Source organism: Sphingobacterium humi, from assembly GCF_009768885.1.
Classification (GTDB): Bacteria; Bacteroidota; Bacteroidia; order Sphingobacteriales; family Sphingobacteriaceae; genus Sphingobacterium; species Sphingobacterium humi.
On sequence record NZ_WSQA01000017.1, the window covers coordinates 1 to 57,671 of the forward strand.

The following is a 57,671-nucleotide window of genomic DNA, read 5'->3' on the forward strand; positions in this document are numbered from 1 at the left end:
AAACAATAGATGTCTAGATCTTGCTAATAACTGCTTCACAGTATCTCCGTTGGATAACACCTCAGGTTCATAGTGTTCACCTTGTTCTCTAGCATCCTTTATGTTTTGACTTTCATTATCAAGCACTTCCCAACGATATTGGATTCGAAGTTCCTGGACAGCATCGAATGCTAACTTTTGAACATGAAACCGAGCAATTACTCTCCTGGCGTTTCTAAAACATCTTGTGATGGCTTTAGCCATATTGGGGGCCATATCCATTGTCACCTCCTTTACTTTGTTTCTAGCTCGGATTGGAATTCGTTCTAGAACACGAATGATGTCTTCGTATTTTGTTCCTTTGATAACGGCTAGAATGGTTCCTTTTCTACCTTTGCCTTATTTACTACTGACAATGGTATAAAGCTCGCCATTGCTAAAGCTTGTTTCATCAATACTTAAGTGCTCAGTTATATTATCTGGATATAATATCCAATTTTCGGCATGGGGTTTTTAATCCCAATCATGAAAATCACTTAGGTGATTCTTGTATTGATCCTGCAGTTGTTTGCCATCCATCTGAAAGAATAAACCCTCCAGATGAGCACTTACAGGATGATTATCCAAATATCTTCTTTAAAAAAAGCCCGAATTCTGTAGTCAGTCGAGCACCCTCACGTACTAGGTTCCAATCTTTTGTAACAATCTGTCCGGTATCTAAAACCGTCCAACGACGACGCCTTATGTGAAGCGTAACTTTCTGTCCTCGAATCGGAAAGTCTGAAATTTCGGTGGAAGGCATAAACCCAATGAATTCAACCTTTCTATTTTCATAACCAGATGGAGAGATATTGAGTTCATCTAAATAAATATGCAGTTGATTGTCAACCTGATTTACTACTAAAATCTCAAAGTATTCTAAAAGCCCTTCGGGCATCAATAAGGATAGTAATTTACGTTCGGCGTCTTGCACGGGATTTTGGCTTTAAAGATGCTAAACCAGGAAATTTTTACTATTTCACCCCCTCAAGAATTCTGCTTGATTCAAAATAACATTCTAATTTTTAATTCATCCTAACGGTCTAAAGGTCCTGATTAAGTTAACAATCAAAAGGCTATAGAGGGTCATTTTATAAAAATGTTTTGAAACATATACCCAATTGTCCTTCCGCAAAGTCTCTTCAAAATAAAATCGCTATTAAAATTGGAAAAAATACGACAACGCTCTCGCTAATTTAAAAGGTGAGTTTCTTGCATATCAAAGGAGATTAATGCTTCTTTGGGACATCATACTTATGATATCTACCCAAAAATCTAATTTTATGAAAATCAAAGAAGCATATCAAAATTGCAGGATTGTCTGTATTTCCTTTTGTTTCATTTTCTTTGTTCAGTTGGCGGCTGTGGCCCAAGACTTTACAGGGAAAGTTGTTGATAAAACGGATGGAACGCCACTTGCGGACGTAACGATTCGCGATAATCAAAACGTTACTAAATCGCAAACAGATGGAACTTTCCGAATCAATGCCAAGCTAGGGGCGAAGCTTGAATTTTCCTTGTTAGGCTATCAAAAGCTCGTTTTTCAGCTCAATAATCGCAATAACCTAACCATTGAGCTGGAGCGTTCGGAAGATGTGCTGGAAGAAGTGGTGGTGACGGCCTTAGGGATTAAGCGGGAAACCAAAGGCTTAAGCTACGCGACCCAGCAAGTATCTGCCGAGGCTGTTAGTGGCATTAAAGATAATAGCGGAAACTTCGTGAGCGCCTTAACAGGTAAAGTGGCCGGTGCTGTCGTTTCTACCACCTCTGGCGGGCCGGGTTCCTCGGCGCGTATCGTGCTACGGGGTAATAAATCGATTACTGGAAATAATAATGCCTTGATGGTAATTGACGGGATTGTGTTTGATAATACCTCGGTTACTCAATCGGCCGGACCGTATTCCAACGTATACTCGAGTAGTGATGGTGGCGCGAACATCAATCCGGAGGATATCGAGAGCATCAACGTCTTAAAGGGGCCATCAGCTGCCGCTTTATATGGTAGCCGTGCTGTAAACGGTGCGATTATTATTACCACCAAGCAAGGTGCTGCCGGACGTTGGAAGCTGGATGTAAACAGTACGCATAGCTTTGAAAATGTATCCTATATTCCAGGCTTACAAAATACCTATGGCCGTGGCAATGGCGGCGCTTTAGGCGCTAATGCCACAGATAGCTGGGGGGCACCTTCTACCACCTATGCCGATAATGTGAAAAACTTCTTTAACACCGGCTACAGCAATAGCAATTCGATCAGTGCATCTGGTGGTAGCGAGAAGGTACAATCGTATTTTTCCGTGGCCAATGGCCGTATTGATGGCGTAATTCCGGAAAATTACCTGAATCGGAATAACGTAGACTTAAGAATAAATACGGAACTGGTAAAAGGGCTGAAAACAGATTTGAAATTAAGCTACATAAACCAGGATATTCATAATAAGCAACGCCTTTCTGCCAACGGAATCATGGCGCAGATTTTAACCATGCCGCGTGATATGGACGATGCGGAATTGAAAGATTATGAAACAATAAATCCGTCAACCGGTTTGCCGGAAAGTAAATTCTGGAGTACCAACGTGAATAATGATAACCCTTATTGGAGCATTTATAGAAACTCGGTTAACGAAAAAAGAGATCGGATCGTGGCGATGGGCTCTGTTTCCTATCAATTTACACCTTGGTTAAACTTTATGACGCGCATGAGCATGGATCGTTTCTATGAAAAAACAGACGGTTCCTTCTATAACAGCACCAAAGCAAATGGGAACGTGTTGCCCGGCGGACAGTACTATTTGACCAAATCGGAATACAGCAACCGTAATATTGACTTCTTATTTACTGGAGCAACCAAAGTGGTTGATGAGCAATTCCAACTTAACTACGTGTTGGGATCTAGCTTACTGACCAGACAGTACAATACCGGAACCAGTATGGCCAATGGTCTGACGGTGCCTAACAATTTCTCCTTGGCTTTTGCCAGCACTCCTACTTTTCAAGGGATTTCTGCTTATAAAAGACATTTAAACTCGGTGTATGGAAGCTTGAACTTGGCTATGTGGGAAAGCTTATACCTCGACTTTACAGCGCGTAACGACTGGTCGTCTACCCTTCCTGCGCCGCACAGTTATTTCTACCCATCGGTTGGTTTGTCTTTCGTGATGAATAAATGGTTAAGCCTGCCATCATGGATTGATTTAGCGAAAGTGCGCGGTTCCTATACCATGGTGGGTAATGATGCCGAACCAAACTTATTAAATCAAACTTATACCTATACGGCGGCTTCCGGGAAAGGATTTATTACCAGAAACCCAACGAAAAGCATTCAGGATTTAAAGCCTGAGAAAACAACGTCTTACGAAGGTGGGTTCGACTTTCAATTCTTCGGCAATCGTTTAGGGGTGAACGGAACCTTGTATAAGAGTAATTCCATTAACCAATTGATTTTCTTGGCCGCGACGACTTCAACGGGTTTCGACTCGCAATATATTAATGCAGGAGATGTGGAGAACAAGGGCTTTGAATTGCAATTAACGGGTAAGCCTATCCGCAATGAAAACTTTACCTGGGAATCGACCCTAAACTTCGCGAGAAATACGACGAAAATAAACGAGTTAACCAATCAAATTTCTTCAGTAAATGTAAGTGCAAGCATTGCCTATGCTACCGTGGTTATTTCTAAAGGTGGTGGTTATGGCGATTTATATGGTGCGAAATGGAAAGTGGACCCTAACTCGGGCAAGTATGTGGTTAATAACTTGGGGATGCCGGTGGTGGAAACCGGAAAGCCTGTAGGAAACTATAACCCTTCCGCAACGCTGGGCTGGAGTAATAATTTCAAATACAAAAACTGGGGATTCCATATCAATGTGGACGGTAGAATTGGTGGAGAAATGGTATCCGGAACTGCCGCATTAATGGCCGATTATGGGGTTGGTGAATTTACGACTGCACATCGAGATGGCAATTGGGTAATTGATGCGGTCGATCAAAATGGCGCCGCCAATACTAAAGCAATTAACGCAGAAGGATTCTGGACAACCGTAGGTGCCGGTGGTATTTACCCGTATACGGAGTTCTTTACGTTCGATATGACCAACTTCCGCATTCGTAATTTAGGTTTATCCTACAGCTTACCGAACAGCTTGTTGCCTTTTGTAAAATCAGCCCAACTATCGGCCTCCATGAATAACGTGTTATTCCTATACAAAGGCAAGTCGATTTTGGATATCCCAGGAATCGGGAAGTTAAAGAATCCGGTTGATCCTGAGGCGTCCATTGGTTCGGGGAACTTCCAAGGAGTGGAAGCCGCCGTATTGCCCCTGTCAAGAACCTTTACCATGGGTGTAAAATTATCTTTCTAATCCATTTCTCTAATTATTATTTCTATATGAAAAGGCTAATCAATACCACAAAATATATCGCTGTCTCGCTGGCATTACTGTCTGCAACCGGCTGTACCAAAGATTTTATTGCTGATAATAACGATGTGAATGCCATAACGAGTATCAGCAGTGCGGAATATCCCTATTTGTTCAATAAGGCATTATCATCCGCGTTCGTCAATGGTTCATACTATGAAACTACGCAGAATTATTTTGCAGATATCTATGCGCAATATTATGCTAAAAGTGTTTCTACGGAACGCTATACGCTAAATTCTGAATACGCCAGACGGATGTATCTGGTTGCCTATGTGCACGTGGGCGCTCAGTTGAAGACCATTCTCGACGGTGCCGATCCGGCATCGGGAGAGCATGCCCTAGCCAACATTATGTGGGTTTATTCTTTCGGTCGCTTAACTGATGTGATGGGTCCGATTCCGTATGCCGAGGCCTTGATGGTCGATGGCAGTCAAGGTGTTAAATACAGCGATATGCCGGAAATTTACGCCGACTTTTTTGCTCGCATAACGAAGTCGGTTGAAACCTTGAAAAAGTTAAATGCTTCCACAAGCTTATTTGCCGGGCAGGAAAACCTATACAGTGGCAATGTGGGGAAATGGATAAAATTTGCCAACACCCTGAAACTGCGCCTAGCCATGCGTATCTCTAAAAAGGATGCAACGACAGCGAAGAAAATGGCGGAAGAGGCTTATGCAGCGGGTCTATTGGAAGCCAATGCGGATAATGCTTCGGTGTTACGTTCCTTAGTAGGCAATGATTTTAATGGCTTGGCCAATATTGCGGGCTGGTATGCGGGTTCGATGAGTGCAACCATGAAGTCTTACCTTTCGGGGTACCAAGACCCTAGATTGGCGATCTTTTTTCAAAAAAATGTAACCACAAAAGAGTTTAGCTCCAGAAGAAACGGGATGCCGGCTACCGACATTAACGTGATGGTAAATAATGTGTCGGTCAATTCCAATGCATTGCAATCTAACGTAGGCCCTTATTGGATCAATTATAATGCAAATGGGACCTATACGCAAAACCTTACCAATAGACAGCATGTTCTCTGTGCTGCGGAAGCTTATTTCCTGCGCGCCGAAGCTGCCTTAAATGGTTGGAATGTGGGTGGAACAGCAAAAGCGCTGTATGAAGAAGGGATAAAACAAAGCCTTAGCCAATGGGGTGTAACCGATGCAGCAGCCATTCAGGCTTATGTAAATTCAGCAAACCTGCCTGCTGCTCCGGCCGACTATTATAAGTCGCCGGCGGTATCCAATACGCCAATTCAATGGGCTGGCGCGGAAGCCATGCAGCGTAAACAAATAGGTACGCAAAAATGGTTGGCTATTTTCCCGGATGGATGGGAAGCCTGGGCCGAGTTCCGAAGAACTGGATACCCAGATATGTATAACTTAATTACATCGGAAAATGCTGACCTGCCTGTAGGTACGTTCATCAAACGCCTGACCTATCCGGAAGCGGAATATAATAGCAATGCCGAAGGGGTGAAAACTGGGGTAGCCTTGTTAGGGGGCCAGGATAAAGCATCCGTACGCTTATGGTGGGATGTGGATTAGAGGAAAGATCTTTCGGTTAAAATAGATTTAAACGTCCTGGAAGGAACTGCAGTAGGGTTCCTTTCCAGGGTTTTTTGTTGAATGTTTTATATGATGGCCTGTTTGTATTTCAAATGATAGGCTTTCGCTGTGATGCCTGTTACTAATTTAAATTGGCGATTGAAATGTGAGATATTATTATAGCCTACCTGATAACATATTTCAGTAATCGTCAGATCATTTTTGACCAGTAATTTGCAGGCATTTAAAATTCGAACTTCATTTAAAAATTCTGTGAACGTTTTTTGAGTCTGCGATTTAAAATAGCGACAAAAAGAGGAAGTGGTCAGGCTACATAATTGCGCCACCTCATCTAAACTGATTTCACGAGCGTAATTCAGCATGATAAAATTCATCACACGATTCAGTCGCTCCGTGTCACTGGTGTTTACCTCGTTTAAATACCCTAAACCAGATAATAATTCATAGTCTGTAGCCTCTGCAATAGCCTGAAGGGTTTTTAAGAATAAAGTAATTCGGTCGATTCCTTTGTTATTCACTACATCCTTGATTAGACGAGCAATGTTTTTCTGATCTTCTCCTTTGATTAAGACTCCTTGCTGTCCTCGCTGAAACAAGCGCTTAATACTGACAAATTCAGGAAGGTTGAAAAAGTCCAAGCCAAAAACATCGTCCTTAAAGTGGATGACATAAACGTCTACAAATAGATCCTTATTTTCTTGGTAAAAATCATTGTCATTCTTCCAAACATGTGGGAGATTCGAGCTGATAAACATTAAATCGCCATCTTGAAAATTACCGATATGATTTCCCATAAATCGGATACCATAGCTTTTCTCTAAGAAAATAATCTCATGTTCTGGATGGTAATGCCAAGGGTAATCCATAAAAGGAGTTACTTCTCTTTTAACGGTAATTGAAGATTCTATTTGGATAGGAATCTTTTCCAGGTGGGGTTGAAGGCTGTTGATTTGCATAGGTTATAAACTATTCTTAATAGCCATATTAAGGTAGCATTTTTATCACAATTTTCCCAAAAATGGCAATTCGTATGATAAAATAGTGTCTTAAGTGGAAAATTTAGTCGTTTTTAATCCTTCCTATTCGGGATACTTTTGATTTAGTAAATGATTAGCAGCAGTTTTTAATGGACAAAAAAAGGCTGTATAACCCAAATTATGCTGTCCTAAATCAAACATTTATTAAATAACTAACCAATTAAGATAATGAGAAATTATGTTTTATTATCAAAGGGTATTCCCAGAAAAATTCATCGCAATTTAATCCTCCTGGGTTTTATTCCAACAGTAATGATGATGGGGATATTGCCCGAAAAAGTAGAGGCTCATCCCTTAGCAAAAATCGACTTTGCGATGCAAGCGGCGATTCGGGGACGAGTGACGGATGCGAATGGCTTGCCGCTGGATGGAGTTACCGTGGAGGTCAAAGGATCCCAAGTAAAAACAAGTACCAATAAACGGGGTGAATTTTCCATTCCCGCAAGAATTGGGCAGACCCTTCTTTTTCACCATGTGGGGCATATGACCCAGGAATTACTCATTTCCTCCGATCAAGATGTACAATTGAAACTTGATTTTCAAACAAATCCGCTGGAAGATGTGGTTGTTGTGGGCTATGGCACCAGCAAAAAAGTAAACTTAACCGGTGCTGTATCGACCATTTCTCAAGAGGCTTTTGAAAATAAATCGATGTCTACCCCATTGGCAGCTATGCAGGGGGCTATTCCAGGAGTTGGTATTACGCGTACCAATGGTAAACCCGGTGGAGAAAACTATGCTGTGCAGATTCGAGGGGCTTCTTCTATCAATAATGTGGGTGTATTGGTAATGATTGATGGTGTGCGCGGGTCATTTTCAGAGTTAAACCCCAATGATATTGAAAGTATTTCTGTCTTAAAAGACGCCGCGGCAGCGGCAATTTATGGATCCAATGCGGCAGGTGGGGTGATGTTAGTGACTACCAAAAAAGGGAAAAAAGATAAAGTAGAGGTTAGTTATTCCGGAAACTATGGGGTGACCCAGGCCTCCAGAATGCCTACGAGGATGAAGAGCTGGGACGAGGCGAAATACTATGATATGTCGGTATTCAATAGTACAGGGTCTATTTACTGGGGAGAAATAAAGTATGCCTGGATGCGTGGCGAAAAACTCGATGTCATAGATACTATTGGAATTAGAACCGGTGCACGCCCTTCTGATTTTTATCCTGGGGAGCACTTTATAATTGATCCAACACGCCCTAACGTATGGGTTTCCTATAGTGATGTAGATCAAATTGCTGTGGCATTGAAAAAAGTTAATCCAATACAAACGCATAATGTAGCGGTGCGTGGTGGAAATGATAAAACTTCTTACTACATGTCTGCAGGCTATTACAATAGAAAGGGGATTTTAAGGTATGGGCCGGACTCCGAAGAACGCTATAATTTAAGATTGAATTTATCCAATCAGTTGTCTAAGAAAGTTTCGTTAAACTCGACCTTGTCCTATACCGATGCCGATGTTTATCAACCCGTGCGAGGAGTAGATGAGGTTATTTTATTGGCCTATAAATTTTGGGGATGGGAAGAACCGTACCGGCCTGATGGTTCCTACCATGCTTCCAATGGAATTTGGCCAAGTATTATCGAGGTTGAAAAAGATGAAGGGAAAAGCACGCGTAGGCTATATACATTCGAAGGAAGTTCTAATCTAAAAATCAAAGATCTGCTTCCGGGCCTAAACGTTGATGTCATTGGCTCAAAACGCCTAGGTTTTAGTAAAGGGAATAGTTTTCAAAAAACACTGACGTATATAGGTGCTGAAGGTAAACCAATTATTTTCAACCCAACGAATAGTATGAATAAATATGTAAATGCGAATACATTTACTTCCTTACAAGCATTTGCAACCTATAATCTAAAGGTACAGCAAGATCATGAATTCGGCTTATTAGGGGGCTACTCTTTTGAAGACTTTCGCTATGATAATATTGCTGCAGGAATCAAAAGCTTAGTGACCAATGAAATGTTTAGTTTGAACTGGGGCGATCCACAATCTGCTACCGTATCCGATGGCATAACAACGGCTGCTGCCATGGGGTTTTTTGGTCGCTTTAATTACAACTATAAGGATAAATACCTGTTTGAATCAAACTTGCGCTACGATGGTAGCTCACGCTTGGCACCCGAAAATAGATGGCAGCTTTTCCCTTCCTTATCAGCGGGCTGGGTGATTAGTAATGAAGACTTTTTCCCCAAAAATAACCTCGTAAATAATGTAAAGGTTCGCGGATCTTGGGGCCAGTTGGGGAATTCAGATGCTTTGGGTTATTATGATTATATAGGCATGCTCTATGCCGCGAATAATATCCCGTTCAATAATGCACGTAATACGCGGATCTACCAATCGCAATTGGCTTCCCCAAATAAAACTTGGGAAACGATAGAAACGGCAAATATTGGTTTAGATACATGGATGTTTGATAATCGATTGAATTTATCCGCTGATTTTTATGTGAAGAAGAATAAGGATATGCTCGCCAATATGGAAGTGCAATCTATTATAGGTGTGGGCTTGCCAACCTTTAATATTGGTGAACTTAAGACAACTGGTTGGGAAATGAATATAGGTTGGAAAGACATGTCTAAGCCCTTTAAATACTGGGTTTCTGCCCTCATATCCGATAATACCAATAAGCTTACCAAATATAAAGGACGGAATATTGTAGGGTTAGGCCGGGTAGGATTGATTGAAGGATTACCGTTAAACACCATTTGGGGATACAAAACCGATGGGCTTTTCCAAAGCGATCAGGAATACAAAGATTATGGAGTTGTGATAAATCCAAAGACAGGTCAGGGTGATATGAAATATTTAGACCTGGATGGGGATAAGAAAATTAGCATGGGCGATGGAACACTCGCGAATCCTGGTGATTTAGTGCGCATGGGAGACACAAACCCTAGATATATGTTCGGTTTAAATTTAGGTTTTGAATATAAGGGTTTTAGTTTCTCCACTTTCCTACAAGGTGTGGCCCAACGTAAAATGTTGTTGAATACCGTTGATTTTCAACCTATGTTTTCTGAAGTACGGATGCCTTATAAAGAACAGTTAGATTATTGGACTCCGGAGAACCCCAATGCATTCTGGCCTAGACCTTATTTAAATAGTACGCATAGTTATTTGGCATCTGATTATTGGCTGCAGAACGCAGCATACCTGCGTGTGAAAAACGTAGAATTAGGTTATACGCTGCCAAGCTCATTGATGAAGAAAACAGCACTAAATAAAGTTCGGGTGTTTGTTTCGGGGCAGGATGTCTTTGAATTTACGAAAGTATTCTCGTTTATCGATCCTGAATTCCCAGACAATGCTGGCGTGACCTATCCTTTTTTCAGAACCTTTCAGGCAGGCTTAAACATCACCTTTTAATTATGAAAATTGTTATGAAAAGTATAAAACAAATAATCGCAATAAGTTTTGTTGGTCTTGTATTGAGTTCTTGTGATTTAAGCTTGGATCGGATACCAGAAACGAATCTGTCAGATGCCAATTTCTGGGCAACGGAAGATAATTTTAGAATGGCCTGTAACCAATTTCCATCCCTTATTACGGCGGAAAGTATCGTGTATGATGATTTGCGATCAGACTTTGCAACAGGGACAGGATTAAACAGCATAAGTGATGGAAGCCGGATGACTCCGGCGACTTCGGGAGATTGGAATGGTCCTTATCAGCTTATTTTTGGCACGAATAAAGTCATCGAGAAAGCTGAAGGAAAGCAAATTACGAATATCAATCGATGGGTCGGGGAAGCAAAGTTTTGGCGCGCTTTTGCCTATTTTCTATTGGTTAAGAAATTTGGTGATGTGCCTTTAGTGCTGCGCGTATTGAATGTTACTGATCCAGAGTTTACCGATGGGAGAAAAAGTCGCGATGTTGTATTACAACAAATCTATGATGATCTTGATTTTGCCATCAGCAATCTGCCAACACAACAAGTGTTGGGGCAGGCTGGATACGGACGTATTTCAAAAAGTGCTGCTTTAGCCTTCAAGTCGAGAGTAGCTCTATATTTTGGTACTCATATGAAATATCATAAATGGGGAGATGCTGCCAAGCATTTGCAATTGGCCATTACAACGTCAGAATTGACGATGAATGAAGGCCACTCGTTGTATACAGCTAAGCCTTATTATAATCTGTTTCAGTTAGATGGAGAAGGATTTGGAAATAAGGAGAATATTTTAGCCATTATTTTTGGACAAAGTTTAACGAACAGCATTCGTAGCCATAACATTGGAAGAGAAATGGAAAATGGCTATTTATCCATTACAAGAGCCATGGTTGAAGAGTTTTTGTGTGCCGACGGTCTTCCTTTTAAACAATCGCCATTGGCAGAATGGCCTGAAAAGGATCCCTCCTCTGTATTTAAGAATAAGGATCCACGCATGAAAGCAACCATTTATACGGAAGGTGAGGTTTTCGGCAGTCCGGTCGTTTATAAATGGAATTTGCCAGCCATAAGAACACGTTTTTCACCCAAGAAATACTGTATAGTAGCTGATTGGGATAGTAGGCAATCTTTTGTTGATGTTGCAATGATACGATATGCTGAAGTTTTGCTAAATTATGCCGAAGCTAAATATGAAAAAGATAATGCAATATCAGATGCTGACCTAAACAAGTCTATCAATTTATTGCGTGCAAGAGTAGGCATGCCTAACCTAACGAATCAATTTGTAATTGCCAATGGCTTAAACATGCAAACGGAAATTCGACGTGAACGAAATGTCGAGCTGGCACAAGAAGGATTTCGCTATGATGATATCATCCGTTGGAAAATTGCGGAACAAGTATTACCAAAGCGAATGCTTGGCGCTACTTTCTTTGCTAATGTGTATACGGGCTCTGTTCGCGTTTCTTCCGATGGTTATATCCTAATACAGGATGAGTCATCCAGAAAGTTTGATCCGGCAAGAGACTATTTGTACCCAGTGCCGGTGCGTGAGATTTCGTTAAGCGATGGATCGATTAAGCAGAACCCAAAATGGTAGGGTAAAGCCATGCTATAGCTAGTAAATAACGAATTATTAAACTGAAAAGAACATGAGAATATTTTTGATGATGCTGTATTTGTGCTGTGGATTAATGGAGGAAGTACATGCCAGTGATTTCTACATCGGGCGGTCTTCGAAAGAAATTACACCGCAAACGCCTATTGCCTTAATGGGGCAGTTCCCTATCCGTATTTCGACACAAGTAGAAACTCCTTTGTATGTAAATATATTAGCCTTGGAAAGTCGTGAAGGGTCTCATTCAAAAGAATCATCTGTTCTAGTTTCTTGCGATCTCCTTTATATACCCAATAATTTACGAAGCGCTGTTCGTAGGGAAGTTCAAAAGTTGGTTCCTTCATTAGATACGGCGAAAGTTATATTAAATGCCACGCATATTCATACTGGGCCGGTTTTGGAGGAAGTTGCAGAGCAATATGCGTTTGGTTATGCTATTCCTAAAGAGGGCGTCGTTCAGGTACAAGAGTATGTCACCTTTCTAGTTGGGCAAATCTGTAAAGGAATTCAAGAGGCGTGGAGTAATAGAACGGTAGGTGAATTAGCATGGGGTGTAGAGCGAGCTGCAATTGGCTATAATCGACGATCACTTTATAATAACGGAACTTCCGTATTATATGGCAAAACAGATCGTCCCGACTTTAAAGGTCTTGAAGGCGGAGAGGATCATGATGTACAGAGTGTTTTTTTCTGGGATAAAGCAAATAAATTGATTGCCATCGCAATTGAAGTTCCTTGTCCGGCGCAAGAAGTTGAGTCCCGTGTTGCCGTAAATGCTGATTATTGGGATCCATTACGAAAACTATTAAAAAGACAGTACGGTGAGGATGTAGCTATCGTTGCCCTTATTGGGGCATCCGGCGATTTGTCACCGCATCGGATGTACCGCAAGGCAGCCATAGAGCGAATGAATAAACTAAAGAACTTAACGGCTTTGGAGAACATTGCTAGACAAGTATACCATGCCGTTGAAGAAACCTATAAAGCTGTTCAATATGATCGTGAACAATCACCGATTTTTATGCACAAGTATGAAGTGATTCCATTGCCAATGCGACAAATTAGCAAAGCAGAATATGTGGAAGCTAGCAAGCAATATCAACACACAATAGACCTAATGGCCAAAGATCCGAAAGCAAAGGATGATTATATGGCAAAATCGAATTGGCACAAAGGATTGATGAAGCGATATGAACGCTTGCAGAAAAATCCGAATAGTAAGTTGGATTCCGAAATTCATGTTATTCGCCTCGGAGATATCGCAATTTGTACGAATCAGTTTGAGCTCTTCACCGACTATAGCATTCAAATACAAGCTAAAAGCAAAGCTTTGCAAACACTAGTGGTACAACTTGCCGGTGCTGGCACCTACTTACCTACGCAGAAGGCAATTTATGGGGGTGGCTATAGTGCTGTTGGTGAAAGTGATATTGTCGGTGCCGCTGGTGGGGAGGCCTTGGTAAAACGAACCGTTGAACTTATTAATAGCTGCTGGCCAACTGAATAATTATTCATAAAACTGTTTATTATGAAGAAATTGAGTTTAAGTTTTATTTTCTTATGGATTGCTGTTGTTGCCATTTCCCAAGAAAAGGGAGAGTTATTTGCGGGTTGGTCTAGTAAAAGTATTACACCTGAGAAACCGACAGCCTTAGCAGGACAATTCGAAACAAGAATAAGTAGGAAGGCCCTTGATCCTGTTACTTGTACGGCATTGGCACTAGAAACCCGTAGTAAAGGGAGACTTGTGGAGGCCTCGCTTCTTATATCTATTGACTTGGTTGATTTGCGTCATAATTTTGATCAACAAATTAAAGCAGCAATTGCTAAAAAACTGCCAAACTTTGATACCAATAAAATCCTCATCAATGTGACGCACACCCATACCGGACCATCAACCGTTCTTCAGAATTTCAATATTCCGAAAGAGGCTATACAACCTGATGAATACCGTGAATTTGCAGCTGAACGAATCGCTGAAGCAGCAATGGAGGCCTGGAACAATAGAAAGCCAGGTGGTATTAGCTGGGGATTAGGACAGGCGGTAGTAGGCTATAATAGGAGAGTTGTATATACTGAACCTATTTCTAGTGTCTTTGGGGCTGGCCATACAGTAATGTATGGAAATGCAAATAATCCTTCCTTTTCCCATATAGAAGGAACGGAGGATCATGCTGTGGAATTATTGTTCCTTTGGGATAGTAAGAAGCAACTGACCGGGATATTGGTCAATATTGCATGTCCGGCTCAAGAAACAGAAAGCTTAAGCGAAGTGTCGGCAGACTTTTGGCATGAAGCCCGTGAGCAATTAGCAAAAAAGTTTGGCCAACATGTGTTTATTCTTCCGCAATTAGCTGCTGCAGGTGATATTTCTCCCCATTTAATCTGGCGAAAAAAAGCAGAAGAAGCTATGCTTAAGCGGAAAGGTCTGACTAGACGGCAAGAATTGGGGCGCAGGATTTCGCAGGCAATTCTCGAAGTATATCCTTATGTGCAGCAGGATATTCAACAGGAGATTGTCTTACGATATACTTATAAAGATATTAAATTACCAGTTCGTCGGGTAACAAAATCAGAAGCTTTACAAGCGGAAAAGTTAGCTAAAGATGATCCTTCTAAAGCCTTTTGGCATCACGAAATCATTGCCCGCTATAATAATCAGGAAGAAGAGCCGCAGTTTCCTACGCGGATAAATGTGCTTCGAATAGGGGATGTTGTGATGGCTTCAAATCCTTTTGAGTTGTTTTTAGATTATGGAGTTCAGATTAAAGCCCGTAGTCAATCGCTGTTGACCATGCTGGTGCAATTAGCCAGCGGCGGGACCCCTACTTATTTGCCGACGGCTAGAGCTGAGGCAGGAAAAGGTTATTCAGCAATTGTGCAAAGTAATTTGGTGGGCCATGAAGGAGGCCAGCAATTGGTGGAAGAAACCCTAGACCTGATAAACCAAGTATTGGAAACCCCTTAAAGGTGGGATTGATTTAAATTATTAACCTATATACGTATTTTTTTACATGATGAAAAGAAACATTGTATTTGCAGTAAGCATTATTTTTATGATTTCCTTAGGTAGCAATTTGTGCTTTGCGCAAAACTATCCCTACAAAAATCCTAAGCTACCAACGGAAGAACGTTTACAGGATTTATTGAGCCGAATGTCTATTGAAGAGAAGGTTGCTCAAATGATTAAGGTTAGTCTACAGGACTTGTCGCATGATGCGAAGGGTAAAATTACCCAAGAGTCAATGCAGAAGCTTTTTAAAGCGGAAGGCATTGGTTGTATCGATCCGCCAGTTACCGATGGAAGAACCGGTAAACCCATAGATGTAAAAGGTCTTGCAGAGTATTCTGAAGCTGCTGACCAATACCTTCGAAAGCATACTCGCTGGGGAATTCCGGCTATTCAAGTAGATTTAGGCGGGATTCATGGTCAACTAGCTTATGATGCTACTATTTTCCCGCAATCTATAGGTCAGGGCAGTACCTGGAATACAAGCTTGATCTATAGAATGGCTGAATTGATGGCAAAAGAGGCTGTTTTAACAGGCTGTGACCAATTCTTTGCTCCATTATTTGATATCGTTCGAGATCCCCGATACGGTCGTGTTGAAGAAGCCTTTGGTGAAGATCCTTATTTAGTTGCTGAAATCGGAAAAGCTTTTGTGCATGGTCTTCAAGGTGACCCTAAGTTAACCAAAGATGCTTTGCCGAAGGATAAACTCATTGCGACAGCAAAACACTTTGTAGCGTATAGTGTGCCCACAGCGGGAATCAATATCGCTCCAGTAGAGATTGGACCTCGGGACTTCCGAAGTATTCACTTATATCCATTTGAAAAGGCAGTAAGAGAGTCGAATGTATATTCCATTATGCCGGCTTATAATGAGGTTAATGGTATTCCGGTGCATGGCAACAAAGAGTTATTACGTGACATCTTAAGAGATGAATATGGATTTACAGGCTATGTTTTTGCAGATTACGGTGGTGTTTATATGTTAGAAACGAAGCACCATGTAACAGCAAATAAAGCAGAAACCGCTCTATTAGCCCTGCAAAGCGGAGTCGATCAAGAAGGACATGATTATTCTTATTCGCAATTAATAGCTATTGCTAAAAAGGACCAAGAAGTAGAGCGTTTGGTGAATGAGGCGGCAGGTAATATCTTACGGGTGAAGTTTAAAGCAGGCATGTTTGATAATCCTTATAAAGCGCCGAAGAATATTGCATCGATGGTGAATACGGCAATTTCCAAGCAATTAAGTCAGGAAGTTGCGGAAGAATCCATCATCCTATTAAAAAATCAAAACAAGCTATTGCCTCTAAATCGCAAGACTTTAAAATCCATTGCTGTAATAGGCCCCAATGCAGATCAAGTTCAATATGGTGATTATAGCATAACAAAGGATAATGTTACAGGGGTCACCATTTTACAAGGGATCAAAAATTTAGTTGGCAATTCCGTGAAAGTGAATTATGCGAAAGGATGTGGAATTACCAGTCTGGACAAAAGTGGATTCGAAGATGCTATCGCTGCGGCTAACCAGAGTGAAGTAGTTGTTTTGGTAATTGGCGGAAGTAGTATGTCATTAGCTGGAACAGGTTGGGGAGAAGCAACAAAGGATGTTGATGAACCAACTGCAGGTGAAGGATTTGACCGATCAGAATTAGATCCTCCGGGGGTGCAGGCCGAACTTATTCAAGCACTGTACAAAACGGGAAAACCTATTGTTTTGGTGACTGTACATGGAAGACCCTACAGTATTCCATGGGAGAAGGAAAACCTTCCTGCAATTTTAGAAGCTTGGTACCCTGGTTCGCAAGGTGGGCATGCCTTGGCTAGGATTCTATTTGGCGATGTAAATCCTTCAGGAAAGTTAACTATGACTGTACCGCAGTCTGTGGGCCATATTCCTGTGTTTTACAACCATAAACCTTCAGCTAAAGGACATTATAAAAAACGAGGAACTCCTGAAAAGCCTGGTAGAGATTATGTCTTCTCCTCTCCTGATCCTTTATTCCCATTTGGATTTGGATTAAGCTATACTCAGTTTGAGTATTCGGACTTAAAAATTGAACAGAACAATCTGAATGCTAATGACAGCATTCGGTTATCCTTGAAAGTAAAGAATGTGGGTCAAGTGGCAGGAAAGGAAGTTGTTCAGGTGTATGTGAATGATAAAGTTAGCTCTGTAACTACGCCAATAATGGAGCTCAAAAGCTTTGATAAGGTATTCATTCAACCAGGAGAAACAATGCTGGTTAATTTTAGTATACCTTGTCGAGAGTTAGGTCTTTGGAATAGAGATATGAAATACGTGGTAGAACCTGGGGAGTTTGATATTATGGTGGGCGGGTCTTCTGATGATATAAAACTGACCGGGTTAATTAATATTCGATAAAAAATAAATAAACGGCATGAAAGTTCTCAAATTCCTTCCCATTTATTTGATATTCCTCGTTATGGGGATGGTAGACGCGGTTGGGCCAATGGTAAGTTTGGCCAAAGAGTCATTTCTCTTATCGATAACGGTTGCTACGGCCTTACCATTTATTGGTTATTTATTATTTGGCCTCTTCTCTATCCCGGTAGGTGTCTTGCAGAATAAAAAGGGGAAGGTATTTGTGATCAACTTAGGTTTAGGTATTATGCTTCTCGGATTATTCTTGCCCATTGTTTTTGGAATGTATGGGAAGTTAGCTGTTGATAGTTCTTCGTTAAATCAATTTTACAAAATACTCTTGTCAACATTATTTATGGGGGCAGGCGGAGCTATTTTGCAAGTGGCAGGGAATCCTTTTGTACGCGATATCTCAGGTCGGGGAGAGTATTCAAGCAATCTTTCTTTGGCACAATCCTTCATTACCATTGGTTCATCCTTAGGCTTTTTAGTGCCCACTTTTATGTTTAACATTTTTAAGTTAGACTGGACCTCGTTATTTCCAATATACAGCGCGATTGCTATTCTTGCATTTTTTATGTTCAATACAAGTCGATTTGCCAACAAGAAATCGCAGATCATTGTCGAGCAGGCAAGTTTGAAAAGCTGCATTCAACTGCTAACCAATAGATATGTGGTATTCATGATGTTTGGCATATTTATTTACTGTGGACTAGAGATTGCAATCGCTTCTCATACACCCATTTTATTAAACAGTTTATTTCAGATTTCGCTTTCCGAAATGGGCCTTTTGGTCAGCTGGTCGCTTTTTTATTTGCCTATTTTCTTTGGACGTTTCTTAGGTTCCTATTTGTTGAAGTTTTTAAAACCAGCCAATATGCTGATGTATTCTGTAGTTGTTGCAATTGTTGGTATTGTAATTATTCTTACCTCTCAACATATGTGGTTCACTTTAACTGGTGTCCTGATTTGTGGCCTTGGTTTCTCAAACATCTTTCCACTAATCTTTTCTATAACTATTGATAGCATGCCTGAAAAGGAAAATCAGTTATCCGGATTAATGGTGACGATGATTGCTGGTGGAGCTTTTCTGCCGATGCTTATGGGGGTATTAGCTGATAAGATTGGAATTCAACAAGCTTTTATTATTCCGCTGTTAAGTGTGGGCTATTTGCTGTTTCTTGCTTTGCTGAATATGAGGAGAAAATACGTAAAGCAAGCTAAGCCAGAATTAAAGGAAAAAGTGCATGAAGCTATCTAGTTTGCCTTGTATTTTCATAAATGCTATTGTTTCATGCAAACATAGTGTCAATAATGGTGAATCTAGTCGTTTTATAAATAGGTTGTGGATGATAGTTTTGAGTATGAGTAAAAACCTGAATCAGTTCAATAATAATTTTTTGAAACACCAGACTAAATAGAATGAAACCGATGAGAATAGGATTTGTAGGATTTGGGGAAGTTAATTCTCCGATAGATTTAATAACTGAAAGTTGTGACAAGGCTCGAGCAGAAATCGCAGCATTAGGATACTCGCTTGTTACAAGCCCGATAGTTCGTGATGATGTGGATGGACAGGATGTACAACGGGCAATACGTGATTTATCTGAAGTGCCGTTTGATCTCCTAGTTGTTTGTCTTACCGGTTGGATTCCGTCTCATGCTGTTATCGCTATTACTTCACAATTTGCTGATAAACCTATGATTCTCTGGGGGCTTGCAGGTTATTATGAAAACCAGCGCCTTGTAACCGCTGCTGCACAGGCAGGAACAACAGCTTTACGCAAGGTTTTTGCCGACCTGGGTTATAAGTTTAAATATATTTATAACATTGTTGGGAAGCCCAGTCCTATAGCAAAAATTAAAGACTTTGTGAAAGCATCTTTTGCCTTAAAGGAATTACAATCAGCAAAGGTTGGTATGTTTGGTTTCCGAGATATGAGGCTATATAACACCCTGTATGATGGCATATCCTTAAAACGTAAATTGGGCATGGAAGTGGAGTTTTTTGAACTTCTGGAAATGATAACTGGCGCTGAACGAGTGGAAGAAAAGGAGCTTGCTGTCGTCTTAACGAAGATTCAATCTGATTGGGTTTTTCAAACAGCTATCGAAACTGCCTTTTTGGAGCAGGGTGTTCGCTATTATTTAGCAATCAAGGAACTTGCAAATAGACATGGAATATCGGCCATATCCATCAAGGACGTAGATGGTATGAAAAGTCTATTAAAATATCCACCAGCATTTGTTTTTATGTTATTGGCTGATGAGGCGGGGCTTTGCACTATTCCAGAGAACGATGTCATGGGCGCAGTTACTCAACTTATCGTTAAAAAATTAACGGGCCAATGTGCTGCATATTTTGAATTCTATGAATTCTTTGAAAACAGCGTATTGATGGGGGTGCCTGATTATGTTCCCGCCGAAGTGGTCGATGGTAAAGTCACAGTTACCCAAGCTGCCTTTGGAGGGATATCTGGAGGGCTATTAAATATTTCTAAAGTTCGGCCGGGGGAAATGACCTTGTTGCGTGTGAGCCAAACAGGCGATCAATTCTGGATGCATATGGTAAGAGGAACGGCTTCACCAATTAATTGGATGGAGGCAGGTTGGGATGAACCAGCTCCATTATTGCCAAGCTTCGAATTGAAACTTGAACATTCAGTTGAAGAATTTGCCGAGCAGATTTCCGGACAACATTACATTGCTGTTTATGGTGATTACACGGCAATATTAAAGGAGTTTTGCTATTTGGCGAGTGTAAATGTGGTTTAATAACATATGAAGAAATTTAACGCCATAATTGCCGGGTATATTTGTGTTGACTTGGTGCCGTCTTTTAAAATTCAGGAAGATCGGCATACGCAATATCAAGTGCTAAGACCAGGTCGTTTGATAGAAATTGACGGGATGGAATCTACCTTAGGTGGGGTTGTTGCCAATACAGGCCTAGCTATGAAGAAGTTTTCCCAACAGGTTCTATTAAACGGATTAATTGGCTCTGATTTTATTGGTAAAATTGCGATTTCCGCACTGCAAGAATACGGTTTGGCACAAGGAATTAAAACTGTTACGGAGAAAGGAACAGCTTTTGGACTGGTGATTTCCCCGCCAGGAGTTGATCGAATATTTTTAGAGTCTCCCGGTTGCAGTGAACTTTATGATATTGAATCTATTGACTTCAATGTCGTAGAAAATTGCCAAATTTTCCATTTTGGATATCCACCGTTATTAAAGCAGTTCTACAAACAGCAGGGAAAGCATCTTACCAAATTATTTCAGGAAGTACAACGTAGAAAGGTTGTCACCTCTTTGGATTTCAGCTTGCCGGACTCTGAAAGTGATTCTGGTAAAGTAAATTGGATACAGGTGTTACGAAATACCTTACCCTACACAGATATTTTCATGCCTTCCTTAGAAGAAGCTTTAAAAATTGTGTTCCCGTATGAATACACTCTGTTTGAAGCAACAGAAGGCGACATTATCGACTTGACTTCTGTTGAGTTAATTTCTGAATTAGGAGCGACGTTGGTAGCATTAGGTGCGAATGTCGTTTTGATAAAAGCTGCGCACCGAGGGTTGTTTCTATGGACTAAAGATGTGGAGGAAATTAATAAAAAGGGTGAACTTGGGTTAGATGTGGAAGAATGGAGCAATCAACAATGGTTCTGTCCAGCTTTTCCAGCAGAGGTTGAAAAGATTAAAAATGCCTCAGGTGCAGGAGATACTGCAGGTGCAGCATTTTTAACGGCTTTACTCAATGGCCATAATCCACAAGAAGCCCTGAAGTATGCAGCCTTGGCTGGGCGAAATAACTTGTATTGTAAAGATATTTTTTCTGAGCTCAAAGATTGGGATGATATGACAAGGGAAATAAATAACACAAATCATCCTGTACAGGAATTAACGGAACTCCTCAAAGCGAGTATCGATAAAAGCTAACAGTTTTAACTAAAATATTTCAATATGAATAACAATATTCCAATGGACAAAAACTGGTGGAGAGAATCTGCTATGGGCATTCCACAAATAATAACCGAAACACCTGGTACTAGATCACAAGCCATGCATCAGAATACCAGTAGGTTTATGAAAGGGCTAAGTTCTCAGGTAAAGCTATTTCCAGTTTGTTTTGAAGAAGGTTATGGCATTACACTAACAGATGTCGATGGTAACCGATACCTTGACTTCTCATCTGGAATTTATGTGGCTTCCTTAGGGCATTGCCACCCTAAAATCTCAGAAGCCATTTCATTTTGGGCAAAAAAGTTGATGAATGCTCATGATTTCTCGACTCCCGTGAAGGAAAAACTGATGGAGAAAATGGCCGATATTCTTCCAGGTAACTTAAATGCCATCCAACTTTATTCAGATGGGACCACAGCAGTAGAAGCAGCCATAAGAGCGGCTCGGGCCATTAGCAACAAACATGAATTTATTTCTGCCTATCGGGATTTCCATGGTAAAAGTATGAGTGCGGTTAGTTGTGCGCAAATGTTTAGAAGCGAAACATTCTCTTATGGCCCAACCCGCGCTCCAGGATTTTACATGGTGCCACGACCTGATCCATACCGTCCTTTATGGGTTAAAGCTGATGGAACAATTGATACTGATGCCTATATCCAGTTTTATGAAAACTTCTTGAAAGAAGGTACGGTTGGAAATGTTGCCGCCTTTGTGTTAGAACCTGCACAAGGCTGGGCAGGAAGCATTTTTCCACCAGACGACTTTTTCCCTAAGCTTAAATCACTTTGTGAAAAGTATAATATACTATTATATGATGATGAGGTATTGGCGGGAATGGGAAGAACTGGCGAATGGCTTACGCTAAACCATTGGGACGTTATTCCGGATATTGTGACTTTTGGGAAATCCTTTGGAAATGGCTTCCCAGTGACAGCAATGGTCGTGAAGGAAGAATATGCCGAAGCCTTAGAAAAAATTTCAGCCTCATCAAGTTATGGTGGCAACCCAATGGCCTGTGCAGCTGCATTAGCCTCCATAGAAGTAATTGAGGATGAGCAGATTTTGGAGAACGTAAAGCAGGTGGGTGATTATTTTATGAAACGATTGGAGCAGATGAAACGTGACCACCCTATCATCGGTGATGTAAAAGGGAAAGGCTTTTTATTAGGAATTGAGCTGGTGAAAGATAAATCAACAAAGGAGCCATTTTTAGAAGCAGGTATTTCGGTATATCAAAAAGCCTTCAGAAAAGGGCTCGCATGGATTCCCGCAGGGCATATTCTACGAATGTCGCCTCCGCTAATTATGGATGAGCATTACGCAAAGCTTGGGATGGATATCATAGAAGAATCCATTTGGGAAACAGAGAAAGAATTTGGGTATACCCAATAAAGGTGACTTTAGGGTTGAAGCATATAGAATTTCTTTTACAATTAGTTTTATACAACAAGAGCGACCAGGGGTGGTCGCTTCTTTTTTATAGCTGTTATCTTTTTCTATGGGTGAAAAGCTGGTTTGTAGATTCTTATTTACTAAGTTTTCTCTACTCCGTTGCTCTCACTTTTACCTCGCTAGGCGACTTCTGCTTAAAAGCTACAGCAAAATAATGTGGACTTCGATAACCTACCATGCGCGCGATCTCATTAATGTTAATCGATGTTTTTGCCTTATTTGACAGCAGTTCATACGCTTTACTTAATTTCGCATCAATTGCATAGTCTTTAATGGTTTGTCCAAAGAGCTGTTTAAAGCCGGCTTGCAGCTTGGTTCTGTTCATATAGGCGCGTTCTGCCAATGTTTGGATGCTGTAAAATTCCAATTGGGGTTTGCTTAAGAATTCCTTGATGGCATGCAGGCGATTTGTTTCCTGCAGCGAGAGGTTTATCTGTTTTCCTTCCTTTATTTTCTGTTCAGCGGAATGGAAAAGAATAGATAGCATTTCCTTGATCTTGCATTCCAAATACACCTTTTTAATGCTTGACTGATAATTGCAGGTATAGAGCTCCCAGAAGATGCGTTGCAGTTCTCCGGTTACCGGAAAGGCGCGCCCCCCCGAATATGGCAAGCTTCTGTTCTTCCATAGCCTGTAAGAATTTCTTGGCCGATTTAATATCAATCTGCAGATGCCGCTTAATCCAGGGGACACTCATTTGAATTTCTAAGGTAAAGGAGTTTTGGCAGGCTTGTCTTTTATAGGTTCCACTCATTTTAGGGATATAAAACAAAGCAAATTCCTTTTTCTCGACTTTAATGGCCTGCGCCTGTTCCTCGATAGGGAAGTAGGAAATACCGCCATTTGATAGTTCTACTTGAAATTGTAGGTAGGGTTTATCGGATTTAACTTGGAATTCAGGTTCTCTAAATCGAAGATTTTGGACATATGGATATGAACACCCTGAAGATGGAAACTCTTCCTTTCGACGTTTAACTCCTCTAATTGTTTACTCGCCACAATTTCCACAAAATCATCAGCAGCGTCATCTTGTAGGTCATCGGGGATATTAATAATTGTTTGAATGCGGGGATAATTCAGACGCGTCAGTTCAATTTTCATAAATGCTCGGGTAAAGTGCTATCATATTGGATTAATTATGTAAAAAAACAGTGTGTCGTTTGAGTTAATATTAGTGTAGCGTGGTGTCGTTAAATTCTGCAATAAATGAACGTTGGACTGCAAAATTAGATAATAAAAGTAAATAAATTTATCCAATAATTTTATTTAGTCAAAATAATACAAAAAAATGAAAATATAATTATAACGAGTTAAATTAGATATTTCGTGAATATGGAAGTAAAACGGCTTGTTGATTAGGACTTGGAGAAAAGGATTTTAACGATGTTTACTCCTGGAGGCTACTAAGACATACCAGAAGTCATTCTTCGCGATGCAAGGCCGATGAACCTAAATACTGCTTTGCATATTGGCTACTGGTATGGGCTTCCTGATAAAGGATAGGCTTATCAATAATATTTGAATTCTTTTTTTCTGACTTATTTAAAAAACTTACGCTCATGTTACATGAAGCAGTTTTTTCACACCTCATCTTTTTCATTTTATATTAGTAGATTCTCAATTAAAATACGGTGCTTTGCACTTGCTTTATGGTTTTAGTTTTTTATAAAGTTGATTCTCAAATCATACAATAATTAAACCCAGTAGAAACCTTTAAACTTATTTACATATGTAATACTTATTAAAATATTTGTATATATAAAATTAGTTCCTATCTTGGCAATAAGTCATACATATTTATTATTAGCCGGTTCCTATTGAAATCTTTGCAAAGTTTGACTGTAACCAATTCGCGTAAAACATAAAAAACTAACCAAAAATTATGAAAATTCCAATTAAACTACTGGGGTTTAAGGGGATATTGTACCTCTGGTATTTCTACTTATTATTCATGCCATTGTACAATTATGCCCTTGAGAGGCCCGAAAATTCATTTGAAAACTTTAAAAGGGAATCTTTAAGACTTCCTGATAGCCAATTGCTTTTACAACAAGTTACAGTGGCTGGTCTAGTAACTGACAGTTTGGGACAAGCTATACCTGGCGTATCTATCTCGGTAAAAGGAAATGAGAAAGTAAGTACATCCACGGACGAAAAAGGTATGTATGTCATACGTATAACCAATAGTTCGTCAATTCTCCTGTTTTCTAATGTCGGCTATCATACCCAGGAAGTACCAGTAGGAGGCAGAAGGGAAATTAATGTGATCATGCAAGCATCAGATGCGGAGATAGAGCAAGTCGTTGTGGTGGCTTTTGGATCGCAACGGAAAAAGGAAACTGTGGGTTCTATGTCTACCATAAATCCTTCTGAACTAAAGGTTCCTTCCAGCAATTTAACCACTGCATTAGCTGGGCGAGTTGCCGGTCTTGTGGCTTATCAACGTAGTGGCGAACCAGGCCAAGATAATGCAGACTTCTTTATACGAGGTGTCACAACGTTTGGATATGCCTCAAGCCCATTAATTTTGATTGACGGGGTAGAAATGCGCTCTGAAGATCTTGCCCGATTGCAACCTGATGATATTGCCAGTTTTTCCATCATGAAAGATGCCTCTGCAACGGCTTTATATGGCGCTCGAGGTGCTAATGGGGTAATACTTGTCAGTACAAAAGAAGGTAAGGAGGGAAAAGCTTCTGTTTCCGTCCGTTATGAAAGATCATTATCTGGAGCTACTCAAAATATTGAGTTAGCGGATCCAATTTCTTATATGCGATTGCATAATGAATCTATTCTGACCCGAGACCCTTTAGGTATTATGATGTATAGCCAGGAGAAGATTGAAAATACGGAAAAGGGAAGCAATAGTTTAATGTACCCAGTGACCGACTGGCAATCAACTCTCTTTAAAGACTATACAGTTAATGATCGGTTAAATTTTAATGTTAGTGGCGGGGGAAAAGTAGCGCGCTATTATATCGCAGCAACATATAATAAAGATAATGGGATGTTGAATGTTGATGAACGGAATAACTTCAATAGCAATATAGATTTGAAAAAATATCTACTAAGATCTAACATCAACATTAATGTAACCAATTCAACAGAAGCAATAATTAGATTGCACGGCACTTTTGATGATTATACAGGGCCACTTGAAAGTGCTACCTCCTTGTATAATAAAGTCGTTCGATCAAATCCTGTACTGTTCCCAGCTTATTACCCAGTTGATGATGCGCATGAAAATGTAACGCATATCTTATTTGGTAACTCGGGTACAGGTGAGTATATAAACCCTTATGCCGACTTGATGCGAGGTTATAAAGATTACTCAAAATCTTTGATGATGGCTCAATTTGAACTTAAACAAGATTTGAGTTTTATTACTCCAGGCCTAAAGGCAAGAGGATTATTTAGTACAAATAGATACGCTTATTTCGATGTGCAGCGCTTTTATAAACCCTTCTATTATAAAGTGGGCATGTACGATAAAATTAATGATTCATATAGCATTGTTGGTATTAATCCGGAAAGTGGTCAAGAGCATTTAGATTATGCGGAAGGGGCTAAAGAAATCAGTACTAATAGTTATATGGAAGCGGCATTAAATTATGACAAGAAGCTGGGGGAAAAGCATGCCCTAAGTGGATTGCTCGTATTTGTTATGAGAAACTCGTTAATAGGAAATGCGGGTACATTACAAAAATCCTTAGCATATCGGAATTTAGGTCTGTCTGGTCGTGCTACTTATTCCTTCTTAGATCGCTATTTTTTAGAGGGTAATTTCGGTTATAATGGGTCAGAGCGGTTTGATAAGAATAATCGTTTTGGCTTTTTCCCTTCTATTGGAGCAGCATGGGACGTGTCAGGCGAACCGTTTTGGTCCGATGGTATCCGTAGGGTTATTTCAATGTTCAAACTAAAAGCAACCTATGGCTTAGTTGGAAATGATGCTATTGGTTCGGCAGAGGATCGATTTTATTATTTATCTCAAATGAATATGAACAATAGTACTAGGGGGTATACTTTTGGTTCTGATTTCCAATATACTAAGAATGGTATCTCTATTTCTCGCTATGAAAACTCAAATATTACTTGGGAAACAGCATATAAATCAAACTTTGGGGTGGAATTGAAAATTGCGAATGTGCTCACCTTAAACGCAGATATATATAAAGAAAATCGCAAAAATATTCTTTTAACCCGCAGTCATATACCTGCTACAATGGGCTTACAAGTTACCCCAAGAGCGAATTTAGGGGAAATGAAAAGCTCAGGTCTCGATGCATCGCTAGATTTTAGTAAAAGCTTTAACTCTGGAATATGGTTAAGTGCAAGGGCAAACTTCACTTATGCAGTTAGTGAAATGGTAGCAGTTTCTGAACCCGATTATGGAGATACTCCATGGCGATCCACAGTAGGTTACTCCTACGGCCAACGGTGGGGCTATGTAGCTGAACGCTTATTTGTGGATGATAATGAAGTGAAAAACTCGCCTTATCAAGGCCCTGAAGTTATGGCTGGGGATATTAAATATAAGGACATTAATAACGATGGTCAAATTAATGAAATTGATCGGGTGCCTATAGGTTTTCCTACCGTTCCACAAGTTGTTTATGGTTTTGGAGTTTCTGTGGGCTGGAAAGGTGCAGATTTCTCCTGTTTCTTTCAAGGGCTAGGGAGAGAATCCTTTTGGATTGATAGTAAAGCTACTGCACCATTTATTGGCATTAATGGAAATGCATTATTAAAAGCCTACCAAGATAGTCATTGGTCTGAAGCAAACCGCGACCTTTATGCTCTTTGGCCACGTTTATCCTTTAAAGAAAATGAAAACAATAATGCCGTAAGTACTTGGTTTATGCGCGATGGATCGTTTTTAAGGCTAAAATCTGTAGAGGCAGGTTACACGTTTCCACAAAACTGGACTAGTAAATTTGGCGTACAAAAGGCACGGTTATATGCCAGTGGAGTAAACCTACTCACCTTTAGTCAATTTAAATTATGGGATCCTGAGATGGCTGGAAACGGTTTAGGCTACCCTGTTCAACGTGTTGGAAATATTGGTTTACAAATCTCATTTTAAGATGCGAATTATGAAAAAGAAAATATGGATTATTAACTGCTTATTGGCAACTTTCTTGTTGAATTCTTGTGATAAGTACCTCGATATTGTGCCTGATAATGTAGCCACACTCGATTATGCATTTAAAGATCGCATACGAGCAGAACAGTATTTGTTTACTTGTTATTCATATATGCCTCGACACGGGCTACCCCAATCACCAAGTATGTTTGATGATTATACCTGGTCTAATAGTGGGGTTGAATGGCTTCCTCAACTTGGGTTTCAATTGTTGCGCGATGGAAATAGGGTAACCTCGCCAATTTTGAATTATTGGAATGGCGAAAATGGAGCAACGAATCTTTGGCAGGCAATTCGGGATTGTAATATCTTTTTAAACAAAATAGACGAAGTTCGAGATTTAGATGAGTATGAAAAGAAAAGATGGGCGGCAGAAGTTAATTTCCTAAAGGCCTATTATCATTTCTTTCTGATGCAAATGTATGGACCTATTCCTGTTGTGGATGAAAATCTTCCAATTGATGCAAACCCCTCAGATGTGGCAGTTTATAGAGAGCCTATTGATAAGGTTGTAGATTATATAGTTCAAACAATAGACAAAACTATTGATGATTTACCGTTAAAAATCGATCTTGAAGTTTCGGAATTGGGCAGGATTACCAAACCCATTGCCCTAAGCATGAAAGCGAAAGTATTGCTCACTGCTGCCAGCCCATTGTTTAATGGAAATAAAGATTATAGCACCTTCGTAGATAATAAAGGTACTCAATTATTTAATCAAACTGCCGAGGAAGGTAAATGGCAAAAGGCCGCACAAGCTTGTAAGGCAGCGATAGATATTTGTCATGAAGCTGGAATTAAACTCTATGAATTCAATAATCAGTCGCTAAATATTTCTGAAACCACTAGGAAGGTGTTAACGGCTGGTCGAGTGGTTACCGACAAGTGGAACCAGGAGCGGATATGGGGAATTGGACATTATGGAAATAGTCGCATTTTAGAAGAATACACGCTGCCTGCATTGCATGGTGATCATGCATCATTTGTGCGCTCTGTAACTGTTCCCACTTTAAAAGCTGTAGAAGAATTTTACACGAAAAATGGCGTGCCGATAGAGGAGGATGTAAACTATGATTACGAGGGGCGTTATGAATTAGTGACAACAGGTATAGATCACGATTTGTTATTGCAACAAAACGTGCAGACTATTAATTTACATTTAAATCGTGAATATCGTTTTTATGGAAGCCTTGCTGTGGATGCTGGTTTGTGGTTTGGATTAGGGCGATTAAATGAAAAACAACAATGGCCAGTGAACTGCAGATTTGGACAACAATCTGGGCGAGTTGGTATAGAGCGCTATTCTATTTCCTCCTATTACATAAAGAAATTAGCGAACATAGAATCTGTTTTTAATGTAAAAACCTACATTGAAAAACGTTGGGACTTTCCCATTCTTCGATTAGCAGATCTCTATTTAATGTATGCTGAAGCACTTAATGAGTCTTTGCAAACGCCAAACCAGGAAGTCTATAAGTATGTAAATGCTATTAGAGAAAGAGCTGGTATTCCTTCTGTAGAGGAGGCTTGGGCCACGCATTCCAAATTTCCAGATAAATATTTATCCAAAGTTGGTATGCGTGATATTATTAGACGTGAACGGAATATTGAATTGATGTTTGAGGGCCATAGACTATGGGATGCAAGGCGTTGGAAAATAGCGGTGCAGGAGTTTGGAGAGCCTGTTCAAGGATGGAATATTGAAGAGAAAGAACCGGCGGATTTTTATATGGTTCGAACCATTAATAATTTGAGATATAACCTCAAAGATGTTTTTTGGCCAATTAAACAAAGTGAATTATCAATCAATAGAAATTTAATTCAAAATATTGGATGGTAAGCAAAATATGAATTATGAAATTAATGAGAATAACCATGAGAAATTATCTTATATATCCAATCTTTGGGATGCTATTGCTCAGTGCATGTGTCGATCAGGAAGTTGGACAGTATCCTTTAGATAATGTGGCTCCGGATAATGTTAAAAATGTGGGGGTTGAAAATTTAAGTGGAGGAGCTATTTTATCATATGACTTGCCGTCTGACGAAGACTTACTTTATGTAAAAGTAATCTACCATCTTGATAATGGTGAGCAGGTGGAGCAAAAATCTTCTGCTTATACTAATACTATTTTAATAGAAGGTTTAGGGAAATCGCGTGAACAGGACGTACAAATTTTGACAGGCGATCGAAGTAAAAACGAGTCTAAACCGATCAATGTTAAAATTAAACCTTTAGACGCACCGATTTATGATGTTTTTTCGAGTATTCAAATGTCCAATGATTTTGGTGGAATTCGATTAGTATGGGAAAATGAAAATAAATCAGACGTTGTCATTACGGTAATGCGAAAAGATGAAACGAATAAATTTGTGGAAATAGACCATATTTATACAAATGCAAAAAACGGAATTTCAAATGTCCGAGGTCAAGAGTCGAAGGATCAAGAGTTTGCGGTATTCGTTCGTGATCGTTGGCAAAATCGAACAGAAACAAAAGTAGGAAGGTTTTTTCCATTATTTGAAGAGGAATTAGACAAAGGGAAGTTTGCACGTTGGAATCCGCCGGGTCTTCCATACCAAGATTTGGGCCAAGGTTGGATTTTACAGAATATGTGGAATAAGTCGTTGGCCACTCCTGGGTTTAGTACCCCTACTGGCATGGCAAAACCAATGAATATAACCTTTGATTTGGGCCAAACGGCTAAATTAAGCCGCTTTAAAATATTTCAACGTTCAGATGCTGCTCAATTATATACAGGAGCCAATGTAAAACGGTTTGAAGTTTGGGGATCTGAACATCCTAATGTAAATCAGGACTTTAGTACTTGGAAAAAACTTGGGGACTTCCTTTCTTATAAACCCAGTGGACTACCATTAGGCCAAGTGTCAGAAGAGGATATGGAATATGCCGGACGTAAAGGGGAAGATTATATGGTTGATTTGGAATCTCCAGCAATCCGTTATATTCGATTAGTGGTCCATGAAACTTGGGGTTCAACAACCCATACTCAAATTATGGAAGTAAGCTTCTTTGGCCAAATTCAAAAATAATAATGCTTATTAATATGATAATTATGAGAAGTAATAAAAATTATATAGGTACCTGTTTCGCTTTATTCATTCTTTTATTAACACTTGGATCTTGTTCAAAAATGAATGATCTACATGATAAATATCTCAAAGATGGAGAACAGGTATATGTAGGTCAGCCTGATTCCGCTAAAGTGATGAGCGGAAATAAAAGAGCATTAATCCGTTATTGGACTTCCGACCCCAAGGCCAAGAAAATTCTGTTGTTTTGGAACCTAAAAAAAGACTCCCTGCTTTTAGATATACCAACAAAATCTAGGCTGGAACCAGTTGATGTCATTGTCGGAAATTTAGAGGAAAATAATTATGCCTTTGAATTGGTTACAACGAATAGTGAGCTGAAGAATAGATCTATTCCATTACCTCTAAACATTAAAGTGTATGGTGATTTATTTCAAGCATCACTCCATAATAGGAAAGTAAAAAGTTCTAGTTATTCCACTGTAACTAAAGGACTGACAATTAACTGGCATGGTGCCGTTGAAAAAAGCGTTGCTGTCGAAATGCAATATGTTGACCTTAATAATAGATCAGTAGATACCTTGATTTCACCTTCTGAAAAATCTAGTATTCTAGGAAGTTTTAAATCGGGTTTATCTTACAGGACTATTTTCCTTCCTGAAAAGGGAGCCATTGACTCCTTCTACACGGAAAAAGTAGAAGTTCCCATCGTACTTCCTTAAGACTTCATTATTCATAAAAGGAGGTAATTGTTTATCTTTTTTTGATGTGAAAAGCCCCGAAATAGTTCGGGGCTTTCCTTTTTCATTTCCATTGCAGACCCCTTTCACTCCCCTTTCAAACCCGTATCAATCCCCTTTGCAGTGGGGCTGGATACGGCCTTGAAAAGCTTCAGAAAAAAGCAATGCTATTTCCTAAACCCGAGTTCTTCTCCCAGCTCAAGGCAGCTTTTTATATCGCTTATCCCGTCCGAGCAAGTAACATCGGCCAGACTAGCGGCAGCCACACATACGCCGAGTTTCAGCGCCTCTTGCATGGGCCATCCCTCATGCACGGCAAGAAGAATTCCGGCGGCTAGGGCGTCTCCGGCGCCGTTATTTCCCACGATATAGCCTTCCGGTAGGAATAAGCTCGGTTGAAAGAGGCGGAGGCCATTGCGTTGCGCGGCCCAGACCCCTGCGGGGAAATGGATGATGATCCAATCTTGCACGCCCATGGCGAAAATATTATCAAACACCTGCATGCATCGGCGTTCCATTTCTTGTTCATCATGCAGCTCCATCAGGTCGATTCCCGCCAGTCTACTGGCTTCAAACTCATTTAGAAAGAGGTAATCGACATAAGGTAGGGCACAAGGGACAATGTTGGTAAAGCGATCGCTGTTTTCAGAGACCAGGTCTACGGTAGTAATAAATCCTTGTTGTTTGGCTTCTTCCAAAATTTCAGAGGCTTGGGTTCGGCCATTACTTTGAATTTCGTCCAGTTTATCCAATAGCAATAGGTAGCCCAGGTGGAATATTTTTGCTTGCGATTGGTTGAGGTTAAAATGCGACTTCTCGAGCTTGGCATTGGCGCCACGGTGATGGAAGAACGTACGCTTGCCCGATTGTTTTACGGATACCACTAAGGTATAGGAGGAAGGAACATCTGGCAGGCTCTTCAATTGATCGCAATTGATACCGGCTTGTTTACAGTCTGCTAAAATCCAGCGGCCGTGAGCATCATCACCAACGAGGCCGATGGCCTCCAAGGGGAATGCTGCGCCTAAGCGAACTAAGGCCGATAGGATATTGTAGGCGGAGCCGCCGTTACTCTTATATTCATCTAGGATATTGACCAGGGATTGTTCTTCGGGGAATTTGTCGATAAGCTTAACCTCATCTAAAATCCAATTTCCGGCGGCCAAGATGCCCGATCGTTGCGCTTGCTGCATACGTGTTGTCAATTAATAAACGCCTAATTTATTTCTTTTAAATACATGGGATGTTTAGCTTGCCACCGTCTGTATGTCTACTGATTTACGATCCTGGTGCGATAGGAGGGCGGCATCGAAAATCTCATGGCTGGCCAGTACCTCTTCCAGGGTTACACAGCCAAATCGACCGTCTAATTTCCCCTCCCGCTCTGCGAAGAAGGCAGCCAGCATCTGCATAAAGGCTTCGGGAAATCCCGGTTCAAAAATACCGCCGGTAATGGTTGGGAAGGGAACTTGAAAGCCGAGGTCGGTACGTTGCCAAGACTGCTCATTCCCCTGGTTCCAATTAAAGGTCCATAAGGCTTTGGTGTCCTTGGTGCTGTATTTTACACCACCTTCGGTGCCATACACCTCAATATACCAGGTGTTGGTTTCGCCGGGCGCCAGGCGTTTCATTTCCAAGGTCATCGGAATGGGCTCATCTCCGTCGCTATGCACCTGTGTGGTTAAAATAGCATTATTCCAAGTGTCAGCATCGGCCATGCCCCCTTTGCCATCGGGCCGTTTGGTTATTATTTTCTGCAGTTGGGCAAATAGAATCTCCGGACGCCAACCCAGGCGTAAAGGAATATGGAGAACATGGATACCCAAGTCGCCCATCACACCAATCTGACCACAGTAGGCCGATTGACGCTTCCAGTTTACGGGTTTTTGAGGGTTCATATCGCTGGCATGTAAAAAGCCCGCTTTAATCTCTATAATCCGGCCTAAACGACCGCTCTTTACTTCCTCAACTACGCGTTGGGCACCCGGAAAGAAGGGCATTTCGGAACTACAGCGTGCAAATCGCCCTAATGATTTTGCGGTATTAATGATTTCCTCGGCGGCTTTTAGGTCAATGCCGAAGGGTTTTTCGCCTAATAAATCTTTGCCGGCTTGCAGAATTTCGATGTACATCGATTTATGCAGGTGATGAGGTACTGCAATGTAAACCACGTCCACCTGTTCACTATGTATCAGTGTGGTATAATCTGTGGTTAATAGAGAAACGGTTTCAATTTGTTTATACCATTCCAATGCTTGTTCGTTCAGGTCGCAAACTGCGGTCAGTTGCACCTTTACAGGATAGTTGTTCAAGGTAAACCAACGCCCGAAGGCACTGGCTGCTTCCTTGCCCATTAATCCACCGCCGATAATACCAACACGTACTGTTTTCATCAATTTTAGCTTAAAAGGTCAATTACTTCTGCTGGTTTTTTGCCTTCATGCACAATGGCCATTAAGGCTTGCGTCATGCCCCCAGGATTGGCATGCTGAATCACATTACGCCCATACACAATCCCCTTGACGCCTTGCTGCATCAGCTGATAGGTGCGCTCCAAGATCTCAGCGTCACTTGCTTTACCGCCGCCACGTACCAAGACTGGAATCTTGCCGGCAATTTCAACCACACGATGGTATAAGGAAACATCATCGGTCGGATCTGCTTTAATGATATCGGCGCCGAGTTCAACCCCTTGTCGTACTAAAGGAATGATCTTCTCCGGATCGCCATTCACCATATAGCCTCCGGCTTCGCTATTCGGGCGGAACACCAAAGGTTCTACCATCAAGGGAATGCCATAGCGATCTGCTTCTGGTTTTATTTTCAGAATGTTCTGGATACATTGATCGGTTACTTCAGGCTCGTCAGGAATACTGAATAGATTGACCACCACACAAACCGCATCTAAACGAATGGCCTGTTCAATGGGGTTTTCAATCATCCGGCTAAAGAGCGTCCTTGGCAATTGTTTGCCATAAACATTGGCCACATCGGTACGAAGAACCAAAGAAGGTTTTTCCCGACCAGGAATGGATTGCAGGTAGTCTGCTTGACCAACGGTCAGCTGAATGGCATCGGGAGCTGCATCGACTAAGATGTCTACCGATTTTTGAACACTTTCGATGCCTTGCAAAAAGCCGTATTCATTAAAAAAACCATGGTCTATGGCCACATCAAAACAATGGCCAGACTTACTATTAAAAAGCCTGTTCAGGCGATATGATTTCATAGCTTGTATTCATTATAGGTAATAGATTGCGATTGGTTAAAAGTCGACATGGACTAAATCGCCGAGTTCTGCTTGTAAAATATTGTCCTGCGGGAAGGCATGGCCTAGGTGCTGACGGAATCCCTCGCCATAGGCTACCCCGATTTGTTCGCCCCGATGGGATGAAAAAGCCTTCATGGCAATGATGTACTCATCCATACCATGGTGTTCACGAAGCCAGGTGCGTTGCGAGGCATGGCAGGCTAACATCTCCTCCTTCATACCGATTTTATCGCTGATATCTACGATCATACCGGGTTTTATCGCTTCGCCAAATTTATCCTTGCCTTCCATGGCATCTAAGTAATAGAGATGTGGCGTGTAAAAATAAGGTTCGGCACCTTCGGTTTTTATATTCACAATACCCGCACTAAAACAGGCTGTCTGTACTAATTTGCTGGTCATTTCATGATCGACCATATAGCAGGAAGGGCTCATGGTCATCACAATTTGTGGCCTTGTTTTACGAATTAAGGCGATGGTTTTTAATAAGCTCGGTCTGTCGTACAGCACAAAGACATCATCGCATTCCAGGCAGTTGTAATTAGCACCCAATAAGCTAGCGGCATCTGCGGCTTCTTGTTTGCGAATCCGGCCAATCTCCTCACGGCTAAGGGTTGTTGTTCCGCAATCGCCCGGCGTCATGGTGGCCATTTCTATCTGCCAGCCCTTCTCCTTTAATTGGGCTAAGGTACCGGCGCATAGGATTTCAGCATCATCCGGATGGGCAACTAAGGCTAATATCGTTTTATTCGTATCGTTCATGTGAAAGGTTAGTGCATTTCAGTGTCTACAGATTTAATTGCTTTCCGGTAGTAATGGAACTCCACATTTGGGTGGTCCGCCAATAAAGACATTGGCACGGCGGTATCCACAATACCTTTGGAAATCATGAAAGCTGTCAATCGCATCCCAAAGGGGTTGTCATGATTGCCGGCTTGCCAAATGCTAACCCGCTCGGCCTTCCAAGTCTCTACCGGGCCTACGGTGGTCGCTTGCATTGGTACCCCAACCACATAGCCACCACCTGAAGTGCGTGCATTTTGCATTAAGGTAATGGGGTGTAAATCGACAATACGGGCACTCAATTGCCGGTATTCTTCGGCGGTTGGCGGCGCATCGGCATAAGCACCACTGCGCTTCAACGGATCGTTAAAGGCCCAATGTTTGGCATCACCCTGTCCGCCTTGCATGGTTACACAACGAATCTCATCAAAACTTTTAGTATACTCGGCCAAGTTAGATGCCAGCGGATAATGAATGTTCTCCTCCGGCATACGTAGTTCGGGCTTGATTTTGTTGAAGAGTAAATCACGATTTGCTTTCACAAAAGAAAGAGGATGGGTGTCAGGCACTTCAGTGCCATGTTCATACCATTCATCCATGCCCCAGAAATGGCAGTTTTTCAGGTTTATTTCTAGGCTATTGACCAATTGAGCTACTAAGGGTAGTTGTTCGGTAGGGCCAATAGGTCCGCAGATACCTGCCGGTGCAGCTGCTGTCGATTGCTTCCAGGCTTCAATGTATTGCAAGGCCTCGGCCAGGTAAAACTCTTCCAAGGTTTCATGGAATATCACTTTGAATCCCGGGCGGCTCAATTGCAGTAAATCTTTTTCGCTAAGCTGGGCAGCATCGCGCATAATCTGTTCATCCAAGGTAGTATAATCCCACCAGGTTTCGGCAAGCCTACTTATCTTTCTCATTGCTAAGGGTTTAAATAGAGGTGTTTATGTTGATTAATATATGCTGTTCTTTGTTTATAAACGGACAACTTCGCCGGTTTTCACCGACTTATCGCAGGCAAAGGCAATGCGCAAGCTGTTTACCGCATCTTCAATATGGTCGCTTAAGTCTACATCTTCTTGAATAGCCTTTAAAAAATAGGCTTGCTCACGGTTGCAGAGTTCTTGATGATCGGGTTCATCGGTTAAGTCAAACCATTCATCTTCCTGTGCAAAGAGTTCTTCCTTCGTTAAACTGGCGTGGTGGCGTAAAATGGATTCGGTTTTGGTATGCGCTTCAATAGACCCCGATTTTCCGGTGCCTCCGGCTTCTTTGGCCACGATAGAAACGGATCCTTTCGGGCCTACCACATCTTTTACAAAGAAGGCCGTTTCACTAACCATAGGGCCCCAACCAGCCTCATACCAACCTACAGAGCCATCTTCAAAGCGAATCTGTAGGTTGCCATAATTATAATTGTCTTGGGGAATCTCGTTGGTTAACCTGGCGCCAATGGCATAAACTTGTGTCGGTTTAGAGCGAGTCATCTGACACATCACATCGATATAATGTACGCCACAATCAACAATCGGGCTTAAGCTCGACATCAGGTTGCGGTGCAAGGTCCACATCGCACCATCGCTTTGTTGGTTCAGGTTCATCCGCATCACTAAGGGCTTGCCTAAATCGCCAGCCATATTCACAAATTGAATCCAAGAAGGGTGATGCCTCAAAATATAGCCTACTACCAATTTTTTACCCGTTTGTTTTGCCACCTGTTGCACATGCTCGGCACCTTCCACCGAACTGGCGATTGGTTTTTCCACGAAAACATGGCAGCCACTTTCCATGGCTTTTACGGCATAGGCTTCATGGGTGTCTGGGTAGGTCGAGATACAAACCGCGTCGGGTTTGCTTGCTGCTAAGGCCGTCTCAAAATCATCATACAAAGGATAGCCGCCTCCCATTTTCTCATTCAATAGCTCTTTGCTTTTTCCTCTGGATACCAAGCCTACAATTTCAAATTCGTCCATAATATGGTAAGCCCAGGCATGGGAAGCTCCCATATTGCCACAACCTACCACCAAGATGCGAACTTTTTTATTTTGATTTTCCATAACCAAGGGTCGATTTATTTGAGTTCTTTGATCTTAATATTTTTCCAACGTACTTTGATGCCACCGCCATCGTGAATCTGTAAAGCAATAAAGCCTTGGGCATCGCCTATTTTTTGATCGGATAGGTGAACCATCTGCTTGCCATTGATCCAAGTTGTAATTTCATTACCCTTGGCTACAATGCGCATTTTATTCCAATCGGTAGCTTTTAAGGCTTTTTGTTCCTCTGCCCCCGGTTGGATTAACCAACCACGACCGTATGACTCATAGATACCCCCGCTATTGGACCCGGGAGGCGCTACTTCAACTTGCCAGCCTTTAATCTTCAAGCCGTCGATATCCGAACGGATAAATACGCCACTGTTGCCATTGGCTTCGAGCTTAAATTGCAAGTTGAGTTCAAAATTTTTATAGCTGGTATTCGTAGATAAGTACCCATATTGTTTATCTGGTCCGCTTTCACAAATCAATTCCCCATTTTCTACATACCATTTTTCTGTACCATGAACTGTCCAACCGGTTAAATCTTTTCCATTGAACAAGGTTTTCGTTTGGGCAGAACTAGGGCTACTGAAGCTCAACAAACCCAAGATGAGAATGACTAAAAGGTAATTTTTCATGCTGTTTTATTTTTTAGGTGCCTTTAAAGGGATCATATCTAAGCGGCGAACAAACATCTCGGCGCCTTCTGACTGTACTTGGATCTTCCCTTTGGAAGGGCGTACGTTGATGGCTTGGTTAACCAGCTTTCCATTGACATAAATATCAATGATGTCGCCGTGAACCACACATTCCAGTTTATTCCATTCACCTACTGGTTTATCAGCGTCCTTAGCGCCACGAAAACCTAACTCATCCTTCCAATTTGGATCACGTCCTGACCAATTGATCCGCCCCTTGTTGATGGTGACCAATTCGCCGCCTTTTTGATAGATAGGGGTCCCGCTTTGGCGTTCTTTAGCAACCGGGCTGGTAATGCTGAACTTGTCGGTGCCATCGCCTACAACGATAAAATCGCCAACACCACCTTCAATAATATTACACTCAATGGAACGCATCCAAATGCCCGAATATCCACCATCGTCACCCACGGAATGGAATAACAAGCCATTGTCGCGTGCTCTTTCTTTCCGGCTTCCAAAGGTCAATTCGCCCCATTTGAATTCCATGATTAATTTGTAGTTCTCGTATTCTTCATTGGTCGTAATACAACCCCATTCTTCACCTGAGATGCGTAAAATACCATCCTTGACTGTAAATACACCCTTAGGATCCTGATGACGGCCACGATCTTGAATAAAGATGTACCAGCCGTCCAAGTTCTTTTTGTTGAATAACTGAATAGTTTTAGGTTTTTTCGGGGGAGTATTGCTGGTTGATGGCTCCAGGGTTATACCGCTGGAAAAAGACATCAAGATCCATGCAACTCCGAGCATGCCGATCATTCTTTTCATATGTAACCTCCTCTTGTTTTTTTAATGGTTGAATTCGGTTTATTGAAATGCGTAGGTTTATCTATTCAATATAGGCATTCCTACAGATTTATAGCGTATTTGATTAGGTTTCTATTACAAAGATATAAATACAGGTTGTATATACAAGTTAAATTACAAAAAATTACTTTGCATCTCCCTTTTTCAAGTATTCAATCAGGTTTGCCATGTCGTCCTTAGACATGGTTTTCTCCAGTCCGTCAGGCATTAATGAAAGTCCGGAGTTGCTTAATGATTCAATATTGCTTCGCAATATCGCTACATCAGCACCTGTCGCTGTACGAATGGTTAGGCTGTTTTCATTTTCTGATAGCACCCAGCCGGATACAGCACTGCCGTCTTTTGCTTTCACCAATACCGATTGATAGGAGGGATAGACTTCGTAGTTAGGCACCAAAATATGCAGTAAGAGTGCGTCTGCCGGTTGGTTTTTAACCCCACTAAGATCAGGCCCTACATTACCGCCTTTGCCGGCATAGGTATGACAAACGGCACACTGGGCTTGGAATATCGCGGCTCCTGCTTTGGCATTGGCTGCTTTCCCCAAAATGGCTTTATAATCTTGGTAAACCGTCATGCGGTCTCCGCCCTCTAGTTCCTTAAACAGCTCATTCGCTTTCGCACTAACGCTTGCTTCCTTGCTTTTCATTAGCCGAACACGGTCTACAGAAGAGATTTCTGCCGCCGCAATGCGTCCGGACTCAATGGCTTGAAATAAAACAGGAATGAAGACATTGTTGGTAACCAAGGCGGCAACAACGGCTGGTTTCACCTTAGGGGAGAGTGATTTCCACTTCTCCTTTTCTGTTAGCATTTCTCCACCCTTAGGATCTTGAAGACGGCTAATGGCATTAATGGCTTGCATTTGAACATTTGGTGGATAACGGGCGTCTAATAATTGCCGAAGGGTAGCTTCTGCCTGCGGATAGGTACTATAGCCTAATAAGGCGATAGCGTTTAATTGGGTAGCCGCGCTATCTTTCAAGGCAATTTCCTTTAAGCGTTCCAGCATCTGATCTAGCTGCGGACTCGCATCGCTACCATTAACCGCATAAAGCAAGCCTTTTTTCACGGTTGCTAATTCTTTTCTACGTCCGCTCATGCCTTCGGTTAAGCCAAGCATGGCCGAGATTTTCCAGGAATCTATGGCTTCAGGGCTTATTAAATCGGTAAAAAAGCTACGAGACTCTGCTAAGCTGCCGGATTGACCAATTAATCGGCCTATGTCTTGCATCACCGCCGCGTAAGCTTTTGGTTCGGCAGGACTACTGGCCTTAAAGGCCTGCATAAAGGCTTGCGTTTTGCCCGATAGTCCACTTAATACCGCCGCTCGGCTCCATTTATCGGCACCATCTTTTGCTGCAATTTTAGCTAAGGCCTGAATGGCATCATCGCTGTTACGATTTCCTAAGGAAATAGCAGCGTAATACCTTACACGGGCAGAAGGATCATCTGCCAACTTTAATAGGGCTGCATTTGCAGTCGCAAAGGCCGGATTATCGCTTGTTAAGAGTTGGGCTCCTTGTTCGCGGACTGCCGCCGAAGGATCTGCCAATACCTGCTGGATGTGGGTTGCTTCTAAAGCATTCAGATCTTGCAATAACCATAGCGCTCTCACTCTCCCTGCTTCTTGTTCGCTTTTTACTGCTGCCTGCGCTAATAAAGAAATTGCGTCTTTTGGTTTTTGCTCTAGTAAAAGGCGGAAAGCGGTTGCACGTTTCCATTCATCAGGAGAGGAAAGGGCATCGACCAAGTCAGCAGTCGTTGCACCCTTCTCTACTTTACCAAATTTATCATCCTTATTCGTGTCAAAGTCTTCCTGGACGATGCGGTAGATCCGACCGTCGGTTTTACCACTTTCAAAGTCTAGCTTATCGCGCATCTCTTCGGGAACATAGGCCGGATGGTCGATTACTTTTCGATGCATATCGGCAATGTATAATCCTCCTTCTGGGCCATGCTGCGCATATACCGGGCGAAACCACTCATCCGTAGATGCGAGGAACTCCTTGCCCTCGGTTGCAATGGCCGAGCTAAAGCTAGGTCCGTTTTCTTTCACAATTTGTCGTTGAACCAGGTTCTGCGCTGATTCGCAGATAAAAATATTCCCTTGGTAGGCTGAACCCAAGGCTGTTCCATTGTATACCACTAAACCACTGGCTGCCGTAAAGGTGCCGGCATGCGATTTACCCATCAAACTCGGGATGTAATCGGCCGTTGTAACGGCTTTGCTAATGGGGTAAACCACAGCTTCGGCTTCTACAGGCGATACATTTTGTACCGATTCGTTGAACACTAAGTGCGGGTTGCGGGCGAGGTTCCAGGGCTCCATTAAGATTTGCATCACCGGATGCCTGTTGGAGGAACCAAAACGATGGCCAAAAGGATCCATGCTGAGTCCAAATTGACTTTTACCCCCGGTTACTTGGAATTCGAAAGTCTCTGGATTAAACCGGCCATCAGCAGCCGTGTAAGTCACAGCAGGGCGCTCCGGATGCTCTGGAGATGTCACTGATCCCCCGTTCAATCCGCCGGTAATATAGATCCAACCGTCTAAGCCTAAGATAGGGTGGCTCATCCGAATTTGTGCGGTCTTCGTATCGTTAAAGCCAGTCAGCACTGTTTTTTTGATGTCTGCAACCCCATCCCCATCGGTATCCTTGAAGTAATAAATATGGGGCGCGCAGGTAATGAATACTCCGCCTTTCCAAGGTAATATCCCGTTTGGATAGGTTAGTTCCGTTGCAAATTCATGCCGCTTGTCATAGTTGCCATCTCCATCGGTATCGGTTAAGAAGGCAATTCTGCCTAGGGTTGAAGGAGGCGCCCCTTCTTCAACCGGATCTGGGTATCCGCGATCCTCCACCACATACATATTTCTGTTTTCATCGAAGGCAAAAGCGACCGGATCAATCACCAAGGGCTCTGCTGCAATCAGGTCAATGCGCAGGCCTTCTTCCAATTGAAAGCTATCAAAAGCTTCTTGAATACGTTTGTTTTCATGGCCAGATTTGCAACTTAAAATGGCTGTAGCTAAACCGACGGCAAGTAGTTTGTTTTTCATTGTTGTTTATCATGGATGTGTTGCAACTACCGGAATAACTAGTTCTTGGCAGTTGCGTTGTTCTGTTGTGCTTTGTGTTTGGCTAATAAATCAAATAATGATTTCAAGATTTTGTCCGAAGCATTTTCTTCTAAATAGCTGGAGCGTGCGCGCCAGGTTTCATATCCTCCTAAGCGATGCTGAGCAGGGGTGGGTAAATAGCCGTTATAGCCGTTGGCAAGCTCAATATTAAAGGTGGGCTTAAAAGGACTCTTTGCCTTTAACTCTAAGCCGATTTCTACAAATACTTCTGCCGGGATGGCCGTAATGGCCAAGTCGCCAATACGGAATACCTGCAATAATATATTTACGTTGTCGGGATAGTCTTTCATTAACAAGGTTTCCCGGGCATAGATTTCTTCTAAAGATTTCATCGTAGGGCCTTCCGCTTTAGCGACAATCTGTTCTGCGCGTTTGATCTCGGCTGCATTAGGTTTCCGTACGCCCAAGGTCAGCTCCGTTTGCTTAGCCGCTAAGGAGACCCAGTTTTGGGTGGGCGCATCTTTAATGGCGGCATAAGAGGCATTGGCTACTTTTTTAGCCACCGTATTCATTTTTTCATAAGGGCCGAAAGACTCCATTTTATCGCTAGGCCAATTGATGTTGTTAATATCACCGCTGGTGCCATTGCTCATGACCCCAACAAAGTAAGGGCTTCCGGGTTCTTTTTTGGCTTGTAGCAATTCGCCAATATGATCGGCAAAGCGGCCGTAATAATCCGCGGAGATTTCGCCAGGGCCAGTGCCTCCAACATAATGGAGCGAGTAATTCGCTAATAAGGCAATAGGTTTTCCATCCAGGGTCTGGACCATCATGGTTGGAACTTCCGTGTCGGTAGGGCCCGCAGGTTTTACTTTATTCGGATTTCCAAGGCCTGGGTTCATCTTCACTTTATCCTGTCCGCCAAATGGGTTTGGCATTGGAGTGCCCGGTTTCAGGTACCAACGACGGTTGAAAACTTCCGAGTCTTCCTTGCCAACTCCCCAAGCTATCTTGGCTGGAACTCGATTTTCATAGGCTCGAATTAAAGCATCGGCAGCACGTTCGACCAGAAACTCTTGATATTCCGGTGTTGGGTCACTTTGGAATACGCCACAGGCGGTCCCCGCCGAATGGGTATGGGTGGCCGACATCATCATGTTCTCCACCGGGATGCCGGTGAATTCGGAAGCTCTTTTCTTGGCTTTATCCAAGGTCTCCCGATAGACCATGCACAGGTCTAATACCACAAAGCCCAGTTGTGTATGGCCATCGTCTAATACAATGGCACGCGCATGAATATCATCGTGGACATTGCGGACGGTGACATCTTGCATATTGCCATTGATGGAATAGCCAATTTTTGGGGTGATGGTGCTGGTGGCAGCCCCAGCTTTGAAGCTGGCTGAACCCTGCCCAGACTGGCCATTCGCATGGCTGCTGATTAAAAGGAAAGCGATAAGAAATGTGCAGATTATTCTTTTCATGTCCAATAGGATTAGGTGTTTATGGTTATTTCGCTTGCTGGCTCATTGCTTTAAACTGTTTTTCCAGGAGAGCGACGATTTTTCGTGAGGCTTCTTTTTCTACGCGATTGGTGCCAAGCCATGTTTCATAGCCGCCGAGGGCATGTTGCTCGGGAGGCGGAAGATAGCCGAAGGAGCCATTGGCAAAGCTGATGGTAAAGGTTTTCGATGCTGCAGGATTTTGCTTTAAATGAAGCCCTGTTTCCGCAAAGGTCTCAAAGGGAATGGCGCCAATTTGAAGGTCGCCAATCCGGAAAGCCTGTATCGGAACGGCAATCTCATTTGGCCACTCGTTGGCCAGTTGGGTTACTCGTTCAGCATAGGTTTTTTCTAAGGAATGGTTGAGGGGCTTACTGCCCTCAGGCAAGGCTAATACCCGCTTGGCCCATGCGCTTAATTGCTGGTCGGGTTTGCGGATTTGCAAGGTAAGATCTGCCTGTTGGGCCTGCAATTTCACCCAAGGCTGATAACGGATCTGCTGTTGTGCTTTAAATACCTTATCGGCTATATCATTTGCTACAAGCTCCATTTTCTCGTAGGGCTTGAATTTGCTGCCCGTGGCTTTGACATCAATATTATTGATATCGCCGGAGGTGCCATTGCTCATTATGCCGACAAAGGGAACTGTTTGCCCCTTTTGTTGTAGGATGCTTTTCATCTTATTGGCAAATACAGCAAAATAGTCTGCAGAGATGTCGTGCATCGGAACACCACCGATATAATGCAGGGAATAATTAGCCAGTAAGGCTATGGGTTCTCCATTTGTAGACTGTATGGAAATAAAGGATAATTCCGGGTCGGTAGGACCTGCGGGTTTATCTAAATCTGGATTGCCAACGCCAGGATTCATCTTAACCTGTTCCATCACGCCGAATGGATTAATCGCTGGCTTTTTAAGATACCACCTCCGGTTGAAAACATGCTCTGGAATATGGACGGAAGACCAACCAATTTCGGCTGGCTGTAAATTATGAATGGCCATCTCTACAGCATCGGCGATGCGGTGGGCCAGGAATTGTTGATATTCATCTAAAGGACGATCCTTGTTCCAGCCTCTGCGCCGCAGTCCTTCCCCTTCAGCACTTGTGGCAGAGTGGGTATGGGTGCCGGCAATGAGAATGTTTTGCACTGGAATTTGCGTGCGTGCTTGAATCTGTTGCTTGGCAGCATCGCAGACATGACGTGCTATTCCGATATTATCGCAGATAACGAAGGCCAGTTTATTGCTGCCGTCATCTAACACAAGAGATCTTGCATGCAGCTCGTCATGTACGTATTTGGCTGCTGGAGGTTCACCGAAGTTCCCAACGATACCACCTCCTAAAAAAGGTGTAATATTGCTTAAGGCGGCACCTGCCTTAAATGTTTTGCTGCTATTGCTTTGTTGCGCCACAGGAAGTAGTGGCCATAGGATAAAAAAGGACAAAGTATATAAGATTACCCAATTGATGTGCTTATTTAGCTTTTCCATAATTTTAGTTTTTTACGCTAAGCCTAGCTGTTGTAACAGACAGTGATGCTGAGCGGTATTTTGGTAATTATCTAATTATTGCAGGCAAGGAGACGATCATCAATTTAGGCTTTGTCTCGTGCAATAAATATACAACTTGTATACACAAGAACAAAGCCTAAGGTCTAATAATTTTCTCCCATCCTATTGGCTACTTTAATTCTGGTGGTACATTGCCATAAGACCAAGGCACTGTTTTTGCCGGAGGAAGTGCTGGTAGCGGGATTTTCCCGGGTTTCATCTCATTGGCTAGCTTGATGCCAGTATCGGCAAATTGGCGCCCTGCTGTAACTTCTAAATTCGAATAGGAGGTTAGTCGGGTCTCATACCCACCACCATTCGGACCGAAGGCTTCTTCCGTAGGAACATAGCCTACCACACCGTTGGCCAACTCTACAACAAAAGTGAAAGGAAAATGACTGCCCTTTTTGATATCTAAGCCGTATTGCACAAAATACTCCGCCGGATTGGAAATCAAGGCAACTGGCCCTACCTGAATGGCTTGTACTTCCACCTCAACCTCGGGTCTCTTCTTTATCATCGCATCCAACATTACCGTTTCCTTCGCAAAAGTCCATTCTGTAGCGCCAGCTTTCTCGGGCCCTTGTTTCACCAATTCGAAAGCTTTCTTCACTTTTTCCCCACTTGGAACCCGACGTTTTATTTGCCATACTTTCTGTCTTGAATCTAAAGGGATGTCATTTCCGGCTCCTCGCTTTATTAAGAGCAGGGTTTTATAGGCTTCCGCACCGACGCGGCCACCGACCAATTCCCACCAATCTTCTGCATTTGGATTGGCATATTTGGCCAGGTTATCCACCTGGGTAATATCTCCACATGCGCCTTGCAGAAAGACAACAGGTAGAGCTGCATTTCCTGTTGCTCCGCGTAAGGTGCGCTCCATGGCGCCAATCCAATTTGCAGAAATACCATCCGGGTTTGTTGTTGCGTGGCAAGCAAAATTGACCATCACCCCCAATAAATTATCTTTCATGTCCCATACGCCGATGGTGCCCACATCCGGATCGATAGGACCCGCATAGTCAATAATATCTGGATTGCCAACCCCCGGATGGGAATAGCTGAGTCCATTTTTCATGCGTAGGCGACGGTTAAAAGATACTTTATCTTCATGGCCTACGCCTACAGCCAACTTGGCATCTTGTAAATTCTTATGGGCTTCGCAGACCGCAGCAACAATCTGCTGCTGCAGGTACTGGATAAAGCCGGGGTCAGAGACAATAGACATATTTGTCGCGAGTTCCTTCACCATGGGTGATGCATCGTCAAAGTCGCCAGGTTCCGACATGGCAATAGGGCCTGAGGAATGCGAATGGGAAGCTCCGATCATGATGTCGCTGCCTTGGATACCGCATTGTTCCTGGATCTCGGCACGACTGACCTGCACCACCTTACGGGTGATGAAAATAAGATCAACACCTACGATGGCTACTTTTTTGCGGCCATCATCGAATACAGCGGCCCGAACTTTACATTGGTCATGGAATTTTCTATGGTAGCTTTTCCCATAACCACCAGGCTGTTCCATGCCTATATCCGGCGTGATGTCTTTTTCGCAAAAGGCCGCCCGAAAGATGGGCGCAATACCTTCCGCCGGCATGGCCCAAAGAAGGGCCGCCTGCAAGCAAAAGATAATGGGGGTTAGGATGTATTTCATTGTATTTAGTTTATGGATGAATAATCAGGGTTTATTTCCAACCTGGGTTTTGCGTCAGGTTTGGATTTAAGGCAATCTCCTGTGTTGGAATCGGGTAGAGGTATAATTTATCGTCCCATTTGCGAGCAGGATAGCCTGGGTATACCACCCGTGGTTTACCTGTAGCAGGTTCAATAGCGCCGACTAATGTTCTTGGATTTTCTAAGAGTTTTCCTGCTTTCCAGCGGACAATATCATCCCATCGTTCGCCCTCTGCTGAGGTCTCGATACGTCTTTCCCGGCGGATTTCATTGAGTAAAGGACTGATGGCAATTTCCCATTTCGGCCAATTCGGATCAACAAAGCCAACAGCAACTGTAAGGTGTGGCATTTTTACCCGATCGCGCAAAAGGTTGATGGATTTGTCTAAAACAGCTTGAGTGCATTCGTTTAACTCGGCCTTAGCTTCGGCATAGTTTAACAATACTTTTCCATAGCGGAAGATAAAGTCATCAGTAATTGAGGTACTTGGTAACCGGTCTTTTTCATAGGGGCTGTAACCCTTGATGATAAAGTAGCTGGTTGGACAGTAGCTGTTGTCGAACTCCGGCATTTTCTTGTTGTTCGCAACTCCGTTATCATATATCCGATATGGACGATCCTCATAATAGATAGATTGCCGCATACGTGGGTCACGATTTATAAATTCATCAGCAAACTTACTATCTCCTTTATACATAGGGCTTAAAGCAATTGGAAGTCCGTCCTGGCAGAGGTAAGACTCGACGAAGTCTTTGCTGTAGCCAGTTCCTGGTTCACCCAATTGGCGAACGTTATTGTGCATCCGTTTATCGGTAATAAACCGTTGGACTAGGATGCCTTCGGGATTTCCTTTGAGCTCGTATTGAACAAAGAGATCGAAGAAATCTTTTTCTGCATTTCCTGTTTTGAAGACACTAAACTGCCCTGAGTTGATAATCTCTTCCGCTGCACTTGCGGCAAGCTTTAAGAGTTGGTCATGGGCGGTTCCTACTTTATGGTATTTTCGAAACGTACCTTCGTATAAGGCTACTTCAGTTTTAAGAGCTAAAGCAGCATACTTCGTTAACCGATCGGCTGCCGATGTGCTAGGAAGGCTGTTAATCGCGAAGTCCAGCTCCTTAATGATATTGTTTGTCACGGTTTCGCGGGAATCTCGAGGGGCAGTCAATTCTTCTGACTCCGGGGTCAGGCTGCTGTTCAACCAAGGCACTTCTCCAAACTTTTTGAGTTTTTTGAAATAATGAAATGCCTTGAAGAATCGAATTTCAGCCTCTGCTTGTTTTAGAGCGTCGCTCGCTGGAATGCTACCAATCCGATCGAGAGCGTAATTGCATCGACGGATCTGTAACCAATCGGCTTTTCCCCAGCCTCCGTCGGTTGATGGAATATTATATTCATTCCAGGTGAAGATGTTTCTACTGCGGGGCACTTGATTGTCACTTGCATTATCAATATCATACCAGGCAAGGCGGGCATCATATAAAGTTGGGTAAAACTGATTCGCATACATCTCCACGTCTGCTGCGGATTTCCAAAAGGTTCCATCGCTAATTTCATCAAGCGGATACCGCTCCAAATAATCGTCATTGCAGGCTGTTAAAGATAAAGCTGCAAGGATACATAAGGTATATAGATTGTTCATTCGTATCATGATTTTTAAATTATGGCCGGTTTATAAACTGATACTTGCACCAAAGGAAAATGATCGATACATCGGATAGGAACTCGGGCCTGGGAGTTCAGGGTCTGATATTTTGATCATTTTTGTAAGCGTCCATAGGTTACTGCCTGTAAAGAATACGCGAATCCGGTCGGTGCTGAATTTCTGGGTAATATGTTGAGGAATGGTATAGCCTATGGTCAATTGCTTCAGGCGTAAATAAGCACCATTCTGAAGATATCGTGTCTGCACTGCTAATACATCCGCAGCTCCAGAGATAATTGGTCTCGGGAAGAAAGCGTTCGGATTCTCTGGCGACCAATAATCCATGGCTACCTTAGGAATTCCAACCCATTCGTTAGAATATTGCGTCAAATAATACAATTGGCTCATTTGCAAATCTCTTTTTCCTACTCCTTGAAAGAATACATCGAGATCAATTCCTTTCCAGGAAGCATTCGCACGAAAGCCATAACTATAGCGTGGTGTATTATTACCGATAATGCTCATATCACCGTGGTCATTTAAGGTTTGTGCGCCACGGGTAATTTTCCCGTCACCATTTAGATCTACCATCCATAAATCCCCGGCTTGTCTTCTTCTGCCATTAATATTGGTTTGGTCAAGCTTTAAAGCTTCCTCATCCGTTTGGAAAAAGCCTCCAGTGGTTAGTCCCCAAATATTTCCGATATCTGATCCCACATAGTAGTCGGCGATTAATCCTACGGGGTTATTGTATTTGGTAATTTTTGCTGAGTAATCGGAAAGAATCCCGGTTAATCCATAGCTTACGTTGCCAACTTGGTCATTCCAAGTGATATTAAGATCAAACCCTCGGGTTCTTAAATCAGCGGCGTTCGCCTGAGGCTCCGTAACGGCTAATACCGCAGGTAATGTTTGCGATTTAGTCAACATGTCTTTGGTGTCGCGGGTGTAGAAGTCTAGAGATCCGTTTAGGCGGCTGTTGAGCAAGGCGAAGTCTATCCCGATGTTTTTCTGTGTCACTGTTTCCCAGGTAAGGGTAGAACTCACTAAACCTGGTGCTATCACAGACATTGGACGGTCACCATTGATCAAATAATTCACATCGGCGGCTGAGAGGGTAGCGATATAAGGGTAATAGCCTGGAACATTTTGATTCCCAAGGTTACCATAAGATGCCCTGATTTTTAATAAGCTTACTTTTTCTTTAAGGGAAGAAAAGAAAGCCTCATTATCTATCCGCCAGCCTACTGAAACAGAAGGAAAGAAGGCAAAGCGATCTTTTTTTGCAAATTTGGATGTCCCGTCATATCGGCCGTTAAATTCTACCAAATAGCGATCGTCATAACTGTAGTTAATCCGGCTGAAAACTCCGCGGATTGCATACTCATCAATGCCATCATAGGCAAAGCGATCGCCAGAGGCCAAGTTGATATAAGGCACAGAGTTGATGATTAAATTCCTTCTTTCCGCAGAAACCATATTGTATTGGGCATACTCTTGGTTAAAACCAACCATCGCTTTGAAGTTATGTTTCTCCAAGAAGGTTTTCGTATAATCTGCGTAGGCATTAAACACGTAATAACGGTCTTCATTGTCTGTCCGTGTTACGCGGTTTGGATTACTTCCTCCATAATAACCAACAACATCACCTTTAACATTGTAGAACGGCTGCTTAGCAACATATGACATGTGTTTAGTATTCTTGGTATTAAAAGAATAGTCCACATTAATTGAAATTTCTTGAATAGGTTTGATTTTTACTAAGCCTGTCATCCAAACATCATTTACTAGGCGGGTCTGATATCCGCCTTCGCTTAACATTTGTGCGGGATTAAAGATAGAGCCTTCGTGTGTCCAATTGCCATTTGGGTCTTTGTAGGGTTGGGTAGAATAGACGTTGGTTTGGTAGATGGTGCCATCCTCGGGGAAAGAATTCCGAAAATAAGGGTCATTGGGAGGAAAGCGTTTATTTCCGTTATTGATGCTGATTCTGGTGCCAACACTAATCCATTCTTTGATGTTGTAATTGAGGTTGGTCATCACATTATAGCGTTTATAATATTCATCAAAAAGATCCCGGTTGGTCAAGCCTCGCTGGTTGATAAACGAGAAGGAAGAATAGTAGTCGAACTTATCGGAACCCCCGGTAATGCTTGCTGTATGTTGTTGCATGGGATAGCTTTCACTCATCAGAATCTTTTCCCAATTTGTATTTGCAGCTCCTGTCCACTCATCTAATCGTGCCGGGTGAATGAAGGCCGAAGGCTTAGTTGGGTCGTTATAATGCGCCATCATCGCTTCCATCGTAATATCATCATAATAGTTCCGGCCATTGACGCGCATGGAGGCCTCATTCATATAAGCGATGCGGTCCTTAGTGTCAATAAACTCAATTTTACTGGTCGGGCTATTACTGGAGAATAACGTAGAAAGGGACACTACCGGTTTCTCCTTTTTACCACTTTTGGTGGTTATTAGAATGACTCCATAAGCAGCTCGCGCACCATAGATTGCGGCAGATGCGGCATCTTTTAAGATTGTGACACTTTCGATATCGTTTGGACTGATCAGGTTCACATCCATAGGGATACCGTTGACTAGAATTAATGGCCCTCCACCATTAATAGAGGTGTTCCCCCGAACATTGAAGGAGGAACCTTTACCGGGTGCTCCACTGCCTTGGGTAACATTTAAATTTGGAGCTGTTCCTTGTAAACCCTGCCCTAAGGTGGTAATCGGGCGGCTTTCTAACACTTCGGAGCTCACCGTCGATACGGCCCCCGTCAGATTTTCCTTCTTCTGGGTTCCATAACCAATAACAACCACATCGGAGATGGAGGTCACATCTGCAGACAGAGTTACATTTGTGACCCCATTGCTCGCAATAGCTACTTCTTGCGAAAGGTAGCCTACATTGCTGAAAACAAGGGTCTTGTCGTTGTTGGAGGCTGTGAGGCTATACTGGCCGGAGGCATCCGTAGAAGTTCCTGCTGCTGATCCTTTTACCTTGACACTTACCCCTTCTATTCCTTTACCGTCGGCATCCGTAACACGTCCTGTTAGTTCTTTCTGTTGAAAGAAGGATTCAACAATCAGGTTTGATTTTTTTAGCGTATTCACTCGCTTGGAAGTGAATGTGTTATCGCTGAGTTCATCTGCAAAAGCAGGCAATCCTACTGAACTGGTTAGTAGGCTGGCACTAACGGCTAATGCGTGGAAGAATCGCGATAGTTGCTCTGGGCGGCTATGTTGTTCCATATGCATAAATTGATTTAAACCTAACTTGAAAATATGGAGCCTGCTGGCTCGTATGGTCATAGGCAGGGCAGGCGATATAAAAAAGCATATCGGTTTTAGTCCGCCTAATCAGTGTTTACCTGTCGGATTTATTGTTCGTTATGGACCCGAAATGCCAAGGGTGTCAAGCGTAGTTTAGGATGTCTTAATTTAATAGGAATCTGGACGCTTTCGGGAGTTTCTGCATGTATGGAGAAGTGTTTCTTTGTTATTGGTTATTGTTTCCTTCTCATAATTCGTAGAATATCTAATTCTAACTATAATTAGTTAAACAAATATAGTAATACAGCTTGTATATACAAGAAATTAAGATAAAAATATTTTATATTTTTCATGTATAATAATTAAATGACTGAAAATCAGTGATATAAAAATAACATTGTTTTGGAAAATTTTGTTTCTATATATTTATATGTCTATACAAGTATTGTTAACCACTAATTGTTTTGGCCTCTCTATAAAAGGAATTTACGGAAAGAAATATACTGCCTGTATATACAAGAAAACCTATTTAATAAGCTGTCGATTCACTATATTTGTCATTAAAACACATTGGAATTATGCGAAAATCAGCAGGTACTCCATTATATAAGCAAGTTTTTGAAGAATTAAAAGCCAAGATTGACGCTGGCCATTATAAGATCGGCGATTTGCTTCCCTCCGAAAATGAGTTATGTAAATTATATTTCACCACCCGACCTACGGTTCGGCAAGCCCTGAACGAGCTTACCAATCGGGGATATATTGTACGACAGCATGGTAAGGGTAGCATAGTCTCCGAGCCTAAGAATGGATTAGGTATCTTATCGATTAAAGGAGCTACAGCAGGTGTGGGTAAGCATAATTTACGTACAGCTATTCTTTCCAAGCCGCAGAAATGCGCTTGGCCGGAGTCCTTTGCCTTCGAGCTATCGGCAGAAGAGCAGGAAGCAGGCGCAATTACCTTCTCTCGCTTGCGCTATGTAAATGGCTTGCCCACGATGTTCGAGGAAACCTTCATCAGTAATTTAGGGCTTCCTCGCTTTACCCTACACAATCTGGAGAAAAACTCACTCTTCGATACATTGAAGCACTATCATGCGGTAGAGGTTAAGGAAGGGGAGCAAAAGATATGGGCCATTGAAGCCAGCAAGGAGCTAGCTGAGCTTTTCAATATCAAAGCTAAGAAACCCATCTTACACATGAAGCGTAAGCTGGCCACCAATAAGAAGAACTTATTCATCTATTCCTTTTTATATTGCAATACCGAAGAGTTCTTTATTCAAGATTATTTTTAAACATAACGTTTTCAGACCGTGAGGGAAACAGAATACCTGTAAGCCCATAAAATAAAAAATCCCGAATGCGAGTTCGGGATTTTTACGTGTTGGGCAACTGAAATGCCCGAAATTGATATAGGTTGATTATTCTTTGCCATCATGTGCATGAATGCCATCTACCGGTTGATCGGAATATATGGTGGCATCATGAACGCGTATTGAATAGCCCTCTTTCGGGTTATTCGTCACGACTTTTACCTGATGCTTACCCTTCGGCAGTTCATATTTCCAAAAGATCTCGTGTTTTCTCGACATCAAGTCCGTTGGCATTTTCGTGCGTTCAATCTCTTTGCCATCAATGTATATGGTTAAATCAAACACATGATCTTCTTTTACGTTATCTGCTTTGGCGGCTACTCCTTGCAATACCACCGCAGTGCCTTCAAAATCAAAGGTGAATTCCTTGGCCATCGGTTTATTCCAGAAACTTATTTTATGCGTAGGGTAGATGCCGTCGAAGCTTTTTTCAAAACGTACGGCTTTAGGTTGCTGTACATTGATGGTAATTTCCTTCGCCGTAACCTTGCCGCCATTCTTCTTCACCATTTCCAAGGCATGCTTGTAGCCAACCTCATATACCCGGTTCAAGGACATATTGGTATATTTAAAATCGATGTCTTCAGCCTCTGCAAGCCCCATTTTCCAATACTTTGGAATATGGCTATAACCGAGGATGGTGCCTAATACCCCACCGGCATTCGATGGATTACAGTCGGAATCCTGACCCGCACGGGTAGATATTTCCATGGTTTTGGTGAAATCGCCATCGCCGTATAGCAGTCCCAATACGATATAGGCAGCATTGATTTTCGCATCAATATTAAAGGCTGAAAGTGCACCAGCAGGACAACCCGCCTCTTCCGACCATTTCTTTTGAATCTCAAACCAGGTCTGCTTCCAATCGTTTGGATATTGCTTATGCCATTTGATCACGTCGGCAATACATTTGTAGAAATCACTCTCAGCAGGAATGGTTTTTAAGGCTTCATTCACCACAAACTGGATGTCATCAGAAACGTAGGCAATAGAATATAAGGCGCCGACATATACACCGCCATACCAACCGTCTCCATAATTCATGATATGTCCAATTTTATCCGATATTTCCGATGCTGAATTAGGCATACCCGGGGTCATCAACCCTGCATAATCCGCTTCAATCTGATAATCTAGATCATCGGCATGTGGGTTATTGTGCCAGTGTCCCGATTCAGGTGCTTTAATTCCGTTTAACAGGTTATAGCGCGCGGCTTGGTTTGCATGCCACAGTTGGTATTCTGAATGGGCAAAAGCGTTGGCAAAATCCTCCACAGGGGCATCAATACCTTTTTGCTCCATCACCTCCACGAAGGTCAGTTCCACATAAAGGTCATCGTATAAGCCTGGCGATTTAATCATGGTGTTTTTGATATAACCATCAAACCAGGGAATGGTCATGTAATCCGGGATTAGCGTGCCGTTAAATTTAAACTCTGTAGGTCCGCCAAAGGTTACTCCAATCACCTGTCCGGCCCATCCGCCTTTCAGTTTATCTTTCAACACTTCCGGTTTTATTTTAACCTGTTTAGGAAGGGATTGCTGAGCAAGTACAGGGCTGCTGCTCAAGCTACCCAGAAGGGCCAAGGCGAAGGCCGAATATTTAAAAAAGTTCTTATTCATATCTATGAGTTTTTAGGTTAGTGTACATGGTTTTCAATGCCTACGTTAGGCTCGTCGGAATAGATCAGGTTGTAGGTCAAGTCCACATAATAACCTTCTGGTGTTTCTTTTTTAACGATGCTGGCTTTATGTTTTCCCTTTGGTAAGTCATAAATCCAAAACACTTCATCCTTCCGTTTTAAGTAATTGGTCGGCATAATGGTAGAAGCTATTTTTTTGCCATCCACATACACTTCCAATGGAATATCCACATCTGTTGCTTCCTTGCTTGGTTTTCTCGCCACACCCACTAATACAAAGCCAGTCCCTTCAAATTCAAAGTCGTACTTGTCTTTTAACTGACGATTGACGCCTACTTTTTTAATCGGATATACGCCTTCGAAGCTCTTTTCATAGCGTACAGCCACTGGTTTCTGCACTGGAATTTCCACCGCATTTGCCGATACTTTACCGCCGTTTTTCTGGATCATTTCCAGGGCATGCTTAAAGCTTATTTGATAAACCCGGTTTAGCGAGGTCTCCGTATATTTGAAATTAATGTCTTCGGCCTCTGCCAACCCCATTTTCCAGTAAGCCGGAATTTGGCTGTATCCGACCATGGTGCCCAAGATTCCCGCTGCACTGGAAGGATTACAATCGGAGTCTTGACCCGCACGAGTCGAGATCTCCAGGGTCTTCGTGAAGTCGCCATTTCCGTAAAGAAGTCCTAGTACAATATAAGCGGCGTTGATTTTCGCGTCTATATTGTAAGGCGCATGTACGCCCTCCGGACAGCCAACTTCCTCGGCCCATTTTTGCTGAATCTCAAACCAGGTCTGCTTCCAGTTGTTCGGATATTGCTTATGCCATTTGATGACGTCGGCGATACACTTGTAAAAATCACTCTGAGCAGGAATGGTCTTTAAGGCTTCGTTGACAATAAAGTGTATGTCTTTGTTTACATAGGCCAAGGTATACATGGCTCCCACATACACTCCACCATACCAACCGTCGCCATAGTTCATGATGTGACCGATTTTATCGCTGATGGTAGATGCGGAGTTCGGCATGCCTGGATTCATTAAGCCGGCAAAATCAGCCTCAATCTGATAATCGATATCATCCGCATGGGGATTGTTTTTCCAATGGCCAGACTCTGGTGCTTTAATACCCGTTAAGATATTATAGCGCGCCGCTTGGTTGGCGTGCCATAAGCCATAGCTTGCATTGGCGAAGGCATTGGCAAACGAGTCCACAGGTGCATCAACACCTAGGCGATCCATCACCTCTACAAAAGTTAAATCCATATAGATATCATCAAATAGACTCGGATTATGCGTCATGGTACTTTTGATATAGCCATCGTACCAGGCCAGGTTTTCATAGTCTTGGATAAAGGTTCCACGGTATCTGAATTCTGTTGGCCCTCCAAAGGTTACCCCAATGGTTTGCCCAGCCCAACCACCTTTTACCTTGTCCATCAACTCGTCTTTGCTCATGCTTTTTAAGGGTTTCTTTTGTGCGTGAAGAGCTTGCACTTGAAAAATCAGGAAGGCGCCTAATAGGAAGAAATACGTTAAGAAGTTACTTTTCATGTCTTATTTAATATGTTAGGTGTAAATAGGATATAGTGCTATAAGGGTTTAACTGCCCGACCAGATAATCAAGCCTAGGCCAGCAATAAAGCATAAAAACATCGCGATTAATAGGTTATTTACCTTGCTGCTGGAACCTTTGAATTCTTTCCAGACCAATACGCCCCACAGGGCAGCCACCAAGGTCGCCCCTTGCCCTAGTCCGTAGGAGATGGCTGGGCCTGCTTTCCCTGCGGCAATCAGGTTAAACAGGTTGCCCAGCCCCCAAATTGCGCCACCTAGCACCCCGATTATATGGTATTTAAAAGGGCCGGCAAAGTATTCTTTGTAGCGAATTGCTGCCCCTTCCAACGGGCGCTTCATCAATACCGTGTTAAAAATAAGGTTGCTTAAGAAAATCCCTACGGCAAACACAACGAAGGCGGTATAAGGCGTCATCTTTCCGGCAAGCGGTTGTTCAAAATTGTTCAAATCCATACCCGATGCTAGAAAAGGATAAAATGAAGACATAAGGAAGCCGGCAATCACCGAAATGCTGATCCACTTGCCGATACCCGCCGTGCCAGAAGCTCCTTTGTGCTTCTTGAAGGCCACAGCATTCAACACAATCGCCAGTGTTACTAAGCCTACCCCGACAAATAACAATACCGGATCGCCTTTTTGCTGCAGTAGGTAATTAAAGAACACCCCTGCCACGAGGGCAATCCCGATACCAATCGGAAAAGCAACAGCCATACCGGCTGAAGCAATAGCTGCGGTTAGTAAAATATTAGCTAGGTTAAAGAGCAAACCGCTCAATAGGGCATTCCCCAGGTTAGAAACATCGGTCTGCGCAATGTCTTCTAAAAAAGGACGGCCTTGTTCGCCCATGCTGCCCATAGTTAAGGCGCTGATGAGGGCAAAGACAAGAATGCCGATCACATAGTCCCAATAGAAAAG

General features: G+C 42.4%; 40 protein-coding genes (1 of these 40 running past the window's edge). 16 read left to right on the plus strand and 24 right to left on the minus strand.

Translation table 11 applies throughout. The features are described 5' to 3' along the window. On the minus strand, positions 1-357 hold a 357-nt coding region (locus GQF63_RS19810), incomplete at its 3' end, for a transposase (protein WP_343031051.1). A gap of 241 nt (positions 358-598) precedes the next feature. Further along, positions 599-952 carry an ISAon1 family transposase N-terminal region protein gene (locus GQF63_RS17805; protein ID WP_160370601.1) on the minus strand — a complete coding sequence of 118 codons (354 nt, stop codon included), beginning with the start codon at positions 950-952 and terminating at the stop codon, positions 599-601. A 349-nt stretch (positions 953-1,301) separates the two neighbouring features. Between GQF63_RS17805 and GQF63_RS17810 the strand changes: the two genes are divergently transcribed. Both GQF63_RS17810 and GQF63_RS17815 read left to right on the plus strand, forming a co-directional pair. After that, positions 1,302-4,379 carry a SusC/RagA family TonB-linked outer membrane protein gene (locus GQF63_RS17810; protein ID WP_160370602.1) on the plus strand — a complete coding sequence of 1,026 codons (3,078 nt, stop codon included), beginning with the start codon at positions 1,302-1,304 and terminating at the stop codon, positions 4,377-4,379. Between the two features lie 26 nt (positions 4,380-4,405). After that, the gene (locus GQF63_RS17815) at positions 4,406-5,983 is read left to right on the plus strand and encodes a SusD/RagB family nutrient-binding outer membrane lipoprotein (RefSeq protein ID WP_160370603.1); all 1,578 of its coding nucleotides are present in this window, start codon (positions 4,406-4,408) and stop codon (positions 5,981-5,983) included. An 86-nt stretch (positions 5,984-6,069) separates the two neighbouring features. Here GQF63_RS17815 and GQF63_RS17820 read toward each other — a convergent pair whose 3' ends face one another. Beyond that, positions 6,070-6,960 (minus strand): AraC family transcriptional regulator, encoded by an 891-nt coding sequence (locus GQF63_RS17820; protein ID WP_160370604.1) that lies wholly within the window; start codon positions 6,958-6,960, stop codon positions 6,070-6,072. A gap of 249 nt (positions 6,961-7,209) precedes the next feature. Here GQF63_RS17820 and GQF63_RS17825 point away from each other — a divergent pair, with 249 nt between their 5' ends. The 9 genes from GQF63_RS17825 to GQF63_RS17865 all read left to right on the plus strand — a co-directional run bounded on the left by GQF63_RS17825 (position 7,210) and on the right by GQF63_RS17865 (position 22,819). Next, positions 7,210-10,419 (plus strand): SusC/RagA family TonB-linked outer membrane protein, encoded by a 3,210-nt coding sequence (locus GQF63_RS17825; protein ID WP_160370605.1) that lies wholly within the window; start codon positions 7,210-7,212, stop codon positions 10,417-10,419. A gap of 14 nt (positions 10,420-10,433) precedes the next feature. Continuing rightward, on the plus strand, positions 10,434-12,044 hold the full coding sequence (locus GQF63_RS17830) for a RagB/SusD family nutrient uptake outer membrane protein (RefSeq protein ID WP_160370606.1): 1,611 nt from the start codon (positions 10,434-10,436) through the stop codon (positions 12,042-12,044). 52 nt (positions 12,045-12,096) lie between these two features. Beyond that, positions 12,097-13,569, plus strand: coding sequence for a hypothetical protein (locus GQF63_RS17835; protein ID WP_160370607.1), 1,473 nt, complete (start codon positions 12,097-12,099; stop codon positions 13,567-13,569). 21 nt (positions 13,570-13,590) lie between these two features. Next, entirely contained in the window at positions 13,591-15,030 is a 1,440-nt protein-coding gene (locus GQF63_RS17840; RefSeq protein ID WP_160370608.1) for a hypothetical protein, read from the plus strand. Between the two features lie 46 nt (positions 15,031-15,076). Next, entirely contained in the window at positions 15,077-17,461 is a 2,385-nt protein-coding gene (locus GQF63_RS17845; protein ID WP_160370609.1) for a glycoside hydrolase family 3 C-terminal domain-containing protein, read from the plus strand. A gap of 16 nt (positions 17,462-17,477) precedes the next feature. After that, on the plus strand, positions 17,478-18,722 hold the full coding sequence (locus GQF63_RS17850) for an MFS transporter (RefSeq protein ID WP_160370610.1): 1,245 nt from the start codon (positions 17,478-17,480) through the stop codon (positions 18,720-18,722). Between the two features lie 170 nt (positions 18,723-18,892). Next, positions 18,893-20,236, plus strand: a complete 1,344-nt coding sequence (locus GQF63_RS17855) for a hypothetical protein (RefSeq protein ID WP_160370611.1) — start codon at positions 18,893-18,895, stop codon at positions 20,234-20,236. A gap of 6 nt (positions 20,237-20,242) precedes the next feature. Beyond that, entirely contained in the window at positions 20,243-21,403 is a 1,161-nt protein-coding gene (locus GQF63_RS17860; protein ID WP_160370612.1) for a carbohydrate kinase family protein, read from the plus strand. A gap of 24 nt (positions 21,404-21,427) precedes the next feature. Then, positions 21,428-22,819 carry an aspartate aminotransferase family protein gene (locus GQF63_RS17865; protein ID WP_160370613.1) on the plus strand — a complete coding sequence of 464 codons (1,392 nt, stop codon included), beginning with the start codon at positions 21,428-21,430 and terminating at the stop codon, positions 22,817-22,819. A gap of 151 nt (positions 22,820-22,970) precedes the next feature. On the opposite strand, the gene GQF63_RS17870 is transcribed toward GQF63_RS17865, so the two are convergent. The 4 genes from GQF63_RS17870 to GQF63_RS17885 all read right to left on the minus strand — a co-directional run bounded on the left by GQF63_RS17870 (position 22,971) and on the right by GQF63_RS17885 (position 24,441). Beyond that, positions 22,971-23,366 (minus strand): helix-turn-helix transcriptional regulator, encoded by a 396-nt coding sequence (locus GQF63_RS17870; protein ID WP_212592647.1) that lies wholly within the window; start codon positions 23,364-23,366, stop codon positions 22,971-22,973. A gap of 31 nt (positions 23,367-23,397) precedes the next feature. Further along, positions 23,398-23,634, minus strand: coding sequence for a hypothetical protein (locus GQF63_RS17875; RefSeq protein WP_160370615.1), 237 nt, complete (start codon positions 23,632-23,634; stop codon positions 23,398-23,400). A gap of 98 nt (positions 23,635-23,732) precedes the next feature. Then, a complete protein-coding gene (locus GQF63_RS17880; RefSeq protein WP_160370616.1) occupies positions 23,733-23,981 on the minus strand; it encodes a hypothetical protein in 249 nt (82 codons plus the stop codon). A gap of 319 nt (positions 23,982-24,300) precedes the next feature. Then, positions 24,301-24,441 (minus strand): hypothetical protein, encoded by a 141-nt coding sequence (locus GQF63_RS17885; RefSeq protein WP_160370617.1) that lies wholly within the window; start codon positions 24,439-24,441, stop codon positions 24,301-24,303. 321 nt (positions 24,442-24,762) lie between these two features. Here GQF63_RS17885 and GQF63_RS17890 point away from each other — a divergent pair, with 321 nt between their 5' ends. The 4 genes from GQF63_RS17890 to GQF63_RS17905 are packed head-to-tail and all read left to right on the plus strand — an operon-like array spanning position 24,763 to position 31,802. Continuing rightward, on the plus strand, positions 24,763-27,966 hold the full coding sequence (locus GQF63_RS17890) for a SusC/RagA family TonB-linked outer membrane protein (RefSeq protein ID WP_246163609.1): 3,204 nt from the start codon (positions 24,763-24,765) through the stop codon (positions 27,964-27,966). A gap of 10 nt (positions 27,967-27,976) precedes the next feature. Further along, positions 27,977-29,866 carry a RagB/SusD family nutrient uptake outer membrane protein gene (locus GQF63_RS17895; RefSeq protein ID WP_160370618.1) on the plus strand — a complete coding sequence of 630 codons (1,890 nt, stop codon included), beginning with the start codon at positions 27,977-27,979 and terminating at the stop codon, positions 29,864-29,866. A gap of 35 nt (positions 29,867-29,901) precedes the next feature. Continuing rightward, positions 29,902-31,080: a DUF5000 domain-containing lipoprotein gene (locus GQF63_RS17900; protein ID WP_160370619.1), complete on the plus strand. Its 1,179-nt coding sequence runs from the start codon at positions 29,902-29,904 to the stop codon at positions 31,078-31,080. Positions 31,081-31,103: 23 nt separating this feature from the next. Beyond that, entirely contained in the window at positions 31,104-31,802 is a 699-nt protein-coding gene (locus tag GQF63_RS17905) for a DUF4998 domain-containing protein (RefSeq protein ID WP_160370620.1), read from the plus strand. A 185-nt stretch (positions 31,803-31,987) separates the two neighbouring features. On the opposite strand, the gene GQF63_RS17910 is transcribed toward GQF63_RS17905, so the two are convergent. From GQF63_RS17910 to GQF63_RS17975, 14 genes are all read right to left on the minus strand, one after another. Beyond that, complete coding sequence (locus tag GQF63_RS17910) at positions 31,988-33,013, minus strand: carbohydrate kinase family protein (protein WP_160370621.1); 1,026 nt, start codon at positions 33,011-33,013, stop codon at positions 31,988-31,990. A 54-nt stretch (positions 33,014-33,067) separates the two neighbouring features. Further along, a complete protein-coding gene (locus GQF63_RS17915; RefSeq protein WP_160370622.1) occupies positions 33,068-34,213 on the minus strand; it encodes a Gfo/Idh/MocA family protein in 1,146 nt (381 codons plus the stop codon). A gap of 5 nt (positions 34,214-34,218) precedes the next feature. After that, entirely contained in the window at positions 34,219-35,049 is an 831-nt protein-coding gene (locus GQF63_RS17920; protein WP_160370623.1) for a class I fructose-bisphosphate aldolase, read from the minus strand. Positions 35,050-35,085: 36 nt separating this feature from the next. Next, on the minus strand, positions 35,086-35,853 hold the full coding sequence (locus GQF63_RS17925; RefSeq protein WP_160370624.1) for a PIG-L deacetylase family protein: 768 nt from the start codon (positions 35,851-35,853) through the stop codon (positions 35,086-35,088). An 8-nt stretch (positions 35,854-35,861) separates the two neighbouring features. Further along, the gene (locus GQF63_RS17930; protein WP_160370625.1) at positions 35,862-36,791 is read right to left on the minus strand and encodes a sugar phosphate isomerase family; all 930 of its coding nucleotides are present in this window, start codon (positions 36,789-36,791) and stop codon (positions 35,862-35,864) included. 54 nt (positions 36,792-36,845) lie between these two features. Further along, positions 36,846-37,928: a Gfo/Idh/MocA family protein gene (locus GQF63_RS17935; RefSeq protein WP_160370626.1), complete on the minus strand. Its 1,083-nt coding sequence runs from the start codon at positions 37,926-37,928 to the stop codon at positions 36,846-36,848. A gap of 14 nt (positions 37,929-37,942) precedes the next feature. Further along, a complete protein-coding gene (locus GQF63_RS17940; RefSeq protein WP_160370627.1) occupies positions 37,943-38,548 on the minus strand; it encodes a 3-keto-disaccharide hydrolase in 606 nt (201 codons plus the stop codon). Positions 38,549-38,554: 6 nt separating this feature from the next. Then, the gene (locus tag GQF63_RS17945) at positions 38,555-39,382 is read right to left on the minus strand and encodes a 3-keto-disaccharide hydrolase (protein ID WP_160370628.1); all 828 of its coding nucleotides are present in this window, start codon (positions 39,380-39,382) and stop codon (positions 38,555-38,557) included. A 163-nt stretch (positions 39,383-39,545) separates the two neighbouring features. Then, complete coding sequence (locus GQF63_RS17950) at positions 39,546-42,485, minus strand: PVC-type heme-binding CxxCH protein (RefSeq protein WP_160370629.1); 2,940 nt, start codon at positions 42,483-42,485, stop codon at positions 39,546-39,548. Positions 42,486-42,523: 38 nt separating this feature from the next. Next, on the minus strand, positions 42,524-43,990 hold the full coding sequence (locus tag GQF63_RS17955; protein WP_160370630.1) for a hypothetical protein: 1,467 nt from the start codon (positions 43,988-43,990) through the stop codon (positions 42,524-42,526). A 25-nt stretch (positions 43,991-44,015) separates the two neighbouring features. Next, positions 44,016-45,500 carry a neutral/alkaline non-lysosomal ceramidase N-terminal domain-containing protein gene (locus tag GQF63_RS17960; RefSeq protein WP_160370631.1) on the minus strand — a complete coding sequence of 495 codons (1,485 nt, stop codon included), beginning with the start codon at positions 45,498-45,500 and terminating at the stop codon, positions 44,016-44,018. Positions 45,501-45,690: 190 nt separating this feature from the next. Beyond that, positions 45,691-47,217: a hypothetical protein gene (locus GQF63_RS17965; protein WP_160370632.1), complete on the minus strand. Its 1,527-nt coding sequence runs from the start codon at positions 47,215-47,217 to the stop codon at positions 45,691-45,693. A gap of 31 nt (positions 47,218-47,248) precedes the next feature. Then, positions 47,249-48,880, minus strand: coding sequence for a RagB/SusD family nutrient uptake outer membrane protein (locus tag GQF63_RS17970; protein ID WP_160370633.1), 1,632 nt, complete (start codon positions 48,878-48,880; stop codon positions 47,249-47,251). Positions 48,881-48,910: 30 nt separating this feature from the next. Continuing rightward, positions 48,911-52,141: a SusC/RagA family TonB-linked outer membrane protein gene (locus GQF63_RS17975; RefSeq protein WP_160370634.1), complete on the minus strand. Its 3,231-nt coding sequence runs from the start codon at positions 52,139-52,141 to the stop codon at positions 48,911-48,913. 599 nt (positions 52,142-52,740) lie between these two features. On the opposite strand from GQF63_RS17975, the gene GQF63_RS17980 reads away from it, so the two are divergent. After that, positions 52,741-53,457, plus strand: a complete 717-nt coding sequence (locus GQF63_RS17980) for a GntR family transcriptional regulator (protein WP_160370635.1) — start codon at positions 52,741-52,743, stop codon at positions 53,455-53,457. A gap of 126 nt (positions 53,458-53,583) precedes the next feature. On the opposite strand, the gene GQF63_RS17985 is transcribed toward GQF63_RS17980, so the two are convergent. The 3 genes in view from GQF63_RS17985 to GQF63_RS17995 are tightly spaced (at most 48 nt apart) and all read right to left on the minus strand, a layout consistent with a single transcriptional unit that may run on beyond the window. Beyond that, entirely contained in the window at positions 53,584-55,158 is a 1,575-nt protein-coding gene (locus GQF63_RS17985; RefSeq protein WP_160370636.1) for an ADP-ribosylglycohydrolase family protein, read from the minus strand. A 17-nt stretch (positions 55,159-55,175) separates the two neighbouring features. Then, positions 55,176-56,732, minus strand: coding sequence for an ADP-ribosylglycohydrolase family protein (locus tag GQF63_RS17990; RefSeq protein ID WP_160370637.1), 1,557 nt, complete (start codon positions 56,730-56,732; stop codon positions 55,176-55,178). Between the two features lie 48 nt (positions 56,733-56,780). Next, positions 56,781-57,671, minus strand: partial view of a GRP family sugar transporter gene (locus GQF63_RS17995; protein ID WP_160370638.1) — the 3' portion only. 114 nt of this gene lie beyond the right edge of the window; 891 of the gene's 1,005 nt are visible here — the last part of the coding sequence; the start codon falls outside the window, past its right edge; the stop codon is at positions 56,781-56,783.

Bases quoted from the DNA above. Each gene is read 5' to 3' on its own strand.
- GQF63_RS17860 (WP_160370612.1), top strand. From the start codon at position 20,243: ATGAAGAAATTTAACGCCATAATTGCCGGGTATATTTGTGTTGACTTG.
- GQF63_RS17955 (WP_160370630.1), bottom strand. From the start codon at position 43,990: ATGAAAAGAATAATCTGCACATTTCTTATCGCTTTCCTTTTAATCAGC.
- GQF63_RS17960 (WP_160370631.1), bottom strand. From the start codon at position 45,500: ATGGAAAAGCTAAATAAGCACATCAATTGGGTAATCTTATATACTTTG.
- GQF63_RS17950 (WP_160370629.1), bottom strand. From the start codon at position 42,485: ATGAAAAACAAACTACTTGCCGTCGGTTTAGCTACAGCCATTTTAAGT.
- GQF63_RS17965 (WP_160370632.1), bottom strand. From the start codon at position 47,217: ATGAAATACATCCTAACCCCCATTATCTTTTGCTTGCAGGCGGCCCTT.
- GQF63_RS17820 (WP_160370604.1), bottom strand. From the start codon at position 6,960: ATGCAAATCAACAGCCTTCAACCCCACCTGGAAAAGATTCCTATCCAA.
- GQF63_RS17990 (WP_160370637.1), bottom strand. From the start codon at position 56,732: ATGAAAAGTAACTTCTTAACGTATTTCTTCCTATTAGGCGCCTTCCTG.
- GQF63_RS17810 (WP_160370602.1), top strand. From the start codon at position 1,302: ATGAAAATCAAAGAAGCATATCAAAATTGCAGGATTGTCTGTATTTCC.
- GQF63_RS17845 (WP_160370609.1), top strand. From the start codon at position 15,077: ATGATGAAAAGAAACATTGTATTTGCAGTAAGCATTATTTTTATGATT.
- GQF63_RS17970 (WP_160370633.1), bottom strand. From the start codon at position 48,880: ATGAACAATCTATATACCTTATGTATCCTTGCAGCTTTATCTTTAACA.
- GQF63_RS17945 (WP_160370628.1), bottom strand. From the start codon at position 39,382: ATGAAAAGAATGATCGGCATGCTCGGAGTTGCATGGATCTTGATGTCT.
- GQF63_RS17910 (WP_160370621.1), bottom strand. From the start codon at position 33,013: ATGCAGCAAGCGCAACGATCGGGCATCTTGGCCGCCGGAAATTGGATT.
- GQF63_RS17890 (WP_246163609.1), top strand. From the start codon at position 24,763: ATGAAAATTCCAATTAAACTACTGGGGTTTAAGGGGATATTGTACCTC.
- GQF63_RS17940 (WP_160370627.1), bottom strand. From the start codon at position 38,548: ATGAAAAATTACCTTTTAGTCATTCTCATCTTGGGTTTGTTGAGCTTC.
- GQF63_RS17975 (WP_160370634.1), bottom strand. From the start codon at position 52,141: ATGGAACAACATAGCCGCCCAGAGCAACTATCGCGATTCTTCCACGCA.
- GQF63_RS17855 (WP_160370611.1), top strand. From the start codon at position 18,893: ATGAGAATAGGATTTGTAGGATTTGGGGAAGTTAATTCTCCGATAGAT.
- GQF63_RS17875 (WP_160370615.1), bottom strand. From the start codon at position 23,634: ATGAGTGGAACCTATAAAAGACAAGCCTGCCAAAACTCCTTTACCTTA.
- GQF63_RS17985 (WP_160370636.1), bottom strand. From the start codon at position 55,158: ATGAATAAGAACTTTTTTAAATATTCGGCCTTCGCCTTGGCCCTTCTG.
- GQF63_RS17920 (WP_160370623.1), bottom strand. From the start codon at position 35,049: ATGAAATCATATCGCCTGAACAGGCTTTTTAATAGTAAGTCTGGCCAT.
- GQF63_RS17895 (WP_160370618.1), top strand. From the start codon at position 27,977: ATGAAAAAGAAAATATGGATTATTAACTGCTTATTGGCAACTTTCTTG.
- GQF63_RS17830 (WP_160370606.1), top strand. From the start codon at position 10,434: ATGAAAAGTATAAAACAAATAATCGCAATAAGTTTTGTTGGTCTTGTA.
- GQF63_RS17915 (WP_160370622.1), bottom strand. From the start codon at position 34,213: ATGAAAACAGTACGTGTTGGTATTATCGGCGGTGGATTAATGGGCAAG.
- GQF63_RS17925 (WP_160370624.1), bottom strand. From the start codon at position 35,853: ATGAACGATACGAATAAAACGATATTAGCCTTAGTTGCCCATCCGGAT.
- GQF63_RS17870 (WP_212592647.1), bottom strand. From the start codon at position 23,366: ATGCTATCTATTCTTTTCCATTCCGCTGAACAGAAAATAAAGGAAGGA.
- GQF63_RS17900 (WP_160370619.1), top strand. From the start codon at position 29,902: ATGAGAAATTATCTTATATATCCAATCTTTGGGATGCTATTGCTCAGT.
- GQF63_RS17980 (WP_160370635.1), top strand. From the start codon at position 52,741: ATGCGAAAATCAGCAGGTACTCCATTATATAAGCAAGTTTTTGAAGAA.
- GQF63_RS17905 (WP_160370620.1), top strand. From the start codon at position 31,104: ATGAGAAGTAATAAAAATTATATAGGTACCTGTTTCGCTTTATTCATT.
- GQF63_RS17840 (WP_160370608.1), top strand. From the start codon at position 13,591: ATGAAGAAATTGAGTTTAAGTTTTATTTTCTTATGGATTGCTGTTGTT.
- GQF63_RS17865 (WP_160370613.1), top strand. From the start codon at position 21,428: ATGAATAACAATATTCCAATGGACAAAAACTGGTGGAGAGAATCTGCT.
- GQF63_RS17880 (WP_160370616.1), bottom strand. From the start codon at position 23,981: ATGAAAATTGAACTGACGCGTCTGAATTATCCCCGCATTCAAACAATT.
- GQF63_RS17935 (WP_160370626.1), bottom strand. From the start codon at position 37,928: ATGGAAAATCAAAATAAAAAAGTTCGCATCTTGGTGGTAGGTTGTGGC.
- GQF63_RS17815 (WP_160370603.1), top strand. From the start codon at position 4,406: ATGAAAAGGCTAATCAATACCACAAAATATATCGCTGTCTCGCTGGCA.
- GQF63_RS17825 (WP_160370605.1), top strand. From the start codon at position 7,210: ATGAGAAATTATGTTTTATTATCAAAGGGTATTCCCAGAAAAATTCAT.
- GQF63_RS17850 (WP_160370610.1), top strand. From the start codon at position 17,478: ATGAAAGTTCTCAAATTCCTTCCCATTTATTTGATATTCCTCGTTATG.
- GQF63_RS17885 (WP_160370617.1), bottom strand. From the start codon at position 24,441: ATGAGCGTAAGTTTTTTAAATAAGTCAGAAAAAAAGAATTCAAATATT.
- GQF63_RS17930 (WP_160370625.1), bottom strand. From the start codon at position 36,791: ATGAGAAAGATAAGTAGGCTTGCCGAAACCTGGTGGGATTATACTACC.
- GQF63_RS17835 (WP_160370607.1), top strand. From the start codon at position 12,097: ATGAGAATATTTTTGATGATGCTGTATTTGTGCTGTGGATTAATGGAG.